Origin of the sequence: Streptomyces sp. NRRL S-1813 (assembly GCF_000719605.1) — a bacterium.
Lineage (GTDB): Bacteria > Actinomycetota > Actinomycetes > Streptomycetales > Streptomycetaceae > Streptomyces > Streptomyces decoyicus.
In genome coordinates this window covers 1-56,798 of the sequence record NZ_JOHB01000033.1, presented here as the reverse complement: position 1 = coordinate 56,798, position 56,798 = coordinate 1, and the positions used below count along the sequence as shown (strand labels likewise).

Sequence of the window (56,798 nt, the reverse complement as noted above, 5' to 3'; positions counted from 1 at the left end):
GCGGCGTGTGCGTCGCTCACCGCGTCGAGAACCAGACGGGTGAGGTCCACCGGCTCGGTCGCCGGCGGGGGCCCCGCGTCCAGCCGGGCGAGCAGCAGCAGATCGTCCACGAGCTCGCCCATGCGCACGGATTCGCAGCGGACCCGGCCGAGGGCGTGACGCACCTCGTCCGGCACCGGATCGCGGCTGCGCAGTGCCAGCTCCGCGTGCCCGCGGATCGAGGCCACCGGGGTCCGCAGCTCATGGCTGGCGTCGGCAGCGAACCGGCGCAGCCGCTGCTCGCTGGCGAGCCTGCGGGCGAGTGACTCCTCGACGTGCTGAAGCATCCGGTTGAACGCGCCGCCGAGCCGGCCCACCTCGGTTCGGGGGTCGGTGTCCGGGACGCGTGGAGGCATCGCCACCTCGCCTCCGGCCAGGGGTAGTTGGGCCACCCGCGAGGCGGTGGCCGCCACCCGTCGCAGCGGGCGCAGCGACAGCCGGACCCATACCGCGCCGGCGATCCCGGTGACCAGCAGCGCGGCACCGAACACCACCGCCTCCACCAGCTCCAGCCGGCTCACGGTGTCCTCGACGGGTTGCAGTGGCAGCCCGGTGATCAGCACATCACCGGCCGGGCCACGGACGCCCATCACCCGGTACTCGGCGAGCGTGGAGAGCCGGATGCTGCGGCCCCGGGCGTCGGCGGGCACCTGTGCCAGCACCCGGCGGTCGGCGTCGGTGAGCGGCACCGGGGTCTCGGTCCGCTCGCCGACCACGGCGGCCCGGGTCACCGATCCGCCCAGCACGCAGGCGCCGAAGGTGCCGGCGGCCTGTCCGCGGGTGTCGGGACCACCGTTGTTCCCGCCGGAGGACCCGGCCGGGTCCAGGCTCGCCGGGAAGTGGCCGCCGATGGCGGTCAGCTGCTGATCGAGCCGGCGTACCAGGAAGCCTTCGAGGGCGGCGGTGGTGGCCACGCCGACCGCGAGGCAGCTCAGCGCCAGCAGGGCCACCAGCCCGAGGGTGAGCCGTGCCCGGAGGCTGCGCAGGGCCGGGCGGGCGGGGAGTTTCATCGCGGGTCCGACTTGAGTACGTAGCCGACCCCGCGCACCGTGTGGATCAACGGGGAACGCCCGGCGTCGATCTTCTTGCGCAGATAACTGATGTAGAGCTCGACCACATGCGCCTGGCCGCCGAAGTCGTAGCTCCACACCCGGTCGAGGATCTGGGCCTTGCTGAGCACCCGCCGAGGGTTGCGCAGCAGAAACCGCAGCAGCTCGAACTCGGTCGGCGTCAGCTCCACCACCTGTCCGCCGCGAGACACCTCCCGGGCGTCCTCGTCCATCACGAGATCGCCGAAGGCCAGCAGTTTCGTGGTGTCCGTGGACCGGGTCATGCCGGCCCGGCGCAGCAGCCCGCGCAGCCGGGCCAGCACCTCTTCCAGGCTGAACGGCTTGGTGACGTAGTCGTCGCCGCCCGCGGTGATGCCGGCGATGCGGTCCTCCACGGCATCGCGGGCCGTCAGGAACAGCACGCACACTCCCGGCGCCTGGGCGCGCAGCCCCCGCAGGACCTGGAGCCCGTCGATGTCGGGGAGCATCACATCCAGCACTACCGCGTCGGGCCGGAAGTCACGGCCGGTGCTGAGCGCGTCCTCACCGGTGCCTGCGACGCGGACCTCCCAGCCCTCGGAGCGCAGTACGTCGGAGAGGATTCCGGCCAGGTCGGGTTCGTCGTCGACGACGAGCACCCGCACCGGCGTGCCATCGGGATGGCGCAGACCGGGCGGGGCGGCGGAGGGGGCATCGGGCGTGTCCATGGTCCTGGCAGTATCCCGCCCCAAGCTCTGCGTTTCCTCTGAGTCCGCTTCGCAGGGTCCGTAGCTCCCCTTTTCAGCGGAAATCCAGAAGTTGCGCTGCCACGGTGTGCCCACCGACGGGGCCGCCGCCTGACGCAGGACCCCGCCGGTGGCCTGATCCGTTCGCCGAGGGGAGTCCTCATGACCGCTGTCCCGCACACCCGCACCGGCAGGTACGTTCCGCGACACGCGCCACCGCCGGCCCGGCGCGTTCCCCCGGAAGGGGTTCTGGTGGTGGTCTACGGCGGTGCCGTCGCCGTGCTCGCCCTGTGGTGGCGCCACACACCGTCGGTCGTCGGCCTTGACGGCTGGCTGACCGGCGCGGGCCGGATCACCGGGCTGCTCGCGGGCTATGCCTGCGCGGTCCTGCTCGCCCTGATGGCGCGGGTGCCGGTGCTGGACCGGGTGGTGGGTACCGACCGGCTCGCCCGCTGGCATGCGACGGGCGGGCGGTACACCGTGTTCCTCGCCCTCGCCCACACCGCGCTGATCATCTGGGGCTCCTCGATCACCGCGCGAACGAACGTGTTCGACCAGACGACGACCCTGGTGTTCCAGTACCAGGACGTGCTGTGGGGCACGTTCGGCCTGCTGCTGCTCGTCGGTGTGGGGGTGGTGTCCGCCCGCGCCGCACGCCGCCGCATGAGTTATGAGACCTGGCACTATCTGCACTTCTGCACCTATCTCGCGGTGTTCCTGGCCTTCTTCCACCAACTGTCGAACGGCGAGGACTTCGTGGCCGACCGGCCGGCCCGACTCGCCTGGTACACGCTGTACCTCGGGGTGGCGGCGCTGCTGCTGTGGAACCGCTTTCTCACCCCCCTGCGGCGGGCGCTGCGGCACCGGCTGAAGGTCGCCGAAGTCCACCCGGAGGCGCCCGGGGTCGTCTCGGTCTACCTCACGGGAAAGCGGCTGGAAGAACTGGGGGCGCAGCCCGGCCAGTTCTTCCGCTGGCGCTTTCTCGCCCCCGGCCAGTGGTGGACCGCAAACCCGTTCTCGCTCTCCGCGCCGGCCGGCCCGAGCGAACTGCGGATCACCGTGAAGGAGGCCGGTGGCCACAGCCGGGCGGTGGCCCGGCTCCGGCCCGGCACGCGGGTATGGGCGGAAGGGCCCTACGGAGCCTTTACGGCCGCCCGCCGCAGCAGTTCGAAGGTGCTGCTGCTGGGCGGCGGTGTCGGCATCACCCCGCTGCGGCCGCTGTTCGAGACCCTGCCCGGCGAGGTGACCCTGGTGTACTTCGCCCGGCGTGCGGAGGACCTCGCGCTGCGCAGCGAGCTGGAGGACATAGCTGCCGCCCGTGGCGCGCAGGTGCACTATGCACTCGGCGAAGGGGCCGGGAACTCCCTGCCGCTGACGGCTGACGCATTGTGCGACCTGATCCCCGACCTGGCCTCCCATGACGTCTACCTGTGCGGGCCGCCGGGGATGGCCGAGGCCGCCAAAAGCGCCCTGCGAGGCGCCGGAGTACCGCGCCGCCGCATCCACCACGAGTCGTTCGCGTTCTGAGGAGACCGCACCATGAAGCGAGCCGTTGCCGCCACCACCGCCACCGTCGCAGGTCTCTTCCTGATGCTGGCCCTGAAGCCGCACCAGACTCCGGCGGCCGCAGCCGCCCCGCCGGCCGGGCCCGCCCCCAGCGCGTCACCGAGCGGCGCCCCGTCCACCCCGGAGCACGACCGGACATCGGGGACCTTCACCGGGGACACCGTCGACACCGCGCGCGGCCCGGTGCAGGTGCGGGTCACCCTGGTCAAGGGCAGGCTCACCACGATCGCCGTGCTCAAGGGTGAGCATGACGAGGGCGCCAGCGCCGATGCCGTACCCCGGCTCACGCAGGAGGCGCTGGCCGCGCAGCGCGCGAAGATCGACGCCGTCTCCGGTGCGACGTTCACCAGTCAGGGCTATATCTCCTCGCTGCAGAGCGCACTGGACCGTGCCCATGACTGAGCCCGGCGCGGTGCGCCATGCCGAGCACGCCATGGGCACCGTGTTCTCCTTCGACATCCGCGGCGCACCGACCCGCGCGGTCACCCGGGCACTGGCCGACGCCGTGGCCTGGCTGCACCGAGTGGACGAGGTCTTCTCGACCTACCGCGCCGGCAGCCAGATCAGCCGCCTGGGCCGCGGCGAGCTGACGGAGCAACAGTGCGACCCCGAGGTGGCAGAGGTCCTTGAGCTGAGCCGGGCCGCCGCGCGATCCAGCAACGGATGGTTCTCCGCCACCCCCCGTGGCCGCCTCGACCCGTCGGCCGTGGTCAAGGGCTGGGCGGTCGAGCGTGCCTCGCAGCTGCTGTACGACGCGGGCGCCCGTCATCACAGCATCAACGGCGGCGGTGACATCCAGACCCGGGGCGAGGCCGCGCCCGGCCGGCCCTGGCAGATAGGCGTCGCCCACCCGCTGTCTCCCGGTGACCTCACCACTGTGGTCACCGGCCGGGACCTGGCCGTCGCGACGTCCGGCACCGCCGAGCGCGGCCCGCACATCCTCGACCCGCACACCGGCCGGCCGGCGACGGATCTTGCGTCGATCACGCTGGTCGGCCGCCACCTCACCGAGGTGGACACGCTCGCCACGGCCGCCTTCGCCATGGGTGACGCCTCTCGTGAGTGGCTGCGGTCGCTGGACGGGATCGAGGCCTTCGCGGTCACCGCGGACGGACAGGCGTGGTGGACACCCGGCTTCGCCGCGTACGGGCGGTGTCCAGCAGGACGATGAACCCGCACACCCCGACCAGGCTGATCACCGCCTTGATCCAGTGGGCCATCCCGTGCCATCCGGCGATCCGCACGTGACGCACGTCTACCCGGCGTTCGTACAGGAAGCCGCCCTCTTCGGCGGTGGGCGCCAGTGGGACCGCGCAGCTCGTCCACGCGGGTGGCGATTGGGCAGGCCGGCTGGGACAAGCGGGCCGGCCTGGTGCCGCTCGTCGCAGGGCCCCGGCCATGGCGCCAAGTCCGGGGGCGCGTCTCAGCGGTGGTATACCTGTGCGGATTACCCACCCAGTGCCAGTTCACCGGGTTGTACTGCCTCTTCAGCGCGGTACGCCTAGTCCCGTAGCCCGCCACGGCGGCCTCCGCCGCGGCCGCCAGGCCGTCGAGTTCCTCCGGCACCGGCACGCGGAGCCGCAGGTGCTGCTTGCGGTGGGCGAGGAGAAGTTCGCCGCCGGGCGTGCAGTCCAGCAGGGCGAAGTGTGTGAGGGCCTTGAACGGCTTGTCCTCGGTGGACATGAGGGATCGCAGGCGGCCGTCGGCGTTCCACGCGTACAGGCCGTAGCGGTTGAGGTGGAAGGCTCGGGCGCGGTGTGGGTCGGCCACCACGGTGAAGCAGAAGCCGGTGACCGGGCTGTCCTTGTACGGGTCCAGCCCCTCCGGGCGGCCCCGCACGACTCCCTGGCCGTCGAGGAGCGCGAAGGTGACAGTGGCGGTGGGCGTTCCGTCGGGGGCGTGCCGGGTGACGATCCGGTAGCCGGAGTTCTGCTCAGCGGGGTCCGCGGCTGGTGTGCGCATGGGGAGAATCGGCGGGGGCAAGCGGCCGGTCGCCCAAAGGTAGCTCAGTGCACGGTGCCCGCGGCTGGGGAGCGGGCGATACACGAGCTGGACAGTCGAGAAGCCGGTGTCCCGCGCGCACGGTGCGCGGGACACCGGGTTCTCATGGCTCGGTGTTCTCTTGGCTCATTTCTTGCCGGTGACCGAGGTCTCGGTCACCGTGCGCTCCGGGCCGGCAGTTGGCCGCAGTCACCGCCGGCGCACTTGCTCAGCCAGTCGGTGAAGTCGGCGTCGTACCTGGTGCCGATGGTGTCGCGGAGCAGGCTGTGGGCGGCGTCGTACTCGCCTGCGCGGTAGTGGCCGAGCAGGGTGGCCACATCCTCGGGGTGTGACTGGAGCATGTACCGGACGCCCAGGTAGCCCCACTGGTAGATACGGGTGGTGTCGGCGTTGTCGTAGGTGGTCTCGAAGAGCTGGCTCAGCTGGTACGTGCCCTTGCCCGCCTCCTCGATCGCCCGGTCGTAGGTGATGCCGCGGTACGAGTAGGAGACGTACTCGGCGAAGCCCTCGACCCACATCACGGTCGGAGTGGTCTGCCCGGCTGCGAAGTCGCCGTGCATGTCGAAGCGACCGTCGAGGTAGTGGGTGTACTCGTGGTTGAGGTTCCAGATCTGGAAGGCGCCGTCCTGGGCCGGCTGCTCGTAGGCGATGAAGCGCGGCTGGTTGCCCTCAGCGGCCGGGTCGCCCTCCAGGTACATGCCGCCGTTGTTGGTGTCGATACCGAAGACGACGCCGGCGTAGGTCTTGTAGTCGGTGCTGGAGTTGAAGGCGACGATCTCGATGTTGGTGTTCTTGTCGTCCTTGACCGGGCCGTTGTCCTTGACGATGCCGTGGAAGACCGGGTCCTGCTTGAGGATGCTGTCGCACGTGGCCGAGAGTTCGGACGCGGTCAGCTCCTGCGCGAGGATCTTCGCGCTCGGACCGCATTCGTGCTTGATCGTCAGCACCGCGTCGCGCACGCGGTTCTTCAGGTCACAGGTGTCGTACTCGGCGCAGTTCGCCTTGTCGAACTCATCCGTCATCTCGGCCAGGCCGACCCAGAGCGGGGCGGTGCGCCCAGTGACCTCGCTGCGGCCGAGCAGCTCCTTGACCAACGGCTTGACGGTGTCCTTGAGTTCGGCGTGCTGTAGGAAGCGGCTGAGTTCACGTCCGGCGTTGCTGGCCAGGTAGGACTTGTCGGTGCCGAGCAGATCGTCGTGGGCGACGGCGAAGTCACGCAGTCCGGTGAGGACGCTCGGGTCGGCCTTCACGGCTTCCACGAATTCCGGCAGCTGGTGGCCGCGGAACAGCACGGTGTAGGTGTTGTTGACCGCCGCGAGCATCCCGTAGAACTGGTCGTACGACGAGTTGTAGTCCTTCTCGAGACGCTTGACCACGTTGAGGTACCGGGCGTTCTCTCCGGAGCTGTCGATCAGGGTGACCGTCTCGGCCAGGGCCTCTCCGTTGGCCTCGGTGACGTCGAAGGCGTGGGACGAGCCGAAGAAGCCGTCCAGGGCGCCCTGAATGGCGCTCTTCAGCGCCGGGCCGTATTCGCCGACGTTCTCCGGCTGGTTGTACTGGATGTAGTAGCCGGCGCGCAGGTACAGCACCACCTGGGCTGCGGAAGTGCTGTTGTCCCCAGGGTAGTTGGCCGCGACATCCTTGAACGCGTTCGCCACCGTGACCATCTGTTCCTCACGGAAGAGGGCCTTGGAGTCCTCACCGGACACGTTGAACAGCGTGTTGATGCAGGTGGTTTCCGACTGCTTGATCTGCTCGACCAGTTCGGTGCCGGTCTTCGACGTGAAGTCGCTGACGTTACAGTCCGCCACGGCCTTCGCCGCGGAGCGGGCTTTCTTGCGTTCTGCGGCGTTCTGGGCCGCGGGGAGCGGAGGGCGCAGCGCGGGGTTTGAGGGCTTCGTGGCCGATCGCGAGGGGGCGGCGGCGTGTCCGGGTGCGAGATCGGCGGCGAGCACGGTGGCGGAGGCGGGCTGTGGGGCGGGGGCCGACCTCGGTGCGGGCTTGGGTCCCCCGGCGCCGGCCGGTGCCGCCTCGCCGTTGGGGGCGAGCATGGTCAGCCCCAGGCCGGCGGCGGCCACGGCGGATATCAGCAGTTGGGCGAGTTTCTTCGCTGTGGGGGGTCTACGCATAGCGATGGCCTCCAGGCCGGTCGGCAGCCGCGCGAGGGGCACGGCAGTGTGGGGGTGCGGACCTTGCTGGCAACGGGAGTTGAACACTCTCGGAGCTGTCAGGCCCGCGAAAAGTGTGACCGTACAATGTCACAGTTCACGTGTTAGTGAGAAGAGGGTGGCAAGTAACAGAACCAGCCCCCTTTTCGTCCCTCCGGTGCGTCTCGCCGGGCTTCGGTGAGCGCCGCGGCGCTGGTTTCGATGGAGAGGCCGGCCCGTCAACGGCCTTGACATGGTGGCTCTTCGGGACTTGCCGTGAAGCCGGTGCTCTCCGGGGAGCCCCTCCGTAGCGGGGACCGCCGCCCGAGCGGCGCCGCCGTCCGCCGGCCCGGTAGGTCAGGGCGCGACCGTCACCGGTCGGGCCGCGTGCGGGTTCAGTTCCCGCCAGCGCGCGTACACCGCGCTGTCACTGCAGGTGGCCAGATAGCCGTCGGCGACTCGGCGCAGGATTTCGGTGCCGTACGGTGCGAGCGGGCCGTCGTGGTGCCAGGCCAGAATGTGCCGGTACCACAGGGGGTTTTCGGCCAGGGGGCGGACCGAGACGCCGGGTACCTCGATGAACGTGGCCTGGCAGAGGCTGACGGCCAGGCCCGCCCGCACGATCTCGATCAGCTGCCGCCCCTCCGCTTCATAGGGGGCGAAGGGAGCGCGGCCGGTCGAGGTGCAGACGGAAGCCCAGTACTCGGGAGTCCGGTCGCTGTCGGGACGGGGGACCGCCCAGTCCTCCTCCAGGAGTTCGGCCAACGGGACCTCGTCCCGCGTGGCGAGCGGGTGGGCCGCCGGCAGGAGGGCGAAGACCGGTTCGCTGACGACCGTGTGGAGTGCCACGCCCGCAAGCTGCGGCAGCTCCTGGTCGGGGTGGTCGCCGAGTACCGCCGCTTCCAGGCGGCGCGCGGCGAGGTCGTCGAGCAGAGCGACGGGGGAGTACTGGCAGCGGCAGGTCAGGTCGGCCTCGGGCAGCAGCGCTCGGACGGCCAGGAGGAGGTGCCCCAGAAGCGGGGCGCCGACCGAGCCGACGCGGATCCGGTCCGCGGCTGTCATACGGCGGGCGGCGCGGGCCGTGTCGACGAGCAGTCCGTCGATGCCCGGCAGTATGGCGCGGGCCCGTCCGATGACCAACTCGCCGAAGGGCGTGGGGACGGTGCCGGACTGTCGCCGGTCGAACAGGGGCCCGCCCAGTGCCGCCTCGATACGGCGCAGCTGGGCGCTGAGTCCTGGTTGCGTCATACGGAGCGAGGCGGCGGCGCGGGTGAGGCTCCCCGCCTCGGCGATCGCGCACACCACCCGCAGATGCCGTATCTCCAGGTCCATGGCGCGGATGTTATGGACTGACGACAGCTTTCGGACAGGGGCGTGCGTCCGCAGTCTTATGTGACATGACACACGCGATGGGCATTTATGGAGAGGTAGTGATGACGTGAGACGGCCACATCTCTTGCCGGGTACACGGTGGGTGCCAGGCACACGGTCGGCGTTTCTGTTGGTGTTGCTCGCCGCCCTGCTCCCGCTTTCGTTCCTCCTCAGCACCCCGGCTGCCCTCGGCACCCCGGCCGCCGACAGCGCGTCGGACTGTGCGCTGCGCGGCACCACCGGCTGGACGGACGAAGGGCACGACACGGACCTCTCCGTGTTCCAGCGCCCGGCGGGAACAATCAAGGCAGCCATGGTCTTTGTGGACTTCCCGGATGCCCCTGCCCCTGCCGCCGAGTCCCCGGCCGACGACGCCGCACAGGTCACGCCCGGTGCGGACTGGCTGTGGAACGCCTCGTACGGCAAGGCATGGCTGGACATCACTCAGCACCGGCGCTGGGCGAGGATGCCGCACAACTCCACCGATTACGGATACGAGCGTGGGATGACGCACGAGCAGCACGAGGCGTACATCAAGGACGCGGTCGCGGCGGCCGATCCGGACGTGGACTTCTCCCGGTACGACATGGTCTACGTCGTACCGACGAAGAACGCGTCGGCGGTCTCCTACACCCCCACCTATGTGTACGAGCCGGGAACGGCGGGCGTCGTCGCCGATGGCAGGCGGGTCAAGTGGGCGGTCACCTTCGGCCAGGACATGTGGCACTGGGGGAAGAAGCTGGTGGCCCACGAGACCGGTCATACCTTCGGGCTGCCCGATCTGTACGCCTTCGACAAGGGCGACGACGACCACCGCTTCGTGGGCGGATGGGACGTGATGGGTCTGATAGGCGGGGCCGGGCCGCAGTACTTCGCCTGGCACTCCTGGAAGCTGGGCTGGACCGATGACAGCCAGGTCGTGTGCCGGGCCTCGGCGGGCAGCGATACCGTGCACCTCACCGCCGTCGAGTACGGGTCCGGCACCAAGATGGCGGTGATACCCACCGGCCCCTCCACCGCGTACGTCGTCGAATCGCGGCGGGCCGTCCAGGCGGATACCGGCCTCTGTGCCACCGGTGCGCTGGTCTACAAGGTCGACTCCTCCGTGAAGTCCGGTGAAGGGCCGATCCGGGTCATGGACGCCAAGCCGAGTGCCACCCCGGCGTCGGGCTGTCGCCCCCTGGACGACGGCCCGTTCTGGGCCGGTGAGACGTTCACCGACTCCGCCGCGGGCGTCCGGATCGAGGTGCTGAGCGCCGACGGGAACGGCGAGACCGTGCAGATCACCAAGTCGTAGCGTGACGCGGATGGCCATGCCCCGGTTCCTGGGCGGGAGCCGGGGCATGGCCGTGCTCAGGCCGTTTCGGGGAAATGGCACGCCACCTGCCGTGCCGGGCCCGGTGCCGCCTTCCGCAGGGAGGGCGCCTCGGTGCGGCAGATCTCCTGGGCCTTGGGACAGCGAGGGTGGAAGGTGCAGCCGGGTGGGGGAGCGGCCGGGCTGGGCGGGTCCCCGAGCAGGGTGATCCGTTCCCGGACCCGTTCGGCGGCCGGGTCGGGCAGCGGGACGGCGGACAGCAGCGCGCGTGTGTAGGGGTGTGCCGGGACGGTGTAGACCTGTTCCTTCGCTCCGATCTCGACGATCCGGCCCAGGTACATCACGGCAACCCGGTCGCACACCCGCTTGACGACGGACAGGTCGTGGGCGATGAAGAGGTAGGCCAGGCCGAGTTCGCGCTGGAGCCGCTCCATCAGGTTGACGATCTGGGCCTGGACGGAGACGTCGAGCGCGGAGACCGGCTCGTCGGCTACGACGAGGCGGGGGCCGGTGGCCAGTGCGCGGGCGATACCGATGCGCTGGGCCTGGCCGCCGGAGAACTCGTGCGGATAGCGGTCGATGTGCTCGGGGATGAGCCCCACCAGCTCCATCAGCTCAGCGGCACGCTTGCGGGCGCCCGCTGCCGAACTGCCCTGGACGAGCAGCGGATCGGAGATGATCCGGGCCACCGTCTGGCGCGGATTGAGCGAGGAGTGCGGGTCCTGGAAGACCATTTGCAGGTCCTTGCGGAGCGGCTTGAGTACCCGCTGCGACAGATGGCTGATGTCACGTCCGTCGTACGTGACGGAGCCGGCGGTGGGTTCCAGGAGCCGGACGATCGAGCGTCCGGTGGTGGACTTGCCACAGCCGGACTCGCCGACAAGGCCCAGTGTCTCACCCTCCGCCACGTGGAAGGTGATGCCGTCGACGGCCCGGACCGGCGCGGACCGCTTCCTCCCGGGGAACCTCACCGTCAAGTTCTTTACGGACAACAAGGGTTCGGTGGTCGTGGTGGTCATGGAGCCATGCCTCCGTACGCGGGGAAGTGACAGGCGGCCGGATGCCCGGTCGGGCCGTCGAGGAGGGGGAGTTCGCTCTCGCATCGGGAGCGCTCCTCGGCGGGGGCGTCGGCCGGCCGGGGGCAGCGGGGCGCGAACGCGCAGCCGGGGGCCGGGGTGAGCAGGGACGGCGGGCTGCCGGGGATCACCCGCAGCGGTTCCTCGTCGCTGTCGTCGAGACGGGGGAGGGAGTCGAGGAGGGCGCGGGTGTAGGGGTGGGCCGGTTCCGCGAACAGGGTGTCCACAGGGGCCCGTTCGACGCTCCTTCCCCCGTACATCACCAGAACGTCGTGGGCGACCCGGGCGACCACTCCCAGATCGTGCGTGATCATGATGACGGCCAGTCCCCGCTCCTCCTGGAGCCGGGCGATGAGCTCCAGGATCTGCGCCTGGACGGTGACGTCCAGGGCGGTGGTCGGCTCGTCCGCGATGAGCAGCTCGGGTTCGCAGGCCAGGGCCATCGCGATCATCACACGCTGGCGCATTCCGCCGGAGAACTGATGCGGGTACTCCCGCGCCCGGCGCCGCGGTTCGGGGATACCGACCTCGCCCAGCGCTTCCACGGCCCGCTCGCGGGCGGCCCTTCTGCCGCTGCCGAAGTGCACGCGGTGGTGCTCGGCTATCTGTTCGCCCACGGTGTAGTACGGGTGGAGACTGGAGAGCGGGTCCTGGAAGATCATCGCCATCTTCCGGCCGCGCAGCCGGTTCAGGTCGCGTTCCGGCAGGCCCGTCAGCTCCCGGCCGCCCAGGGTGATGGAGCCGGTGACCGAAGCGCCGGTGTGCAGCCCCATCACCGCCAGGGAGGTGACGGACTTGCCGGAGCCGGACTCGCCGACGATGCCAAGGGTTCGTCCCCGGTGCACCTCGAAGCCGAGGCCGTCCACGGCCCGTACCGGACCGCGCGGGGTGGGGAAGGTGACCGTCAACTCCCTCACCGAGAGCACGGGTTCGCGAGCGCTCATCAATACCTCACTCGGGGATCGACGACGGCGTAGAGCAGGTCGACGGCCAGGTTGGCGACGACGATGAAGGTGGCGGCCAGCAGCGTCACTCCGAGGATCACCGGCTGGTCGCCGCTGGAGAGCGCTCCGTAGAAGAGCCGCCCGATGCCGGGGAGCCCGAAGATGGACTCGGTGATCACCGCGCCGGCCAGCAGTCCGCCCAGATCCATGCCGAAGATGGTCAGGACCGGGGTCATACCGGCCCTCAGCCCGTGTTTGACCACGACCGTCCGGCGCGGCAGGCCCTTGGCACGGGCGGTGCGGATGTACGGCTCCGCCATCGTCTCGATCATCGAACTGCGGCTCTGCCGTGCGTACATCGCCGCGTACAGGACGGCCAGCGCCAGCCAGGGCAGCAGCAGGTTCGACGCCCAGTCGAGCGGGTTGTCGCCGAACGGCACGTACTGCGGGTAGGGCAGCAGGCCCGCGGTCCGGATCACCCCGTAGATCAGCAGCATCGAGGTGAAGTAGACCGGCAGCGAAGCGGCGGCCACCGCGCCGACCATGAGGGCGCGGTCGGTGAGGGTGTCCTTGCGCAGGGCCGCGGCGACCCCCGCGGACAGCCCGAGGACCAGCCAGATCACCGCGGCGCCGAAGGCCAGCGAGGCGGAGACCGGAAGACGGTCCATCAGCAGGTCCCAGACCGCTTCGCTGTTCTCGTAGGAGTAGCCCAGGCACGGGAAGCGGCAGTGCAGCTCGTACTGGCCCGTGCCCATGGTGCGGCCGGTGAAGATGCCGGTGACGAAGTCGGCGAACTGCCGCCACAGGGGCTGGTCGAGGCCCATGTGCTCACGGATCGCCGTCAGCCGCTCGGTACTGCACGACTTGCCACAGGCCGCGGCCGCCGGGTCGGACGGCAGGACGTAGAAGATGGTGAAGGTGATGGCGGCGATGGCGATCAGGACGCCGATGACGCCGAGTATCCGGCGCCCGAGGTAGCGGGTCATGTGCGGCTTCCCCTCGGGTCCAGGACGTCCCGCAGCGCGTCGCCGAGCAGCGTGAACGCAAGCACGGTGAGGAAGAGGCAGGCGCTGGGGATGACGAAGTACATGGGGTCGGTGTCGTAGAAGGCGACGCTCTCGGCGATCATCTGGCCCCAGGAGGGGGTGGGCGGGCGAACGCCCACGCCCAGATAGCTCAGGGCCGCCTCGGTGGCGATCATCCCGGGGATGATCAGGGTGGTGTAGGCGATGACGGGCCCGGCGACGCCCGGGAGGATGTCGCGGGTGAGCACCCGCCAGGGGCCGGCCCCGCCGACACGGGCGGCGTCGACATACTCGCGATGCTTGAGCGAGAGCGTCTGGCCGCGTACCACGCGGGCGATGCCGGGCCAGCCGAAGAGCCCGATCACGGCGGTCATCAGCACGATCCGGTTGACGTCCCGGGCCACCGACATCATCGCGATCATGAAGATGAGGGACGGGAAGGACATGATGAGGTCCATCAGCCGGGAGAGCACCGCGTCGGTGCGACCGCCGAAGTAGCCGGCCGCGACCCCGGACGCCGTACCGGCGACGACGACGATCGCGGTGGCGGCGAAGGCGATGAACAGCGAGACCTGCGCGCCGTGCACGACCCGGGCGAACAGGTCTCGGCCGGTGACGGGTTCGACCCCGAGCCAGTGGTCGGCGGAAACCCCGCCGAGCGGGCCGATCGGCTGCCCGCCCAGGTAGGGGTCGACGGCGGTCTTGTCGAACTCCTCGGGTGACCAGCCGCCCAGTGTGCCAAGCAGCGGGGCGGCCGCCGCCGTGATCGCGAAGAGCACGATCACGACGAGGGAGATCTTCACGGCGGTGCGTCGGCGCAGGTGCTGGCGGGCGAGCTGCCAGGGGCCGCTGCTCGCCGGAGGGGTTTTGACGGCCGGTGTGGACATGGAGGTGGAGGCCATGGTGGGTACTCTCCTCAGCCCTCGCTCTTGGCGGGGTCCTTGAGGCCGACCGAGGCGTAGTCGAGCTGGCCGCCGAAGGAGGTCTGCCCGTACGCGCCCGCGATGTTGGTCCCCACCACCAGTGGCCAGCGGCGCACCAGGACCGGTACCGCCGGGGCCTTGGCGACGATCGTGCCGTCCAGTTCCCGCCAGGCCGCGTTCGCCTTCTTGACGTCGGTCATCGCGGCGATCTCGTCCATCCGGTTCATGGTCGGCTGGTCGCGGAAGAGGGAGTGGTTGCCCGTGTTGCCCTTCTCCTTGATGTAGCGGCCGTCGAAGAGGAAGGGAAGGAAGGTGGAGCCGGACGGGTAGTCCGGGCACCAGCCGGTGTACACCATGTCGGTGCGGTTGGCGGTGTCGCCGATGGTGGCGTAGAACGCGGACGGGTCGACCGTTTCGATGGTGACCTTGACACCGGCCTTGGCGAGCGACTGCTGGATCGCCTCGGCCCGCCCCTTGTCCCCGTTGGAGACCGTCATCTTGGTGGTGAAGCCGTTCGGCTTCCCGGCCTCCTTCAGCAACTGCTTGGCCCGGTCCGCATCGCCGGTGGCGGGGATCTTCAAGGTGTCCGGCTGCTTGCCGCCGAAAAGGGCTGCGGGCATGTAGGCGTGGGACACGTCATTGAAGGCGGGGCCGCCGGAGGAAGTGATCACGGCCTCTTTGTCGAGGGCGTACTGCACGGCCTGACGGACCTTCACCTTGTTGAAGGGGGCCCGCCCGGTGTGCATCTGCACCATGTCGGTGCAGTTGGTCGACTCGGCCAGCAGCCGCTCGCGCACGTCGGCCCTGGGCAGGACCTTGGCCGCGCTCTCCGGCCGCAGCGCGTACCACGGGACGGCGGAGGCGTCCGCGCCCTGGTCGGCGATCATCCGGTCGTCGATCTGGTTGGGCTTGAGCCCCATCACCATGACCAGCTTGTCCGGGTAAGCCTTGCGTATCTCGTCGGTCTTGGGGTCCCAGTGACGGTTGCGGACCAGGATCAGCTTCTTGTTGCGCTGATACGTCTCGATCCTGTACGGCCCCGAGGAAAATGGCCGGTTGTCGTAGCGGGGCCCGTTGTCCTTCGCCTTCGGCACCGGGGCGAAGGTGGGCATCACCGTCGCGTTGGGGAACTCGGCGAAGGGCCTGCGCAGTTCGAAGACGATCGTCGTGTCGTTCGGCGTCCTGACGGAATCCAGGTGCTCGCCCTTGGCCGGGCCGCGGTAGCCCTCGGCACCCTTGAGGTAGCGGGCCGCGTAGTCGGCGCCGCCGGGCAGGTCCGGGGAGAAGGACCGCTCCACGTTGTACTTGATGTCCTGGGCGGTGACCAGCGTCCCGTCCTCGTACTTGATCCCCGGTTTGAGGTGGAAGGTCCAGGTCTTGGCGCCGTTGGAGGGCGTGCCGAGGTCGGTGGCGAGGTCGGGGGCCAGCTCGCCGCCGGCGGCTCCGGGGGCCGCCTTGTACGACACCAGGGTGCGGTAGAGCAGCCGGGTCCCGAAGTCCATGTCGTTCATGACCCAGTTGCGGGCCGGGTCGAGGTGGGTGAAGTCCTGGTTGGACAGGACGGTGAGGGTGCCGCCCTTCTGGGGCGTCCCGCCGACCGCTCGGCCGCTGTTGGCCGTTGCCGGGTTCTTGCGGCCGCGGGCGCCGTCCGCCTTCTGCCCGCCGGAGCACCCGGCAGTGCCGAAGGTGAGGGCCGCCACCAGTGTGGCGGCCAGAGCTGAGCAGGTGCGCTTGTCCATGAGTGGTCACTCCGGAAGCAGTTGGACAGCCAGTGGCTGGAATGTGACCGGTAACATAGTAATGTGAAATTGCACTGACAAGGCCTCACCGACTTCGTTACCCACCCGTGCCCGAGGGGGCTGTCATGGGCGACCCCGCGGCCACCGCAATCCGTACCGCACGTCATGAACTGCCGGTCTCGGTGAAACTCGCCGCGTTCCTGAGTGGGGGCGGAACTCATCGGCAAGCAAGGGCAATCGATCCGACGCAATGGATCGCGGACCCTTGGCAGAGGCGGTGCAATGTGAAATATTACTGACGTGCTCACGAGGAACTCCGCAGACGTCATCGTTGTCGGGGCCGGCGTGATCGGTGCGGCCTGCGCCTACTACGCCGCGCGGTCCGGCCTCCGCGTCACCGTGCTCGACCGCGGCCCCGTGGCGGGCGGTACGACGGGGGCCGGTGAGGGCAACCTCCTGGTCTCCGACAAGGAGCCGGGACCCGAACTCGAACTGGCCCTGCTGTCCACCGGGTTGTGGCGGGAGCTGGCCGAAGAACTCCCGCCGGACATCGAGTACGAGGCCAAAGGCGGACTGGTCGTCGCCGCCGGCGAGAGCGCAATGGCCGCACTGCGGGACTTCGCGGCCGGGCAGCGCGCGGCGGGTGTCACGGCGGACGAGGTCCCGCCCGACCGCCTGCACGACCTGGAGCCCCATCTCGCCCCCGGCCTGGCGGGCGGTTTCCACTACCCCCAGGACGCGCAGGTCATGCCGGCGCTCGCCGCCGCACATCTGCTGCGCGCGGGCGGCGAACGGATCCGGCTGCGCCTCGGCGAGGAGGTCACCGGCCTGCTCACCGGGGGGAGCGGCGAGATCCGGGGAGTGCGGACGGCAGCCGGGGAGCTCCACGCCCCGCACGTGGTGAACGCCGCCGGGACCTGGAGCGGCGATCTCGCCCGCCTCGCGGGCGTGGCGCTTCCCGTACGGCCCCGCCGGGGCTTCGTCCTGGTCACCGAGCCGCTGCCCCGAGTGGTACGCCGCAAGGTGTACGCGGCCGACTATGTCGCCGATGTCGCCAGTGGCTCCGCGGCGCTACAGAGTTCGGCGGTCGTCGAGGGCACCCCGGCGGGGCCGGTCCTGATTGGCGCCAGCCGGGAACGGGTCGGCTACGATCGCACGCTGTCGGTCGAGGTGCTGCGACGCCTGGCGGCCCAGGCCACCGCACTCTTCCCGGTCCTTGCCGGGGTCCGGGCGATGCGTACATACCTCGGCTTCCGCCCGTATCTGCCGGACCACCTGCCCGCCATCGGCCCCGACCCGCGCGTCCCCGGCCTGCTGCACGCCTGCGGCCACGAAGGTGCGGGGGTCGGGCTCGCCCCCGCCACCGGACTGGCCGTCGCACGATCGCTGACCGGCGGCGAACCGCCGCTCGACATCACCCCGTTCCGGCCGGAACGCTTCCCTCCAGGAGCCTGAGAGTGCCTGCGACGGCCGCCATCACTGCCATGCCCGCCATGAGAGGAGCACCCGTGGCCCGTACCCCCGCCGAGCTGGTCGGCGCCCAGCCCGGTCCGCCGTTCCGGATCACGTTCGACGGGCGCGCGGTGACCGCTCTGCCCGGCCAGTCCGTCGCCGCTGCCCTGTGGGCAGCCGGAATCCTGGCCTGGCGCACCACACGCAACGGCGGGCGCCGGCGGGGCGCGTTCTGCGGCATCGGGCAGTGCTACGACTGCCTCGCGACCATCAACGGAGAGCCCAACCGCCGGGCCTGCCTGGTGCCGGCCCGGCCGGGGGACGCCATCACCACTCAGGAAGGACACGGCCGTGCCGCTCTCGGCGTCTGAACCGTACGACCTCGCGGTGATCGGGGCGGGCTCCGCCGGCCTCGCCGGCGCCGTCACGGCCGGTGAGCTCGGCCTGTCCGTCGCCTTGTTGGACACCTCCGCCCACACGGGCGGGCAGTTCTACCGCACGCCGGCACCCGCCCTGGGAGCCGTCCGGCCCGAAGCCCTGCACCATGACTGGTCCGCCTACGCCGATCTGCGCCGACGCCTTGCGCAGAGCGACGTCCGCCATCTTCCCGGGCACCACGTGTGGAGCGTGACCAAGGACGACGAGGCCGCCGATGTGTGGTCCGTGCACGCCGTCACCGGGGCCGACGGCGGCGGCGAGCGCCCCGTGCGCGTACGGTGCCGCGCGGTGCTCCTGGCGACCGGCGCGTACGAACGGCAGCTGCCCTTCCCCGGTTGGACGTTGCCCGGCGTGGTGGGTGCCGGGGGAGCGCAGGCCATGCTCAAGTCCGGCCTGGTGCTGCCCGGACGGCGGGTCGTTGTGGCGGGCAGCGGCCCCCTCCTGCTCGCGGTCGCCTCCTCGCTGGCAGCCGCCGGCGCACGGGTGCCGGCCGTCGTCGAGGCGTCCGGTTATCTGCGCTACGCCCGGCACCCCCGGGCGCTGGTCACCAATCCGCACAAGGCGGCCGAGGCGCTGGTCCACGGCGCGGCGCTGCTGTGGCACCGGGTGCGGGTGCGGCTGCGCAGCGCGGTCACCGAGGTGCACGGAACCGATCGGGTGGAGGCCGTCACCGTCATGCGTCTCGATCGCGACTGGCGCCCCGTACAGGGCACGGGACGGCGGATCGACTGCGACGCGCTGGCGGTCGGACACGGACTCGTCCCCCAGGTCGACCTGGCCACGGCGCTCGGCTGTGCCACCCGCCCGCTGCCCGACGGCACCAGGGCCCTGGCCCTGGACGGCGTCCAGGAGACCTCGGTGCGCTCTCTGTGGGCGGCGGGTGAGACCGGGGGAGTGGGTGGCGCCCAACTGGCCAGGATAGAAGGGGAGTTGGCGGCAGTTGCTGCCGCCGCCCGGCTCCTTGGGCGCCCCGCCCACGCCGGCCGGGTCCGGGAACTCCAGCGGCGCAGGGACCGGATGCGCGCCTTCGCCGAAGTGATGACCGCGGCCCATGCGCCAGGCCCGGGGTGGGCGCGCCGGCTCCCGGACGACACCGATGTGTGCCGCTGTGAGGAGGTCACCGCCGGGCGGATACGCGAGGCGGTCGAGGACCTCGGAGCGCGCGACGCACGTACCGTCAAGCTGCTGACCCGAGCCGGTATGGGCTGGTGCCAGGGCCGGATGTGCGGTCCGGCGGTGGCCTGCCTCATGGCCCGCGACCAAGCCGTCGAACCCCTGGCGGAGCGCCGACCGTTCGCCGCACCCGTCCCGCTCTCGGCGCTCGCCGCGCTCGACGACCCCGTCGTCAACGAGCCCGGGGGCGACGCCGACGCGCCCGGAGGTCCATCCGAGACCACATCCGAGCCCGACGCCGCCCCCGACGCCGACGGATGATCCGGCGGTGACGGCCGACCTCCGGCCGAGCCCCTCGGGGCACCGACGCTAGTAAAATGTCACATACCATAGAGAGGTTTACCGGCATGACCGCCACCACGTGGAACAACGCCCGCCCCTGGCGCGGCATCATGGTCGCCACCGCCCTGCCCCTGCGTGACGACCTGTCCGTCGACCACGACGCCTACGCCGATCACGTCCGCTGGCTCCTCGACAACGGCTGCGACGGCGTGGTGCCCAACGGCTCGCTCGGCGAATACCAGACCCTCACCGGCGAGGAGCGGGCCCGCGTGGTGCGGACCGCCGTCGAGGCTGCGGGCGACGGGGCACGCGTCATGCCCGGCGTCTCCGCCTACGGCAGCGGCGAAGCCCGGCGCTGGGCGGAACAGGCGGCCGACGAGGGCTGCGGCTCGGTGCTCCTGCTGCCTCCGAACGCCTACCGGGCCGGCGAGCAGGGCGTGCGCGCCCACTACGCCGAGGTGGCGCGGGCCGGGGTGCCGGTCGTCGCGTACAACAACCCCATCGACACCAAGGTCGACCTCACCCCCGCGATGCTGGCCCGGCTGCACCAGGACGGCAGCGTCGTCGCCGTCAAGGAGTTCACCGGTGACGTCCGCAGGGCGTACGAGATTGCCGAGCTTGCCCCGGAACTCGATCTGCTGATCGGCGCCGACGACGTGCTGCTCGAACTCGCCGTCGCCGGTGCCGTCGGCTGGATCGCCGGATACCCCAACGCCTTCCCCGCCGGCTGCGCCACGCTGTACCACGCCGCTGTCGCGGGCGATCTGGAGACGGCTCGCCCGCTCTACAAGTCCCTGCACTCCCTGCTGCGCTGGGACTCCAAGACGGAGTTCGTCCAGGCCATCAAGCTGTCCATGGACCTCGTCGGCCGACGCGGCGGGCCCACCCGCCCGCCGCGCTCCCCGCTCACCGCGGAGACCGAGTCGGCCGTGCGGGCCGCCACCGAGAAGGCCGTCGCCGACGGCCACCGCTGACCACACCCCCACGGAAAGGAAGCCCGTGCGTACCCGTCACGTCTTCCACGCCGTCGACTCACACACCGAGGGCATGCCCACCCGCGTCATCACCGGTGGCGTCGGCGTCATCCCCGGCGCCACCATGGCCGAGCGACGGACGTACTTCATCGAGCACATGGACCACCTCCGGACGCTCCTGATGTACGAGCCACGCGGCCATGCCGCCATGAGCGGCGCCATCCTCCAGCCGCCCACCCGCCCCGACGCCGACCACGGCGTCCTCTACATCGAGGTCTCCGGACTGCTCCCGATGTGCGGGCACGGCACGATCGGGGTCGCCACCGTCCTGGTCGAGACGGGCATGGTGCCGGTGACCGAACCGGTCACCACCGTCCGGCTCGACACTCCGGCGGGGCTGGTGACCGTCGATGTACGGGTCGCGGACGGCGCGGCCGAATCGGTGACGCTCACCAACGTGCCGGCGTTCTGCGCCGCGCTGGACAGCAAGGTGACCGTGCCCGGATACGGCACGGTCACCTACGACCTCGCGTTCGGCGGCAACTTCTACGCCATCGTCGAACTCGACGCGCTGGGGCTGCCGTTCGACCGTGCGCGCAAGGACGACCTGCTGGCCGCCGGGCTCGCCGTCATGGACGCGATCAACGCCTCGCCCCAGCGGCCCGTGCACCCCGAGCAGCCGGAGATCGCCGGAGTCAAACACGTCTACCTCGCCGCTCCCGGCTCCGGCGCCCGCCACTCGCGGCATGCGATGGCCATCCACCCCGGCTGGTTCGACCGCTCCCCGTGCGGCACGGGCACCTCGGCCCGGATGGCCCAGCTGTACGCACGCGGCCAACTGCCCCTCGGCCAGGACTTCCTCAACGAGTCCTTCATCGGCACCCGCTTCACCGGGCGCCTGATCGAGAAGACCACCGTCGGCTCGCTGCCCGCCGTCGTGCCGACCGTCACCGGACGCGCCTGGATCACCGGCACCGCCCAGTACTTCCTCGACCCGGCCGACCCCTTCCCCGGAGGCTTCCTCCTGTGACCGACACCCTCTCCCTGATCACCTCGCACAACCCGGCCGACCCGTCCGACGTACTGCTCCAGATCCCGGCGCCCGGCGCTTTCGCGTCGATCGAGGCCGTGGAGCGGGCCCGCGTCGCCCAGCCCGGATGGCTGCTCGGCGGGGCGGCCGCTCGCTCGACCGCCCTCGGTGCGGTTGCCGCCGCCATCGATACGGCAGGTGCCGAGCTGGCCGAGCTCGCCGTCCGTGAGGTGGGCAAACCCCTCACCGAAGCCCGTGCTGAGGTCGCACGCACCGCCGCAATCTGGCGCTACTACGCCCAGGCCCCGTACGAACCGGTCGGGGCCGTCCACGAGACCGCAGCGGGCCCCGGCCTGCTGCTCACCCGACGCCGCCCGCACGGCGTGGCCGGACTGATCACGCCCTGGAACTTCCCCTTCGCCATTCCGAGCTGGAAGGCCGCCCCGGCGCTCGCGGCCGGCAACGCGGTTGTCCTCAAGCCCGCACCCGAGGCCACCGCCTGTGCGCGGCGCCTGGCAGAGATCGCCCAACGGGTCCTGCCGGAAGGGGTGTTCACGGCGCTGCCCGGCGGAGCGCCGGAGGGCGGCGCCCTCGTCTCCGCCGCCGACGTCATCTCCTTCACCGGCTCGACCGCCGTCGGCCGGGCCGTGGTACGCGACGCCACGGCCCGGGGCATTCCGGTCCAGGCCGAGATGGGCGGCCTGAACGCGGCGATCGTCCTCCCGGACGCCGACATCGAGCAGGCCGCGGCCCACATCGCCGCCGCGATCGCCGGCTACGCGGGCCAGAAGTGCACCGCCACCAGCCGCGTCGTCGCGGTCGGGGCGGCCCTCGGCTCCCTGCGCGAAGCGCTCTGCGAAGCCCTGCGGGCGATCCCGGTCGGGGACCCGGCCGATGCGGCGACCGTGAGCGGGCCGCTCATCGACGAACGCGCCCGCGACCGGGCCAGTGACGCCTGGCACGGCCTGGATGTGCTGACCGGCGGCACCGTGCCCGACGGTCCCGGCTGGTACGCGGACCCGACGCTGGTCGAGAACGTCCCCGCGGGCCATGGCCTCCTGTACGAGGAGGTCTTCGGCCCGATCGCGGCCCTGCTGCCCGCCGACGACGTGGCACACGCCGTACGCCTCACCAATTCCGTGCCGTACGGCCTGGTCACCTCGGTCCACACCGCCGATCTGGACGCGGCGCTGTGCGGACTCGACGGGCTCGACACCGGAATGATCCGGATCAACGCACCGTCCACCGGCGTCGACTTCCACCTGCCGTTCGGCGGCGCCAAGGCATCCAGCCTCGGGCCGCGCGAACAGGGCAGGGCGGCGCTGGAGTTCTACACCGCCGGCCGGACCTACACTCTGTCGCCCACCAGGACAACGTGACATTGTACAGTGGTGGTCCATGCCGGACCGAAGGGATCACGACCCCATGGGGCACCTGAAGCACCGCGACCTCAACGTCGGCCGGGAGCGGCTGCGCGACCAGGTGAGCAATGCCCTGCGGGCCGCCCTGATCTCCGGCGAGCTGCGCCCGGGCGAGGTGTATTCGGCGCCCACACTCGCCGAGGACTTCGGCATCTCCGCCACCCCGGTACGCGAGGCGATGCTCGACCTGGTCCGCGAGGGCCTGGCCGAGCCCGTCCGCAACAAGGGCTTCAGGATCACCGGGGTCAGCGAGCGCGACCTCGACCAGTACACCGAGATCCGCGGGCTGATCGAGATCCCCATGGTCGGCCGGATCACCCGCAGCGCCACACGCGAGCAGTTGGAGGCGCTGCGCCCGGTCGCCGAGGAGATCGTGCGGGCGGCCCGCGCCCACGACCTCATCGGCTACCTGGAGGCCGACCGGCAGTTCCACCTCTCGCTCCTGGCGCTCTCCGGCAACGACCGCCTGGTCGAAACCGTCGGCGACCTGCGCAAGCGCTCCCGGCTCTACGGGCTCACCGCCCTGGACGAGCGCGGCGAACTGATCCCCTCGGCCGAGGAGCACCTGGAACTGCTCGACCTGATGCTCGCCGGCGACGCCAAGCGGGCGGAGAAGTGCATGGCCGAGCACCTGGGCCATGTCCGCTCCCTGTGGGCCGGCGGCGGCAGCAGCTCTTCCTCGGCCGATGACAAGGGACCGGCGCGGCGCACCGGGAAGCGGTCCGGCTGAGGTTCTGAGGCGTCGAGGCGGGGCGGGCTCCCATAACGCCGCGCTATGCCCAAGTAAGAGCTCCTCGGAAGCGGACGGCTGATGCACGCTGACGTATGCGCCCGTATGCAATGTCACACCTCATCTATGACTCCCGACCCGCAACCTCTCGCTCGCCGTGCCTCGCCGTGAAAGGGCCCCATGAACCCCGCGTACGCCACTACCGACCACGTCTTCACCGTCCCGCTGGACCACCATCGTCCCGACGGCCCGACCCTCCAGGTCTTCGCGCGCGAGGTCGTCGACCCGGCTCACGCCGATGGCCAACTTCCCTGGCTGCTCTACTTGCAGGGCGGCCCCGGCGGCAAGGCGCCCCGCCCTTCGGCAGGTTCGCCGGGATGGCTGCCCCACGCGCTGAAGACCCACCGGGTATTGCTCCTCGACCAGCGCGGTACCGGACGCTCCACCCCGCTCACCGCGCGCATGGCCTCCCGGTTCGCCTCCGCCTCCCAACTGGCCGCACATCTGGCCCACTTCCGCGCCGACGCGATCGTGGCCGACGCAGAACTGATACGCCGGCAACTGGGCAACGACGAACCCTGGGAGACACTCGGCCAGAGCTACGGCGGCTTCATCACCCTCACCTATCTCTCCCTGGCCCCCGACGGCCTGCGGGCCTGCTACGTCACCGGCGGCCTGCCCGGACTCACCGCGACCGCCGACGACGTGTACGCCCGTACCTACCCCCGTGTACGTGACCGGGTCCTCGACTTCTACGCCCGTTACCCCGACGACGCCCCTCGCCTCCGCAAGATCGCGGACCACCTCGCATCCGATGACATCCGCCTGCCCGGCGGCGACCGCCTCACCGCCCGCCGTCTGCGCACCCTCGGCCTCGCCCTCGGCATGGGCGACGGCTTCGAGCGCATCCACTGGCTGCTCGACGAATCCCTGGACAGTGACGGCGAGTTGACCGACACCTTCCGTCACCAGGTCGAGTCCCTGACCGGCTTCACCGACAACCCGCTGTTCGCCGTCATGCAGGAGACCCTGTACGGGCAGGGGGCCGGGCCGGCCGGCTGGGCGGCCGCTCGGGCCCTCACCGCCTTCCCCGAGTTCGCCGAGGAGGCAGACCCCCTCCTCTTCACCGGGGAAATGATCTACCCCTGGATGTTCCGGGAGATCGCGGGCCTGCGCCCCTTCGCGGACGCCGCGGACCTTCTGTCCCGGCGCACCGACTGGCCCCCGCTCTACGACCCCCAACGCCTCGCCGCCAACAAGGTGCCCGTCGCCGCGGCCGTCTACCACGACGACATGTACGTCGACGCAGAACTCTCCCTGCGCACCGCTCGCGAGGTCGGCGCCACCCGCGTCTGGGTCACCAACGAGTGGGAGCACGACGGCATCACCGCCTCGAACGGCCGCGTCCTCGCCCGTCTGATGGACCTGGCCGCAGGCCGCGCGTGAGCCGAACGCCCTCCGTCCCCGCCCCGAGCCGTCCCCTCCGATCCGACGGGAGTGACATGCCCGGCCTGTCCGTCTCACTGAGCCGTCTGCGCCGTTGCGTGGCGGCCCTCACCCTCGCCTCGTGCCTCGCCGCCCCCACGACGGTGAACGCGGCCTCCTCGCCTTCAGCCCACCGGCCTCCGTCTCCCGCCGCCGCTTGCGCGCTGCCCGGAAAGACGGGCTGGACCGACGAAGGCCACGACACCGGCCGCGTCCAGTTCCAGCCCGCCACCGGAACCCGGCGCGTCCTGACGCTGTTCGTGGACTTCTCCGATGCCGAGGCCACCGGCTCCACGGAGGAGTACGCGGCTCAACTCGCCCCCGTCGCCGACTGGATGCGCACGGCCGGCTACGGCCGCACCCGCCTCGCCCTCACCTCCCTGCACCGCTGGATCCGTATGCCGGCGGCCTCGGACTCGTACGGCTTCGAGCGCGGCCTCACTTTCGAGGCACACGAGAAGTACGTACGCGACGCAATCACCGCCGCCGACCCGTACGCGGACTTCTCCCGCTACGACATGGTCTACGTCGTCCCTCTCAGGACGGCGTCCGCCATCTCCTTCTCCCCGACCTACCTCTACGACCCCACCACGTCCGGGGTGACCGCCGACGGCACCCGCATCAAGTGGGCCGTCACCTTCGGCCAGGACCTGTGGCGCTGGGGCCCCAAGGTCGCCGCCCACGAGACCGGCCACACCTTCGGTCTGCCCGACCTGTACTCCTTCACCGGCCCCACCCACCAGTACGTCGGCGGCTGGGATGTCATGGGTAACATTGCCGGCCCCACGCCCCAGTACCTGGGCTGGCATTCCTGGAAACTCGGCTGGACCCGCGATGCCCAAGTCACCTGCCTGGCCGCCCCCGGTCGCCGCACCGCGCGCCTGACCCCGGTGGAACGGCGCCATGGGACCAAGATCGCCGTACTGCGCACCAGCGAGACAACGGCGTACGTCGCGGAGTCGCGCCGGGCCGAGGGCAACGACCGGGATGCGTGCTCGGTCGGCGTACTCATCTACAAGGTCAACTCCGCCACCCCGACCGGCGAGGGACCGGTCCAGGTCATGAACGGCAACCCCGCCGCGACGCCGCCCACCGGCTGCACCGGACTCGACCTGGCGGCGTACCGACCCGGCCAGACCTTCACGGACCCGGACAGCGGCGTCCGTATCGACGTTCTCGCGGGTGACGGAAGGGGGGATGTGGTGCGGCTCGGCATGTCGTAGGCCCTGTCCGGAGATGCCCCCGGCCACCGCACCTCGCCGCGTTGTCGGAGTCGCACGAAGATCGACAGGCGAGGTCGGAAGCTGCTTTCGGACCTCGGGCTGACGGTGTGTCCGGATCGCCGAACAACTCATACGAGGCTCACTCGCCGACGGATACAATGCGAACGTAAATCTTGAGCGCTGTCACACTGCTGGACCGCACCCGGCACGCGGGTGCCCGGTCCGTCCATGCGGCCGGGGCAGGGTCTCATCACCACTGTCCAGGCTGAAGGACCAGGTCCGGCAGATGCCTTCGCACAGGCGACGAATTGCCTCAGGGAACGGAATCGCCAGGCTTCGGTTGGCCGAGCGTGAGAGGGACGCAGACGGGGCATCAGCCCGGCCGAGCGTCAGCCGGCGCCCACAGGAGAACCCAACGATGCTTCTAGGCCGGCGTGCCGAGCGTAGGGCGATCGAACGGCTACTCGCAGATGTGCGTTCGAGGCGCAGCGGCGTGCTGGTGGTGCGCGGTGAGGCCGGTATCGGTAAGACCGCGTTACTGGAGTATGCCCATGGCGCCGCGTCGGGGTTCCGGGTGGAGCGTGCGGCTGGTGTGGAGTCCGAGATGGAGTTCGCGTTCGCGGGCTTGCACCAGTTATGTGCGCCGTTGTTGGACCGGATGGGTGCGCTGCCCGAGCCGCAGCAGGCCGCCCTGGGTGTGGCGTTCGGGCTGCGTGCCGGGGACCCGCCGGACCGGTTCTTGGTCGGGCTGGCCAGCTTGAGTCTGCTGGCCGAGGTCTCGGAGGAACGGCCGCTGCTGTGCTTGGTGGACGATGCGCAGTGGCTGGATGCGGCATCCGCACAGACCCTTGCGTTCGTAGCGCGGCGGGTGGACGCCGAGCGGGTGGCACTGGTGCTCGCGCTGCGCGACCGCAGCCCCGGCCCGAGCGACGCTCACCCCTTCGCCGGACTGCTGGAGCTGGGCTTGGACGGGCTCGGTGAAGCGGATGCGCAGGCGTTGCTCGCCACAGGGGTCAGGACACCGCTGGATGAGCGGATACGTGACCGGATCATCGCCGAAGCGCGGGGCAACCCGCTGGCGCTGCTGGAGCTGCCCCGAAGCGCAGAGCCGGCGAAGCTGGCGGGTGGATTTGGGCTGCCGGATGCACTGAGCGTGCCGCGCAGGATCGAGAAGAGCTTCCAGCGCCGGTCACGCAGCCTGCCGGCCGAGACGCAGCTGCTGTTGCTGGTCGCGGCGGCTGAGCCGCTCGGCGATACGGCGCTGCTGCGGGGTGCGGCCGGGTACCTGGGCATCGACGACGAGGCAGCTGCGCCGGCGAAGGCGGCGGAGTTGCTGGAGATCGGCGCCCGGGTGCGGTTCTTGCATCCGCTGGTGCGCTCGGCGGTCTACCGTGCCGCCGCACTGTCCGACCGGCGGCGCGTGCACCGCGCGCTGGCTGCGGCGACTGACCCGCAGGCCGACCCCGACCACCGCGCCTGGCACCGCGCGCAAGCCACGCTCGGGGTCGACGAGACGATCGCGGTGGAGCTGGAGCGCTTGGCCGGCCGGGCATGGACCCGCGGCGGGCCGGCCGCCGCGGCCGCGTTCTTGGAACAGGCGGTGGTCCTGACCCCTGAACCCGCCGACCGTGCACGCCGGGCGCTGGCCGCCGCACACGCCACGCACCAGGCCGGCGCGTCCGAAGCCGCCTTGGAGCTGCTGACGGTTGCGGCGGCCGTACCGCTGGATCCGCTGGGACGCGTCCGGGTGGAGCTGCTGCGCGCCCAGATCGCGTTCGATACCACCCGGGGCAGCGACGTGCCCGGGATGCTGCTGGACGCGGCCAAGGCGCTCGTCCCGCTGGATGTCGCGATGGCCCGCCAGACCTACCTGCAGGCACTCGAAGCGGCCGTCGTCGCTGGTTCCTTCGGCCGCGGTCGCAGGGTGCTGGAGGTGGCCGAAGCCGCCCAGGCCGCGCCCACACCGCCACACCCGCCAGGGGTGGTGGACCTACTGCTCGACGGGCTGGTGACCAGGGCCACGCAGGGATACGAGGCGAGCGTGCCCAGCCTGCGGCGGGCACTGGGGGCGCTCGGCAACCACGATCGCAATCCCCGCACCGCGGCAGCGGACGACAGCCGCCGCTGGCTGTGGCTGGCCAGCCGCGTCGCGGTGGCGCTGTTCGACGACGAGACGGTGCATGAGCTGGCCGGCCGCCGCGTCCGGCTCGCCCGCGAAGCGGGTGCACTGTCCGAGCTGCCCGCCGCGCTTGACTATTTCGCCGTTGTGCTCGTGCACACCGGCGAGCTCGCCCACGCCGCCGAGCTCGTCGCCGAGGCCACCGCGATCCAGCCGGCGGCCGTCACCATCACCGGGATCATGCTCGCCGCCTGGCGCGGCCGGCAGGCCGAAACCTCCGAGCTGTACGCGGCCATGGTTCAGGACGCGACCCGGCGGGGCGAGAGCGCGGTGGTCACCGTGGCCCAGTACACGCTGGCCGTGCTGCACAACGGCCTGGGCGACTACCGCGCCGCGTTCGACGCCGCAGCAGGCCCGAGCGACTCCGACGAGCTGGAGCACAGCAACCTGGCCCTGCCCGAGCTCATCGAGGCGGCCGTCCGCGCCGGTGAACCAGCCTCGGCGGCCGCCGCGCTGGAGCTGCTCAGCTCGCGAACTCGCGCCAGCGGCACCCAGTGGGCGCTCGGTCTTGAGGCGCGCTCGCGAGCGCTGACCAGCACCGGGCCGACCGCCGAGGCGCTGTATCGCGAGGCGATCGAGCGGTTTGGGTGCTGCCGGATGGTGACCCATCTCGCCCGCGCCCACCTGGTCTACGGCGAATGGCTGCGCCGCGAAGGCCGGCGTCAGGCCGCCCGCGAGCAACTCCGCACCGCCCACGAACTGCTGTCCGGCATGGGCGCAGAGGCATTCGCCGCCCGCGCGGCCCGTGAGCTGCGCGCCACCGGCGAGCGGCCACACAAACCAACTGCCCAGCCGACCGATGCGCTTACCGCCCAAGAGCTGCACATCGCGCGGCGGGTGGCTACCGGGGCCACCTCCAAGGAGGTCGGCGCGCAGCTGTTCTTGAGCCCGCGCACCATCGACGCGCACCTGCGCAACATCTTCCGCAAGCTGGGCATCACCTCCCGCCGCCGGCTCAGGGACATGCAGCTTCCCTGACCCCCGGGCCGCCGCGAGCCCGAGAGGTGTAGGCGATGTTCGCCTACGCCACCGGCCTCCCGCCCGAGAGGTGTAGGCGATGTTCGCCGATGCGACCGCAGGGCGGCAGCGCCGAGCATGGAAGGCGTCCGGGACAGCCGCCCCGGACAACGCTCGGACGGGACGTTCTGACAGAGAGGTGCTGTACCACGGTGCTGCGTCTCTACCGGCGAGACGGAAACTGACGCGCACCCACGAACGATGAGGGGAACGACGTTGCGGAAGCCGAACGCGTCGCGGGCGACAAGCTTGATCACCCGGTTGATGCCCTCGCTCTTGGCGTTGCTGTACCCGGGGTCGATGAATGCCTCGACCTCGGGCCACCAGCGGTCGACGGTGATGGCGAGCTGTCGGACTTCGGGTATGCCGGAGTCCGCGCACCAGGTGAGGAAAGCAGGGCAGGCATGCGGGCGCCGGGGAGAGGGGCCGGGAATCCGGCACCTGCGGCGGACAGCACAGCTACGCCATCCGACCGACTGCGCGCCCGGCCTGCTCACGAATTCCTGATGACCGCAAACTGCGGCACACAGATCGACGAGAGGAAGACGGAAAGACATGAAGAAAACTCTGGTGGCCGGTGTCATCGCGGCAGCGTGCGTGACAGTAACGACGGTTGGCCTAGGAGCTACGCCGGCCAGCGCCGATCCCAACGACTGCCCCAAAGGGTATGTATGCGTCTGGGACAACAGCAATTACGAAGGACGTTTCGTCTTCGTTCCCGGAACTGAACGTCCCAATGTCGGGGAATACATGAACGATCGGACGACCGCCCTCAGGAACCGCACCGGTTCCCAAGTCTGCTTCTACCAGAACTCGAACGGCAAGGGATCCCTCCTGGCGAGGGTGGGCCCAGGCGATTCGCGCCCCAACATCGGACCGACAGCCAACGACAGGATCTCCTCGTGGAAGGCCTGCTAGCCAGGGCTTTTCGCCGGAGCTTCACACCCCGCCGTTACCAGCGACACATGTCCGGATGGGCACAGGCCAACGAACGCTGACCCGGGGCTGCTCTGTCGCCGACGGGCTCCCGGCAGGACGGAAGCTCGACCAAGATCCGCCTGTCTGCGAGGGAGCCCCGTTGGGCACTCAGCCTGCCATCGCCGTCTACCGATCAGCCACGACAGCGGCCCACCCGGTGTCGGTTCGAAGCCCCAGAACGAGGCTGGAGCCACAGTTCGGCGACCTGGGTATGTCGGTGAGATTGGGGAAACCGGTGTCGCTCAGCGTCGAGGACGCCTCGGATTGAGGGGTGTGAGTGTCGGGGAACCCCGTCCCACCGATTCGTACCCTCGTGGTTACTCCATCGGGACACGAGAGCCGGGACATCGTCAGGCTCGAAGACCGAAAGGCTCCACCCGGCGGCAAGTGAAGGGACCCGTCAGTGAGCTGACGAGACCTCACGAAGAATAAATTCTCACGCTTCTTCTTCGGCCTCTTCCGCTTCGGTTGATTACGGATGACGTGGCCTCGGTCTCCTGGCGTCGTCCGGCGCGGGGTGCCAGCAGATACCTGGAGGATGGCGAGAATGTGCTCTTGGCGGCCCTTGGGGCACGGGCCGGGAGCCGGGCGGGTCCAGGTTCCCGGACCCGGTGACACAGTCCAGCTCCCGGACACGTGCGCGGATCTGGACGCGGATCGTCTCGGCTGCGGCTTCGTGGTCCCAGGCCGGCGACACCGGTTCGATAACTCCCTCGACGCTTTGGGCGTGGTCGTTGCGGATGTGTGGGATGGCGAATTTGAGGCCGCGTTCGGGGTTGACGCCGTGGTTGCCGTGGGCGGACTCGATACTCCTCGGACCGTCACTGTCTTTCGGCTGGTTGCGGGGGGAGAGGGGTGCTCACAGGCTATTCAACGCCACGGCAGGCCTGCGTGGGGACGACAAAGTCCCCGGCCAGTGGCTGGGGTGAGGGTTCGGCGCGTCAGAACACGCTGGACAGCATCCACATCGCCAGCACGTACACGCCGCCGGCGACGCTGAGGATGATGCCGAGCCACAGGAGCGCGCCGAGCGGCCACGGGCCGGGCACTTCCGGCTTGGGCGGCTTGACGGGGCAGCACTTCGAGCAGTGATCGTCGGGCATTGCAGCATCATCGCGGGGCGTAGGCTGGGGCGGGAGGGCGTGAACGGGGCGCACATGGCGAAGCCCGGCCGGTCCGGCCGGGGCTTCGAGCACCTGAGCGGTCCGCCCCTCGGCACGGAACTGCAAAAGCCCCGTCCGCGCGCCCACCGCCTTGCCCGTCGACTGATTCAGCTGGTGGCGAGGAGCTCGAGCGTATCGATCACGCGGTTCGAGAAGCCCCACTCGTTGTCGTACCAGGCGACCACCTTGACGTGGCGGCCGTCGACGCGGGTGAGTGCCGAGTCGAAGATCGACGAGGCCGGATTGCCCGTGATGTCGGACGACACGAGCGGGTCGTCCGAGTACTCGAGGATGCCGGCGAGCGGCCCCTCCGCCGCGGCGTGGTACGCCGCCAGCACGTCCTCGCGCGTCACGTCGCGGGCGACGGTCGTGTTGAGTTCGACGATCGAACCCACCGGAACCGGCACGCGGATCGAGTCGCCCGACAGCCTGCCGTCGAGGTCCGGCAGCACGAGGCCGATCGCCTTGGCGGCGCCCGTTGTGGTCGGCACGATGTTGACAGCGGCGGCGCGGGCGCGGCGGGCGTCGCGGTGCGGACCGTCCTGCAAGTTCTGCTCCTGTGTGTAGGCGTGCACCGTCGTCATGAAGCCGTGCTCGATGCCGGCAAGATCGTCGAGCACCGCGGCCAGCGGCGCAAGCGCGTTGGTCGTGCACGAGGCGTTCGAGACAACCGTGTGCACCGCCGGGTCGTACGCGTCGGTGTTGACGCCGAACGCGAGCGTGACATCGGCGCCGTCCGCCGGCGCGCTGATGAGTACCCTTGTCGCGCCCGCGTCGATGTGGGCGCGAGCGGCCGTGGCCGACGTGAAGCGGCCGGTCGCCTCAAGCACGATGTCGACGCCGAGCTCGGCCCATGGCAGCTGCGCCGGTTCACGCTCGGCGAGCACGGTGATGCGACGGCCGTCGACGACGAGGGCGTCCCCGTCGACATTCACCGGGCGACCGAGCCGGCCCGCCGTCGTGTCGTAGGCGAGCAGCCGCGCGAGGGTGGCGGGCTCCGTGAGGTCATTGACGGCGACGACCTCAAGGTCGCTGTCGCGTTCGACCAGCGCGCGCAGCACATTGCGTCCGATGCGGCCGAATCCGTTGATGGCGATGCGAGTCATGAGTGGTGTCCCTTCGGGTTCGCCATCAGGCTCGCGTGCAGCGTCCGCCGGTGACAGCGGCGTGATCGCCACGGTCCGAAAGGATCGCGCCACGTGGTGGTGGCGGGCTACTCGCCCTGGGCGAAGGTGCGCCGGTACTCGCTCGGCGTGGTGCCGAGGATGCGATGGAAGTGCAGCCGCAGATTCGTACTGGTGCCGAGACCGACGTCGGCGGCGATCTGCTCGACGCTCCGCTGCGAACGTTCGAGCATTTCGCGGGCCACGTCGATGCGGGCGCGCATGACCCACTGCATCGGCGTGTACCCCGTGTCCTCGACGAAGCGTCGCGAGAACGTGCGCGGCGACACCGCCGCATGCCGGGCGAGCGCTTCAAGGGTGAGGGCCTCGCCGAGCCGGTGCAGCGCCCACTCTCGGGTGGCGGCGAACCGATCGCCGAGCGGCTCGGGCACGCTGCGCGGCACGTACTGCGCTTGACCGCCGCTGCGGTAGGGGGCCGCTACCAGGCGCCTGGCCGCGTGGTTCGACGCGGCCACCCCGAGATCGCCGCGCAGAATGTGCAGGCACAGGTCGATGCCCGAGGCGGCACCGGCCGACGTCAGCACGCTGCCCTCGTCGACGAACAGAACGTTCTCGTCGACCTGAACGAGCGGATGCTTCGCTGCGAGTGCCCGCGTGTAATGCCAGTGCGTTGTGGCGCGCTTGCCGTCGAGCAGGCCCGTGGCAGCGAGCGCGAAGGCGCCCGTCGAAATGGCGGCGAGCCGCGCGCCCCGATCGTGGGCGCCGATCAGCGCATCAACGACGGCCTGCGGCGGGTCGTCGCGGTCTGGGAACCGGTAGCCGGGGACGAAGACGATGTCGGCCCACTCAAGTGCGTGGAGGCCGTGGGCGACGTAGTACGACAGGCCGTCGCCCCCGGTGACGAGACCGGATTCCGCGCCGCACACCCGCACCTCGTACGGCATGCTCGCACGGGTCGTGAACACCTGCGCGGGAATACCGACATCGAGAGGCTTCGCACCCTCGAGCACGAGGACGGCGACGTGATGCGGGGATGGGGCAAGCACGGGGAAGAGGGTACGCGGGGTGCGGGGGCGCATCGGCCTGGTTCCGAAAGCCGGGCAGGTCCGCCGGAGGTCTCGGCTCACCTGTGGGCCGGCTCAACCGCTCACGGGCCACCTCAAGAACTCGGTCACATCGAGAGGCCGCTTCGACAGCGCCACTGACCCACCCGCTTCTGAGTTGGCTCGAGAAATATGGGGTGCAGATCTCCCAGAGCGATCTCGACCATGCGTACGTGACCGCCCAGCACCGCGGGCCCGGACTTCTGCACCACGTCAATCCGCGGATCGGGCTACGCGAGGCCGACTTCCTTGCCCTTGCCGACTTCACCACATCCGTTGAGCCCCCACGTTTCACTGGCTGACGTCGGACGAGAAATCTCGGAAAAAGTTGACGGAACCGTCTCCGTCCCAGCGAACGTTGAACGTGCAGGTCAACGCGTCGAGGGGCTGCTTCGATAAAGTAGCCGCGGTTCAGCGCGTACCCCCGCGGGGGTACGCCACGACAACCTCGGCCGCTCCTGAATCCTTCATCAAGGGGTGACGCCCTGCTCGATGGAGTGGCCTGTGGCCGACGCGACCTCCCGTAGGAATAAGGACGACCACGTGAAAGATCACATAGCACTGCCCGCTCTGCGCCCGGTCCGGGGAGCAGCCCATTGCGCCATCGCCACGCTTGCCCTCGCCGGCGCAGCCTGGGCGGCCCGGGCCGGGTGGCAAATCCAGCTCGCCGCGGCTGGACAGCCGCCGTCCGGACCGCCGGACCAGGGCGGCGGCCGACACCGCCCACTGACCGCGCTGGAGAACGCGTACCACCTCGTCAGTGCCCTGGGAGACGTGGCCGCGTTGCTGTGCGCGTTCGCCTTCCTGGCCTGGCTGTGGCGCGTCCGGGACAACGCGCGCGCCCTATCGGGACAGCGCCCCCGCTACGCCGGGCCATGGGTCTACGCCGGCTGGATCGTCCCCATCGCCAATCTGTGGATCCCCCGGGGGATCGTCGCGGACATCCACGGCGCCAGCGCCCCTGGCGAGCGATTGCCGCACGCCGTGAACTGGTGGTGGGGCCTGTGGCTGGTCGGGTCCCTGGGCGGGGCGGGCCTGTACGCGGGCACTACGGACGCGGTCATCGCCCGCGCCTACACGAACGCACCCCCGTTGCTGGTAGTCGATGCGGCCGTCGTCGCCGCGGCCGTGGCCGGCGTGTTCGTCGTTCGCGCCCTCACCTCGGTTCAGCAAAAACACCTGCGCTAACCCCAGCGGCGCAGCGCCGGCCCGGTATCGCTGGTGGAGCGGGCACGTGCACGGCGGTCATCTTCAGTAGCAAACGGTCAAGGTGCACTGACACAGGACAGTTGCCCTGCGCACGTTGCGTTTGTGTTGTCCCGTCTCAGTCGAACTGGCCCCTGTCTCAAGCGAATGGGCCCGGCTCGCTTGTCGGCTCGGGTGGAGTGGTCCGCGGACGTGTTCTTCGAAGGCGGGATGCCGCATGCCCCTCAACCAAGATCGATAACACGTTCAAAGAAGCGTGCGTCAAACGCCCGCCAGAACACGATCAAGTGCCGTCCGGCCTGCGGGTCCCCAGTGCGGCTTGCCGCCGGGAAGACCCCGGTCTCCGTTCTGCCCCATGAGCATCAGGAAGAGGCTCTTCATAGCGGCCAGCCCGCGGGCGCGCCGGATCGCCGCCTCGTCTGCATGCGCGTACATGTCGAAGAACCGTGAGGCCGTGCCCGCGGGCAGCAGCACCCATGCGGCGGCGAGGTCCCACGCCGGATCGCCGGCGAACATGTCACCGAAGTCGACGATGCCCGAGAGCGTTCCGTCCGAGACGACGACGTTCGCGGGATGGAGGTCGCCGTGTACCCACACCGGCGGGCCCTCCCATGCGTGGGCTGCAACGGCGTCGTCCCAGACGGCCCGGACATCGGCAGCGATATCGTCGGGGGCAACGGCCTGGAAGAAGTTCTCGAAGCCGTCCGTGCAGTTCTTGGGATGGGCACCGCGGTCCGTAGCGATCGGCGCCTCGGCGGGCGCCTCCACGTGGAGCGCCCGGAGGAAGCCCGCCAGCGTGTCGGCCGCGTGGTCGCCGCGGCTGATCGAGCCGTGGTCCAGCGGCTCGCCGGGAACCCACGTCATCACGGTCCAGTGCTTGGGGAAGCGCTCGGACGGTTCGCCGAACCGCACAGGGTTCGGCACCGGGAGCGGCAGGCGCGGGGCCAGCACGGGGAGCCACCGCCGCTCCTTGAGCTGGAGTTCTGGGGTGGGGTCCATGCGCTGCATGCGCACGGCCAACTCGTCCCCGAGACGCCACATTTGGTTGCCCCAGCCGCCCGCCACCTCGCGGATGGCCAGCCCTGCAAGGTCTGGATGTTGCTCCTCCAGCAGGTCGCGGACCAGGTCTGCGGTGATCTCGATCTCGGTGTCGGTCATGCGAAGCCACAGTACTAAAGGCGGCAGACGGAGCGGGCTCTCGCTCTCCAGAACATCTCGCTGCGATCCCTCTGGCATCACCAATTCGGTTTCAGAGAGCTACGGATCAGAGGCTTGGGACAGACCGGCCCCAAGTTCAGAGAAACCACCATGCCGAAGGTGACGGCGCCTCGCCAGACGGTCCGCATCGGCGGTGTGGCTTAAGCCTCCGGTGGCGGGCCGCACTGTGGACTACTCCACGAAGCCGCAGGCGGGCCTCCGCGGGGCAAGTGCCCGTGGTCAGCTGTGGCTGGTGCCGTCGGCGACGCGTGCCAGGTCCCGGGCGTCGCAGCAGCAGGACTCGCTGTGCCGCCCCTGCCACCGAACGTGCCGACTGCCAGGGCGGCGCCCGGCGGCGCCTCTGGCGGTATGAGGGATGCCCGGGACAGGAAATCCCGGGCACCGGCGCGATTGGACGGACAGGAGGCGACGGTCGTCAGTAGCCGCCAAGGCCAATGATGACCACGTAACCACCAAGGCCGTAACCGTAGTCGTCACCGTAGTCGTAGTAGTCGCCGTAACCACGGCCATGGTCGTGGTCATAGCCCCAGTCATGCCCGCCGTTGTGGCTGGAATAGCTGACCGGTGCGTGTGTCGGGGTGGCGGACGCCGTCCCGGCGGTGGCAACCGCGGCGCCACCTGCCAGCAGGAGGCCTCCTGCGGTCAGAGCGATGGCTCGTGTCAAACGATTGGTGGACATAGGTCCACACCTTCTTCAGGCTAGGGATCTTGCGGCCCGCCACCCGCCGACGAGTCCCGCAGGGGGCGGGAAGTTCGGGAGCTGCCCCTGGGTGAACCGACTCCTGGCGGTCACGCCATGGACGGGGTTGCATATGCCGCATATATACCTCTTACGTAGACTTTACACCCGCACCGGAACGGCCCCAAAGACGCGGTGCGGAAAAATGGGTGCAATATGCAAGGAAGTGTACGAAGGGCCGCGTCGAGCTGCCTCCAGCCGCTGCTCGCCCCGGCAGCGATGTGCAGGGGAGGCTGATCCGCAGCCGCGCGAGGTCGCGCACGGCCCGGTTATCCGCCGGCGCGGCCTATTCCCGCCTCCTCGTACCACGTCGTCGCCTCTGGCGGAATGTGCACGGACGCCCCTGAGCTTGTTCTCTATCTCTGGTCGTTGCGTAGATCGATGAGGGGGAGCTGCTCGTGCGGAACGTTGAGCCCTGGCATGAATCGACCGGCAAGTGATGGACGAAGCTGCCCGGGAAGATCGAGGGCCGGCCAGGGCTGTGGCGCCCGGTGGCCAGGAGAGCCGTGTGAGATGAAGGCGCCGTCCCTGCCCGGCAGGGCGTGACCGCGTGACGGCAGGCACTTCCTGTTCAACGCACCAGCAGCGAAGCCCGGGATATGAACGCCTCGATGGCAAGCCTCGCTTGGGTGTCCCTCGTGTCCCGCTCCACTCGGTCCTGCGCGTTCGACAGATCCCAGGTGCACTGGTAGGCCCGTTCGGCCGCGAGGGTCACTTCCCCGTCCTCAGTGAGCAGTTTGACTCGATAGAGCGCTTGCCGTGCCACTGTCCGGAGCCGGTGTGCCTCGTCCCGCGCCGTGAGGAATGCCTCTCCATCCTGATCATCCAGCTTGCGGTACCAGCGGGCCGCCTGACCGTGACGGTAGTCCTCCACTGCTGCGGCGAACGCACCGTACGTGGCTGTGCGCTCCTGCCGGAGCGCCTCGGACCGTGCGAACAGCTCACTGCGCTTGGACGCGAGGCGCTGGAAGGCATGCGTGATCACGGAACCCAGCAGCGTGCCCGCAACCGCTACGACACTTGTCCAAAGCGCTTCCACAGCACCAGCCGACCACACGAATGCCGCGACTCAGCCAGTTTTTACTGCTGACCTTGAACGGTGTCTCGAAACCAGATCGCCCACCTGGGCATTCCGGACATGGGGGCTGCCCCTGTCTGAGCAAGGCGTACACCTGACCAACACGAAGGCCGTGGAGATGAGCCTGCGGCCTGACGATGTCAGGAGGGAGACATTCACGGAACCTCGCGCTTCCGCGAAGCGAGAGCATGCGGGACCTCGCCCGCCACGCGTGCGAGACGGGAGTCGAGCGGAACTGCGGCGGCGCACGGGTTCCGAGGATGTCGTCACCCGGACCAGAGTCCAGGACGACGAGTGCAACAGCATCGACAAGTACACCCTTGACGGTATTACCGTGCGGGGCGGGCATGGGGCGATCCTCACGCACCTGGAGGAGCTGCTCGGCGTCCGCACCTCGTTCGAGGAGCTCATGGACCGGGCGTTGGCCCACGCCGACCAGAACCACACGGCATGGGCAAGTGCCACCATGCTGCTGGCTCACCGGCGCGACCAGGCGACCTGGACGGCAGCTGCGGAACTGGGCACGCACACAGATCCGGTTCACCGGTTGTTCGGTGCCGAGGTACTGCGGCTGACCCATCTCTTCGACGACAGTGACGAGGTCGCGTTCGCCGGCCCGCCCTGGACACGTTCACCGACTGGTCGGCCAAGGAGACGGCCCCCGCCGTCCTCGCCGAGGTGCTGGTCCTTGGCGACGTAGGCCAGGCGGGTCACATCACGGGCCAGCAGCTCCTGGCCGATCGGGCGGTTCAGAACCTCGATGATCTCGTTCGGCTGTGGTTCGGTTCCTCCTTCTCAGCGCAGTTGCTCGGCCAGTCCGACGATGATGCCCTCCGGGCCGCGGACGTAGCAGAGCAGATAGCTGTCCTCGAACCGGGCGATCTCGCCGACGAGTTCGGCGCCGTGAGGGCGCAGTCGGGCAACGGTGTCCTCGATGTCGTCGACGGCGAACATGACGCGGTGCGTGCCCGCAATGTTGTGCGGCCGGTTGCGCGGCCCGGCGCTGATCACCGCGGGGCTGCGGTACTTCGCCAGCTCGAGCCGGCTGTGACCGTCCGGGGTCCGGACCATCGCGATGTCACAGCGGACGCCGTCAAGTCCGGTGCACTGGTCGGCGACGAGGCCCTCGACCTCCGCCCTGCCCTCCAGCTCCATACCGAGTTCCACGAAGAACCCGATGGCGGCATCCATGTCCTCGACGACGATGCCGACGTTGTCCATCCGCTGAATCGCCATGCTGGTTTCTCCTTCTGCCTCGTGCGGCCGGTGGTGGCCGCTGATGTCCCTGGGACGGAGCCGGTGGCACGTTCTCGACATCCTCGGACCGCCGAACTCCGAAAAATCCCGGTCGCGCCTCAGCACCCCTACAGCAGACCCGCGAGCCAGGCGCCACCACCGAGGGTGAGTGCGGCGCAGGTGGCCGCTCCCATGAAGACGATCAGCCGCAGCGTGCCCCCACTTTTCCATGCTTCCTCGGCGATTCGCAGCGTGCGCGCTTGAGCCTTGCGCCTCCCCAATTAATTCACGGTGCCGGGTCACCCTTGGCGGGGGGAGTTCCCCGTGCCGCTCGCCCTCGCCGCACGCGTCCGTGCCCCGCCGCGCGGCGCCGGCGCGAGCTGGGGGCCGCGCTGACCCCCGGCGGGCCCGAGCATCCGTGGACGGGAATGCAGATCAGCGAGGGAGGGGCTCTGGGAACAAGCTCCGGTACGTCACCGTCCAGCCGAACCTCGTCGCCGAGGTACGCGCTTGGAGGGTGTTCACTCGGAGGCCCCGGGTAGGGGCGCAGAGGCGGAGACGCAACAACCGGGAGGGAGCAGGCACATGAGCCTCAGCACCATGACGGTAGGAGCGACGCAAGAGACGCTTGACGGTGATGTCCCGGTCGGTCAGGACACCCTTGAGCCTGGCGTGGGTGCCGCAGATCGGCAGGGAACCCGCTCCCATGTCCGTGAGCTTGCGGGCGGCGTCCAGGGCTGGTCATCCCACCACTCGGCATCGGCATCGGCGTTGCTGACCGATATCAACGCCCGCCTCGACGCAGCGACCAAGACATCGTTTCTTATAGCGGTCGTCGCACGACAGCTGGCCAGGGCCTGCGGCGATCCCGGACCGGCAATAGCGGCTTCCCACACCTCCAGGCTCCTGAAGGGCTACTCTCTGGCCGGGGCGGCGCCCGGCCGCTTGACGATCCGATCGTCGACCTCGATCGACTTCCAGAGCCGGCGGCTGATCCGGACCTTCACGGATTCGCCATCGGCAAGGCGGACTTCGACGAAGTGGTACATGTTCGAGCCGTCGAGCATTCCCCGGGACTTATTGGTGACGATGCCTTCCCAGGAGTCGTCTCGTCCGATTTTGCGAGATTTGAACATGCTGTGGAGCTTACGAGGACCGGCAGCCGACTCTGTAGGTCCTTGAGTCCTGTCCTGGGGATGACATATGTCCTGCCGGGCCACCGTGGCCGTTCACTGCCGGGAGCGACGTGCGGCCTGGCGCTCTCTTCAGTGCGGCGAGAAGGTCCACTGGCGGCCACGACGAAGTCGCCGTCCAGGATGCGCATGACGGGCGTCAGCTCCAGGGGATCCGGGTCAACCCGCCCCCTGGTCCTGGGGCTGGTGTGGCTGCTGATCGTGCAGAACGTGGGCGGACAGCTGAAACCCAGTCCATGCTGGAGACTCACTGCGGCATCGGCCACGTCGCGCATGTCACAGTTCGACGTGATGGAGCGACCTCGGAGGGCAGTTGCCTCATCTGACCAGGAGACACCGAAGCAGGAGACCGAAGGGGACCTGATGAGCGACATGACCGATGAGGAGATCGTCCGCGCCGTACGCGGGATGGCGGCGATGCAAGCCGAGCGAGAGAAGCTGGCCGAGCAGGTCTCGGCGCTTCGTACCGCGGTGTCCGCAGAGGACTTGGCCGAGCGCAATCGTTTCGGCGAAGCCATGGCGAAGATGGACACGAAGATCCTTCTGGAGTCCATTGAGGTGCTGGGCCGCATGGGTATGACACTCGCCTCACAGGCTTGCTACGCCGTCGCTAGGGAAGACCGCGCCGCCCGTCCACTGAGACAGTGAACGGGTGCTGGGTCCCGCTACGGCGCCGCCCAAGAAGGCGGTGGGTGCTCACTTGAGGCCGGCCGTCGCACGCTGTGGACCTTTGTACCAGCGGAAGGTTCGCCATCGACGCCGCGATCCCGGGACGTCCTGGCCCGCTGACCACGCACCAGGCGGTCAGTGGCCGGCGGCTGGACGAGATCGCCGGGATCAGGCCGGCGACTGACGGAGCGCGGTCGCCGGAGCCCCGGGCGGCGGCCACCCCCTCCCGCTGCTGTAGTCGGTCCGCTGCCCCCGGACGGATACTGAAGTGGTCTGGGAACGATGGGGTCAGAGATCTTTCCCACTGGTGTTCGGACTGGCCATCGGGTTGCGTACGCAGTTGGAGTGCCGGGGCATGCGGGGCCCGCGGGCGGCGCGCGTGTGTGAGAGAGCCGCTGCGGTGCAGGCGAAGCCGGCCAGTGCGCCGAGGGTGTTGCCGATGAGGTCGTTGATGTCGGTGCTGCGTCCGGAGTGGGTCAGGTATTGGGTGGCTTCGATGGCGAGGGAACCGAGGAATCCAGACAGAGCTGCCTGGTGCCAGCGCATCGGGAGGAGCGCGAGGAGGATGCCGCCCGGGGCGAACATGAGCACATTGAGAACGGCGTCGACGATGTCGGCCTTGTTGGTGACGTCCAGGGGCTTGAGGTTAACGGTCTGGCCGCCGCCGGAGGGCGTGCCGAACGTGAAGTAGATGACGCCGGCCGCCCAGAACCACAGCAGAGCGAGGGCCATACGCCGTGACATCTGCTGGGGGCGCTTGCGTATGGAGGTGGCGCTGTAGATCAGCACTCCGCCCAACACACCGGTGAGGAGGGCAATCAGGAAGAACATGGCCGGACGGTAGCAGTCGGATATATGAGGCCCTTAACGGGTGAGATGGTCGGCCGGGGGCCTCGCCCTTCTGGACGGGGATGACGGACGATTCCAAGACCCGCACCGGCTACCTGCCCCGCACCATGGCCTCCCTGCGCAACCACCTCGCATCGGCGTCCTCCGCCAGAACCGCCAGACCAACCGTGACTACCGCGGTGCCCTGACCGCCCTCGGCCTCACGTGATCTCCCCGGGGAGATCCTCATCACCGAATGGCCCTGGCTCCTCGCGGTTCCCCTCGGCCGGTGGCAGGACGACCGGACCGGCCCCCTCATGTCAGTAGCTCCGCTTAATCGCCACCTCAGAAATCGTCGCTTGCCCTGCCGGGAATCACGCCTGGTCCTGTTGGAAATCGACTCGGCAGCTGGGGAGATGTGCGATGAAGACGAAATGGTGGAGATCTCTTGGCTGGCAGATGGTCATCGCCGCCGCATTCGGAATTTTCGCGGGTCTGGCCATTCCCGGCGTGGCCATCCCACTGCCTGCACGCTGCGCCGAAGTGAGCCAACAGGGCCATGCGCGCGCCCGGTTGTGGCGAAGTGCTGCCGTGCTGGTTGCTGAACGGGCCGCAAGCAACCGGCCATCGGCGCGAGCTGCCCTCCCCGTGCATCCGGCTGCGTCCATAGGGGACCGCCCTGGGACGCGGTGAAGAGGGCGTTATATGCCACATCATCGAGTCCACGCCTGCCGACAGGGACTGACATCAGACCGTCCGGGATCACAGCCGCCTGCCTGATGCGGTGGCCGATCCGGTCGAGCCGCTGATGAACGGGCCTGATGCCCGTGCTCAGGCGGTGACGACGGCCGCTGGCTGCCTCGGGGCCAGGTGTCCGCTCCGGGCCAGTGCCGCGACGGAAGCGGCGCAGGTGAGTCCAGTGGCGCTGAGGGCGGACCAGGTCAGCCAGGCGATGTGGTGATGCTGAGTGAAGCCCCACAGTGCTCCGGTGGCGAGGTTGCCCAAGGTGATGCCGAGCCCGGAGACGGTGTTGTACAGCCCATAGTGGGTGGCGATCAGGCGGCCGCCGGAGAGGGCGACGACCGTGTCCATCTCGAATGGGTAGACCACCGCGCTGCCCACGGCGAGGAGCACGACTGCTGTCACCAAGGAGACGAGGGTCATCGCTCTCGCTCCGGGCTGGGCGAGTGCGAGGGGCACGAAGGCCAGCCCCATGGCCGCCAGCCCACGGAACAGAGCTTCGTGCGGACTCCAGCGGCGCTTCGCCCAGCCGGTCAGGCGTAGTTGCCCGGCGACGGCGACAACTGCGGAGACGACGAACAGCCCACTGGTGACCTTGGTCCCGTTGGCTCCCAGGGCCTCGTCGGCGGCGAGGGGGAGGGCCAGATAGACCTGGAAGGCCAGTACGTAGGACCCGATCATCGCGATCGAGAAGAGGAGAAAGGGGCGGTTGGACATGACGGTGCGCCATTGGGCCAGCACTCCGGCCGGCGCGTCACCCTTGTTCGCGGAGTCGCCGCGCCGGGCCGGCAGAGTGCGCCACTGCAACAGGGTGAGTACGGCGAAGAGAGCAGCGGCTGCCGCGCACACCGCGCGGAAGTCGGTGGCCAGGAGGGCGAGGCCGACGAGCGGGCCGAGGAGCATGCCTCCCTGGTAGTAGACGTTGAAGGTCGCGAAGGCATCCACCCGCCGGTCGCCCGCTTCGGCTGCGAGGTAGGCCCTTACGGCCGGATTGAACAAGGCTCCGGCGAACCCGGTGGCCGCCGACGCGGCAACGAGGGCGGGGAGGTTGTCGACCCAGCCGAGGACTCCGAAGCCGACCGTGCGCAGCAGACAGCCGGCCATGATCGGGGCCTTGTAGCCGTACCGGTCGGCGATGGTGCCGCCGATGAGGAACATGCCCTGCTGGGAGAAGTTCCGGACGCCCAGGACGAGCCCGACGGCCCATGCAGCCAGGCCGAGGTCTCCGGACAGATGAGCGGCGAGGTAGGGCATGAGCATGTAGAACGCGAGGTTGATGGCGAACTGGTTGGCCATCAACAGCCGCGCAGCGACCGGGAACGAACAGGTCTGCCGCCAAAGAGACTTCATCGGGACATCTCCGCCAGCTGCTGCTGCCCGCGCCTCGCGCCGAGCGGATCGACGACAGTGGTGCACCGCGTCCAGCAGGTGACAGTCATCTCGCCGGGGTGGGCAATTTCTCGCGGTTCGGATGGGGGCGTGTGGCCGAGGAGCCCGTGCCGGCGACAGTAAGTGTCGTCGAAAACAGTGCCGACGTAACGCTGCAGTCCATCGGGAAAGACGGCGACGATGCGCGACTCGGCCGGCATCCGGCCGGCCAGCCACCGGGCGACCAGCGCGACCGCGCCGACGCTCCACCCGCCGGTGGCGTACCGGCACCGCGCGAGCGCACGGGCCGCCCACACCGACTCGGGGGCGGCAACCCAGTGCACCTCGTCGAAGAGGTCGTACGCGACATTGCCCGGGTAGATGCTGCTGCCGAGGCCGCGCATCAGTCGTGTCCCGGCGGGCTGTCCGAAGATGGTGGATCCGGTGGTATCGACTCCTACGATGTGGAGGCTGGGGAAGTAGCCGCGAAGCACTGCACCGATGCCGGCGGAGTGGCCCCCGGTACCGACGCTCACGACCAGGGCGTCGATGCGGCCGAGTTGCGCCACGAGTTCATGGGCGAGCGGCCGGTACGCCGCCACGTTGTCCGGGTTGTGGTACTGGTCCGGGCACCAGGCACCCGGATGCACGGCTAGCAGCTCCTCGACCCGCTGACGGCGGGCTTGCTGCCAGCCGCCGACGGGGTGCGGGGTGTCGACCATCTGGACGTCGGCTCCGTACGCGGTGAGCAGCCCTGACATCAGCGGTTCCATCCCGGGGTCTGTGATGACGGTGACCGGGTGGCCGTAGGTGACCCCGGCGAGGGCGAGCCCGAGGCCGAGGGTGCCGGAGGTGGACTCGATGATCGGGGCGCCGGGGAGCAAATCGCCCCTCTGGCGGGCGGATTGGACCATGTACAGCGCGGTCCGGTCCTTGATCCCACCAGGGTTGTGGCCCTCCAGCTTGGCCCAGAAGCCGCTCCCGCCTGCGGTGAACGGCTCTCCGACCCACAGCACGGGTGTGTCGCCGACGAGGCCGGCAGGCGTATGCATGGGGCGTTTGGCGTCCGCGAGTAGCTGGGCGGGTGCGGCAGGGGCGCTGGGTGCTGCGAAGTGGTTCATGGCGTGCTTCTCCCTAGGCCGGTGCGGTCGTGCGGCGCCGGCCGGTCATGTGCGGGTGGAAGGAGGCAGAACTGACCGTGAGCCGGGAGGCGGCGGAGCTCCAGAAGGTGGCTCGCTCGCGCGGCTCAGGAGTCGATCAGTTCTGCCACACGCCAAGCAGGGCTCGTTTGTGGCCATGTGCTGCGCCGACGGAGTCGTTGCCGGCAGGCGGCCCCACCACGGCCAAGTCGCCGGCGAACATGGTGGCGTCGAAGGGTTGAGGGGTTACGGCCGGCTGCTCGGGAGCCCCGATGCTCCGTGGGGCTTGGACGGAGGGCTCGTCAGCTCCGGAGCACTCGGCGGATCCGTGCCCACCGTGACGTGGCGATTCACCGGCAGGGCCATCAGTGTTCTCCGTCTCCTGCGAGCAGGTGGAGGAAGCTGTCAGGAAGGCGTCGATACGGCCCGTTCCCGCTGGGGCCGGTCCGTGTGCGCAACCGAGCACATGGATCAGGGTTGCCAGAACAACGCAAAGAGCCGCCCTGCTCCACATCGCTGGGCGGTCGCTGCGGCACACTGCCAGAACCCTCACAAACACGAATCGTAATCAAGCGAACACATAAAGTGCTTGTGAGGAACGTGTGCTCCGTGCCCCGTCACGTGGCTCCCACGTGGGGAATCCGCAGGAATTTCAAGGGCGGTATGGGGTTGGCGGCAGAGGGCAGTGTGTACAACTCCGCGCGCGTCGATCGCCACATCGGGTGAATGGAGGGCATGGGCGGCTTCCTCACCGTGAACGTCCGGGTCCTCCTGGACGGTGAGGAGAGCCCGGACGGACACCGTGACGCTGGTTCAGTCAGCGTGACAGGGGTCAGGCCCAGTGCAGTCGGCTTCGCAGCCGTCGCCTTCGGTGTGGCCATCGTGATCGGTGTGGTCGTGGCCTTCGGCTCCACTACAGACCGTGGACGCCTTCGCGGAGTGCTGCCCCTTATGGCATTGGGGTGCGTTCCCCGTGTGGGGCTGACCGGGGTGCGCTTCCTCGCAGTCCTGGTGCGTCGTCATCGTGCTGCTCCTTCGTCATCCGGCGGATGGGTCGGTAGGCAGGATGTGGTTGACCGGGACATCCGGTGGTGACCGTTCGCGGGGCATGGGCGGTCAGCCTGCCCTCGGGTCGTCCCCGAAGGACTTGACCGGCTCGTCCGCGAAGGTACTGACGCCCTGCCGGGGGACGGTAGGGCTGGACGCCGCCCAGGTGGGGCGTCCTTGCGGCGGCACCGCTTCGAGGACTTCGGCAGCGGTGCGTTCGATGGCTTCGAAATGGCCGTCCAGGTTCGTCAGCAGACGTTCCCGCTGTTCGGTGGCGAGGGTGCGCAAGGCTGCCACCTTGCGTTCCAGGTCGCGGCGGATGTCGTGCAGCGTCAGCAGTTCGTTCTGCTTGGAGTGGAGGCGCTGGTCCACAGCGGCAGCACGGTTACGGGCCTCTTGCTCGATCTGGGTGGCGCGTTCCTGCCCCTCGCGCTCGGTCTCTTCGGCGCGGGACTGCGCTTCCATGACGATGCGCGTGGCGTCGGCACTTGCTTGAGCCATGACCTCGCCGGCGGTGCGGTCGGCGAGCGCAAGGACGCGCTGGGCCTGGTCGCTGCCCGATAGCTGTGCGGCCGGCTCGCCGGACTCGGCGGCTTGTTGCCGCAGGGCGCCGACCTCCCTGAACAGCCGGGCCAGAGTGGCCTCCACCTCGTGCAGGAAGGTGTCCACCTCGGCCAGGTCGTAACCTTCACGCAGCCGTACGGTGGCGAACCGCTTGTGATGCACGTCGTGTGGGGTCAGCAGAGTCCGGTCGACAGTCGGCAAGGCCGGACGCAAGACGGAGTCCGCGGACTCTGTTGGGTCGGACAGATCTTTGTCGCAGCATTCCTCGCTCATGGGGCGTCTCTTTCACACAGGGAATTCCTGTTTCAGGGGATTGATTCGGATCTAGTGGGCGATCATGAACGCGGCGGTCAGGGCGATTGCGGTGGCAGCTGTGACGATCTGCCAGCGCGGCAATTGGCCCTTGGCCCGTTTCTTCGCGGCGAGCCGCAGGCCCACCCAGGCGATGCGCAGGATCACCCCGGCCACGAGGGACAGGGCAAGGGGGAGGGCGGGCGCGGGGAGCGGACTGAGCGAGGTGATGAGGACTCCGAGTGCAGGGCTTGCGCAGGCCATGACGGCCCAGGGAGCCAGGCGTTGGTGTGATTCCTGCAGAAGGGTGGCCAGTGCGAGTCCGTCGCTCACGGAGCCGATGACCAAGGCCAGGATGACGGGTACGGAGAAGTCCAGGACTACGGCGGAACCCTCCACCACGCGGTGCACGGTCAGAGCGGTGGCCGCACCCATCCCGACGGAGATGGCGCCGGCCGCTTCCTTCATCTTTCGGTGACGGCCAGGGGCGTGTGCCCCCACCACCTGAGGCGCGAGGTCCGCGTCGCAGCCGCAGCCGTTCCTTGTGAAGACGGTCATCACGCCGTAGCCCAGGGCCGATACGCCGATCACGACCCAGCCGGAAAGGCCCACTGCGGAGGCGTCGTGCCATGCGTCGGGAAGGATGTCGACGGCAGCGGTGGTCAACAGCAGTCCGGAGGCGATCACCAGCAGCATCCCCGCTTTGCCCGCGGACCGCCGGGCGACCCACATTCCCGACAAGGTCGCCGCGACGATGAGAGACAAGCCGATCCACGCGGACCCGCCCGGCACGTCTGAGGGGTCCCAGAAATGCATGCGCCCTACCTCCGGTGAGCCGGGCCGTGCGGCTCACCGCAGTGAGCCAGAGAGCCTGTCGCCACACCGGCGGGGGCGTGGTCGACCTGGAGAGTGCTGTGGAGGATGCCGAATTCGGCACGGACCAGTTCCTCGGCCGCTTCGCGCACCGCATGGCAGTCGGCGTCGGGAGCCACCAAAATGTGGGCGGACAATGCCGGCCGGCCCGACGACACCTCCCACAGGTGCAGATCGTGCACCTCGACCACCTCGTCGAGCGCCGCCGCCTGGGCTCCGATCTCGTCCGGCCGCATCCCGCGCGGGGCGGCCTCCATGAAGATCCGCCCGGCTTCGCGCACGAGGCCCCAGCCGGCCCTGGCCATGAGCGCCGCCACGACCAGCGTGGCAACCGCGTCCGCGCGGTTCCATCCGGTCAGCCAGACGACGACACCGGAGAGCGCGGTACCGATGAAGGCATACAGATCGTTGAGCAGGTGCTGGAAGGCGCCCTCTACATTCAGGCTCCTACGGTCGGCCTTGGCGAGCAGCCATGTGGCTGCCACGTTCACAGCGATGCCGGCCAGCGCGGTGACGATCACCCAACCGCCTTCGACCGCCACTGGGTTGACGAGACGGTGGACGCCCTCATAGGTGAAGTACGCGGCGAGCAGGAGCAGAGTGAATCCGTTGACCTGGGCCGAGACGACCTCGGCGCGCTGGAGACCGTAGGTGAACGCGCCACGCGCCTCGCGGGCGGCCAGCCGCATCGCGACAAGCGCCAGCAGGATCGCACCGGCATCCGTCAGCATGTGCCCCGCGTCGGAGATCAGGGCCAGTGACCCCGCGATGATCCCGATCACCACTTCGATGACCAGGAAGCCCACGATGAGCACCAGCGCCGCCGTCAGGTACCGACGGTCGGTGTCGGCGCTCACGCCGTGTTGGTGGCTGTGCCCGGAAGCATGCCCGTGCCTGTGCCTGTGCCCGGGCTCTGGGTCGTGGTCGCCCATGTCCGTCGGTCCTTCCTTCAGTGACCGCATCCAACGCGATGCGTGTTCGGTTCCGTACGTAGCGTGTCCAATAATTCGCCCATGGGTACCTATCCCAGCGCATCTGGGATGAACTGGGATGGCCCGGCCGCCACGGCAGCGCCGTTCCAGATGCCGCCCGCGAAATCAGGGACAGGGAGGGAACCGGGATGACCCGTTGGCGGCCGCTGCCCGCACCACTCAACGACGACACGCGGCGCCTCGTGGAACGGCTGCGCACGCTCAAAGAGCAGACCGGCCTCACCTTGGTCGAGCTGGCCGCGCGCACCGACTACAGCAAATCCACCTGGCACCGCTACCTCAACGGCGACAAGTTCCCGCCGCGGCAGGCGGTCGAGGCGCTGGGGCGGCTCGCGAAAGCGGACGCATCGCGTCTGCTCACCCTGTGGGGCGCTGCGCACCACGCCCGCAGCCGGCCCGAGAGCCTGGTCGCCCCATCCGCACAGCTGGCGACACCGAGTCGGCCCGAAAGCCTGGCCGCCTCATCTGTCCAGTCCTTCGCCGACGGTGCCTCCGCTGCCTGGGACAGACCAGGCTGCCGCAGTGCGGCCGACTGCTGCAACGATGTTGTGTCATGCGGTGGTACGCCGGGGCCCTCCGGCCGGGCGGGCAGGAGAAGTTCCCCTGAGCCTGGTGGGCTCTGCGCCTTCTGGGTGAGGCCCGCCCGTACCGAAAGAGTCCTTCCCTCGTGAACACATCACACACCGCTCTTCACCTCCGCCGGCTGGGGCTCGCGGCCGCCGCAGCAGTTGCTGTCCTGGTTGCGGCAGCAGGACCTGCGGCAGCGCACGCCGAGGTGACCGCCTCCGATGCGCGAGCCCTGGCCGAGAACGTCACGCTGTCCTTCACCTCCGAGGCGGAGTCGGACGGCGCGGGCATCAAGGAACTCCGGATCGTCCTGCCGAAAGGCATCGCCCCGAATGCGGTGGCGCTGAAGGACGCCCCGAAGGGCTGGAAACTGACGGCCACCGCCGACGGCTACACCGTGCGCGGAAAGGCCCTGACAGTCGGTACCGATGCCGAGCACAGCATCACCGTGCGGCAACTGCCTGATGCAAAGTCGCTGGCGTTCAAAACCCTTGAGACGTACAGCGACGGCAAGATGTCGCGCTGGATCGAGGTGCCCGGAAATGGTGAGAAGGCCGAGAACCCTGCTCCGGTACTGGAGTTGAAGGCCGCAGCTCCCGGGGCCGAGCCGATCGCCCCGAACCCTTCCCCGAAGCCGCGCACCAGCACCCCCTCCAAGGGAGCCTCGTCCCCGGCGGCAAGTACGTCCGGCAAGCAGACAAAGGCTGAAGCTGAAGAGGACTCGGGCAGCAGTACTGGTGCCCTCGTCATCGTGATCGCGGTGGTCGTCCTCCTGGGTGGTGCCGGCGTTTTCTGGTGGCTTCGCCGAAGCCGTACCCAGGCATAGACAGCGGGGCAGGAGCGGGTGCGTGACCCCATGTCGCGTACCCACACCTGTTGCCTCACGCACCATCTGGTCCTTGGCAGTGAAGCCCGGGGCGAGCTACTTCGCTCCCTGCCCCGTAGGGCTGGCCATCGGTTGTCGATCGAGGTCAAGACGACCGCGAGAGCACACTGGTCTTCGGGGCGACGCGACATCGCGATGCGAGGGGGCCCGCCGCCGTGACGTCGGCGGCGGGCCCCCTCTCTGCCCGGCGTGGACTCAGGTGCCGGAAGCGACCCGGACGGGCTCGATGCCCTCGGCGCTGTGGCGGGCGGCCCAGTTCTCCAGGGCCATCCGGCATGCGTGGTTGAGGTGACGGAGACCGGCCATGCAGTTCGACGGGCCGGTTCTGCGGCAGAGCCTCCACAGTGTCGAGGAGCTTCGGCAGCCGAAGGAACGTGGCGTTGCCGCTCAGGTGTGCCTGGATCGGGCCGGCGCCCACCATCGACGCAATGGACGCCAGCGCGACGGCGGCGAGCGGCGCGGGAACGACCTGCGCGGCCGAAGGCGGTCAGCGCGGTGCCGGAACCATGGTGGCGATGAGCATTCCGGGCAGCCCGGCGATCTTGTCCAGACCGCTGGACGGGGCTTTGGTGTCGGTCATGGAGTACAGCTGGCCGGCGATCAGCACCAGCCCGATGCCGGCGAGCAACTTCGATCCCCGCTGCTCGCGTCCTGCGACTGCCTCGCCGAGCACTGGTCACTCTGATCGTGTCGCTGCTCGTCCCCGTCACGCCGGGCCGTGACCACAGTCGGTCACGGCCCGGAGCGGTCTGGACCTTCGCCGGCTGTGTCGCCTCCCAGATGATGGCTCCGTGTGTTCGCCCGTCGACGCTGCGTAGGTCCCATATCCGGCTGTGACGGAGGAAACAGCGCAATAGCCGTGACTGTGAGCATGCTTCCCCGGGGGCAGCGAGAGAGCGAGAACGGCGATGTCCATTCCCTGCCAGTCCAAATCCTTGACGGCCGGTGTGTTGGCCGTCACCACCTTTGTGGTGACGGTGTGCGGTGTCGGAGGCGCCGCAGCGTCCCGGCCCGACGACGCCAAGGGCAGGAACACTTCCGTCCCGGCGTTGCCCGCGCACTTCGCGCAGCAGAAGGTCCGGTGGACGTCCTGTGGCGTGGATGTCACCCCGAAGGCCGTGCCCGGTGCGGAGTGTGGCTGGGTGAAGGTGCCGGTCGACTACGCAGACCCGGATGGGAAGACCGTCAAGCTGCGGGTGTCGCGGGTGCGGGCCAAAGACCCCAGCCGTCGGCTGGGGTCGCTGATCTTCAACCCCGGCGGGCCCGGCGAGGGCGGTGCGGGCTTCGTGGCCGATGGAAACTGGCATGCCGGTGAAAAGGCTCGGGCCCGCTACGATCTGGTCGGCTTCGATCCGCGAGGCATAGCCGGTTCCGGGCAGATCAGGTGCCCCGACGGTGCGCCGGAGGAGCCCGAGAATCCGCCGCGTACCGAGGCGGAGGCCGAGAAGGCGTTCGCCGACGCGACCCAGCGGGCCCGGGCTTGCCAACGGGCGAGCGGCGCCGTTTTCGCGCATATGGACAGCGTGAGCGTTGCGCGCGACCTGGACGTGCTGCGTGCGGTCCTCGGCGACGCCAAGTTGAACTACACCGGCGTTTCCTACGGCACCTTCCTCGGCCAGGAGTACATGAAGCTGTTTCCCGGGAAGGTGGGCCGGATGGTGCTGGACGGTGTGGTCAATCCCGCCGCCGATATGCAGCAGGTCGCCCTACTCGACGTCAAGGTCTCCGAAAACGCGTTGCGTCGATACGCCCGAAGCCTTGTCGCGCGCGGCGATGACCGGCTGGGGGACACGGCTGGGGAGGTCGTGCGGAGGCTCGCCCAGTTCGCCAAGGAGCTGGAGCGGAAGCCGTTGCAAGCGGTCGACGGTGAGGAATTCACCGATGCCGCCTTGTCCGGGTATCTGAGAACGGCCCTGAATGACGAAGAGAGCTGGAAGCAACTGACCAACGCGCTGGTGGCCGCCCTGGACGGGGACGTGAGCGCCTTCGAGCATCTTGAATCCGGTGCTGGCGGCGAGAGGCCGACACCGCAGGAGGAGCAGGCCGAGGAGAACATGTCCTTGAGCATGCCGGCGGTGCTGTGCCTGGACTCCCCGGCAGCGCCGAAGTCCCCGAAGGAGATGCTGCACACCGCGGACGCGTTCGCCGAACGATCACCGCTCTTCGGTCGCTCCTTGGCCTGGCAGATGATCGACTGCGCGACGTGGCCGCTCGCCCCCACCGGTGTGGTCGAGCCGATCAAGGGATCCGGGACCGCACCGGTGCTGCTGGTCTCGTACACCGACGATCCGCGAACTCCGCTCACGAACGCGCAGGCGGTGCACCGGCAGTTGGACAACAGCTCGCTGCTCGTACGCAAGGGCCAGGGACACGGGGCGTACGCCTCGGAGAATCCGTCCACGTGCACCGACCGTGCCGTCGACACGTATCTGGTCGGGGGAAAGCTACCCGATAAGGTCGCCAACTGCTTGAGCTGACCCGTGGAGGCCGGCGAGTGTTTCGGGGCCCGGCGTGCGGTATCACGCCGGGCCTCCGACGCCTTCACAGCTCAGCGCAGCCGATCACCGCGGCATCGCTTGGCATTGACGGATAGGGCTGGAACAGCCGAGCCGTAGATCTCAATGCTCCCCAGCTAGGCAGTTTCGTTTGGAGCGGGACGTTGGTCCCGGTGTGTCGTTGACTGACGTGCAGTGGGCGCGGATCGAGCCGCTACTTCCGGGCCGGACGCCGAAGCGGGGTGGCCGCTGGCGGGATCACCATGAGGTGATCGACGCGATCGCCTTCAAGTTCCGGACGGGAATGCAGTGCGCCGTGCGGCCGATGAGCTTTTCCGGGCCTCGGTGGGACGGGCGGATCAGCGCAGTCCGGCGAAGAGATCGTTCTCGGGTACGGCCGCGCCGGTGGCGTCCTTGACACGTACGAAGGTCTCCATGCCCATCAACTCGCCGAACCGCTCCTTGCCCATCTTGAGGAAGAAGATGTTCTCGCCCTGACTGGCGTGCGCGGCCAGCGCATCGAATTTCTGACCGCTGAATGCGGTGGTGTCCACCCACGTGGTGATCTCATCGTCGGGGAGGCCGATTTCGGCTATCGCGGCGGCCTCGGCAGGATCCGGCTCGGGCATGTCCTCATGAAACTCGCGCATGGTCTCTCCGAACCGCTGCATCATCGAGCGGGGCATCGTCGTCCAGTACACCTTCGGTGTCAGTGCGGTCATCTCCAGTGCCGCCATCGTGATGCGGTGGGCCTGGATGTGGTCGGGGTGGCCGTAGAAGCCGTTCTCGTCGTAGGTGACGACCACATCGGGTCGGTAGTGCCGCATGAGTTCCGCAAGTCGGGCGGCGCCTTCCTCCACGGGGGTCTGCCAGAAGGATCCGGGGGCGTCGTTGCTCGGCCAGCCCATCATCCCGGAGTCGGCATAGTCCAGCATCTCCAGATCGCTGACCTTCAGGACGTCACAGCTCGCCTCGAGTTCTTGACGGCGCATCAAGGCGACGGCCGCCGGATCGTGCCCGGAATCGCTCGGCTTGACACCCCCCGGTCCGTCACCGCAACCGCCGTCGGTACACGTCACGAGAACCGTGCGGATGCCCTCCGCCGCGTACCGCGCGAGGACCCCTCCGGTTCCGGTGGCCTCGTCGTCGGGGTGGGCGTGTACTGCCATGAGGGTCAAGGGCCGGTCAGTCATGAAACATTCCTCCTACAGAAATACGTCTTGTTGCGAGGGCGCGGCGGGTGTACCGCGATCCTGGGGCCCGGATCCTGGTGGGGCGGACGACCTTGTGGTCTCCGTGTTCCCCGCCCCTGCGGCGCCGGTCCCTCGGTCGATGCAACTGTGCCGACCGGCCCGGCTGTTCCCGGCGCAGCCGTGGCCTTCCAGACTTCGGGGCTCAACGCGAACGAGGTACAGGCGCGACCTGCCGTCCTGTCGCACTGCGTCTGGCGTGTGGTGGGTTGCTGACCAGCGCGGTTGCCAGGTCGTTTGAGACCGACTGTGGCCGAGGTTCTCAAACGACCTGGCTTTCGCGGAAGTCTCGTTCGCGATGGCTGATTGGAGCGCCGCCGAAATCGCCAACAGTATCCGCCGGACATCGCCCTTCTCCATGATGCTGCGATGTGAAAAGCCCCGAACCCGCCCTTGCCGCCTCGGATCTGCACGTGGTGATGTGCTGTGCAATGTGCACCTTTACCTGTACGCGGTGCTGAGCTGCACTGTTGATCGGGAGTCGAACCCTCGCGTTGCTCATCACGCGCCAGGAGTGGGCTGGAAAACCGCCAGCCCTCGGTGTGTGCACGCCTCCGAAGCTGTTACCTGCTCCACATCGTCCCAGCCGGCTGGACTGCTCAGTCCAGCAGTTCGACCTCCCAGTTCTACGCTGGATACGCACATCGACCTCGCGGATCTCCCGGGCGAGTGCATCCGCCTGACCGCGCAGTTCGGCAACCGGAAGCGCGGAAAGCATCATCAACTCGGACCGAAGCTGCCGGCCGTATCCCCGCTCGCCCTTACCCGCCGCCGCGTCCGCCGCTGCGGTGACCACGGAGTGACGCAACCGCAGTACGTCCCGGCGTGCGAAGGAAGGTGACAAGCCAGGACTCGCCCCAGGGCTGATCGCCGATCTCTCAGTATGCGACCCGGGAGCGGACTGACCGAGTGGCACATCCGCCACGACCGCGTCTCCGCAGCGGCCGCGCAAACGGAGCTGCTGCTGAAACAGAAGGTGGCGGCCCAGACTCAGGTCACTCAGGGCTGTCCCGTAAATGATCTACGGCGTGCTGGTTGACCAGTCCGTTTCTTCGTTACCCGGCCAGGGTGAGGTTGCGCAGGCGGGCGATGCCGAGCATGGCGTGGTGAACACCGTCACCTTTCAGGCGGCAGTCGCGCAGGATCTTCCAGCCCTTCATCCGGGCGAAGACGTGCTCGACGCGGGCGCGGACCTTGCGGTGAGAGGCGTTGTGTTCCTCTTTCCAGGCCGGGAGTTCGGACTGGCCGCGCTCGCGGCGGTGCGGGATGACCAGGCCGGTGCCCCGGTAGCCGCCGTCGGCGATGACCGTGGTCCTGCCGACAGCGTCCTTCGCGCCGGACAGTTCCCACGCTTTGCAGTCGTTCCGGTTGCCGGGCATCGGCTGGCCGACGACGACCACGAGCCGGGTGTCGGCATCGATGACGACCTGGTGGTTGGTCGAGTACCGGTAATTCTTCGACTGCTCGGCGACGGTGTGGTCACGGGTGGGCACCAGGGTTCCGTCCACGATCAGCACGGTGTCCTTACGGAACCGCCTGCGCGGCTGGAGCGCGAGCGTGGGCCCAAGATGGTCGATGATGCGGTCGGCTGCCGACCTGGACACCCCGAACAGCGGCGCAAGCTGCCGCAGGGTCAGGTTCGTCCGCCAGTAGGCGGCGACCAGCAAAACCCGGTCCTCCAGTGGCAGGCTCCACGGCCGTCCTTTGCGGACCACATCCGCGCCTTCGCGGCGCAGCGCGGCGATCAGCTTGCCGAACTGACGCGGGCTCAGCCCGGTGAACGGGGCTATCCAGGAAGGCTCCGACGCCGTGATCACACCAGCCACCCCAAAATCATCCCCTGTGCAGAGCGACTCTGCGTGATGTCCCGCGGAATCCGATGGCGCGACGCAGCTCCGGCGTCAAGAATCGCCGGATGCATGAAGTGAAGCTGTCCGACGGGATCATCGCTCTGTCCCCGCTGCGCCTGGACGATGCGGAGGCGCACCTCGCAGGGGAGGATGAGCAGCTGGTGCGCTGGCTCAGCGGCGGTCCCGGCACACGCGAGGGCGTCGAAGACTACATGCGGCACTGCCGGGAACAGTGGGACACGGCCGGCCCACTCCGCGCTTTCGGCATCCGGGTAGGCATCGACGAGGCGCTCGCAGGGACGATCGACCTGCGGTTCACAGCAGAGGGCTTGTCTCCCGGACAGGTGAATGTCGCCTACGGCCTCTACCCGTCCTGGAGGGGGCGCGGGCTGGCCACCCGCGCGGTCCTCCTGGTCTCCCGATACGCGGCAAGTGAGGGAGCGAAGGAGGCCGTGATCAGGGTAGAGCCGGAGAATGCCGCGTCTTCCGCAGTCGCCCGCCGGGCGGGGTTCACCCCCGGCAAACACACACACGGCGAGGACAGGACACGGCTCGACTGGTACATCCGGGACCTGCGCATCGATACCCAATGACGACCCTCGTGCTCCCAAAGCAGCACGAGGGCGCTTGGCGAGGCATGACCAGCGATAACGGGACAACCCTTAGGCACTGTTTCTCGGATCATGTTCGGAGCCAGATCATGAGGGTCGCGACCGTGACGGTTCCGAGGTAGACGCAGGCGCGTTTCTCGTAGCGGGTGGCGACGGCCCGGAAGCCGTCGGGTAGCCGGGTCACGTCGCCGTGACCCGGCCCCCTCAGAACCGGACGTGCCTGTTTCCAAGCATCACGGCTCAAGCAAGCCCGAAGGCTTCACAG

General features: G+C 69.3%; 50 protein-coding genes and 4 pseudogenes (1 of these 54 running past the window's edge). 24 read left to right on the top strand and 30 right to left on the bottom strand.

The annotated features are described in order from the left end of the window. Together IF67_RS0132040 and IF67_RS0132035 are read right to left on the bottom strand one after the other, a co-directional pair. Positions 1–1,049 carry the 5' portion of a sensor histidine kinase gene (locus IF67_RS0132040; protein ID WP_030991646.1) on the bottom strand. 400 nt of this gene lie to the left of the window's left edge, so only the first 1,049 of its 1,449 coding nucleotides appear in the window; its start codon is at positions 1,047–1,049; its stop codon lies beyond the left edge, outside the window. Next, positions 1,046–1,795, bottom strand: a complete 750-nt coding sequence (locus IF67_RS0132035; RefSeq protein ID WP_030991645.1) for a response regulator transcription factor — start codon at positions 1,793–1,795, stop codon at positions 1,046–1,048. The genes IF67_RS0132040 and IF67_RS0132035 overlap by 4 nt, the downstream gene beginning before the upstream one ends. Before the next feature lie 180 nt (positions 1,796–1,975). Between IF67_RS0132035 and IF67_RS0132030 the strand changes: the two genes are divergently transcribed. From IF67_RS0132030 to IF67_RS0132020, 3 genes are read left to right on the top strand one after another with little or no spacing between them, the layout of a single operon-like run. Next, positions 1,976–3,340 (top strand): ferric reductase-like transmembrane domain-containing protein, encoded by a 1,365-nt coding sequence (locus tag IF67_RS0132030; RefSeq protein ID WP_030991643.1) that lies wholly within the window; start codon positions 1,976–1,978, stop codon positions 3,338–3,340. 12 nt (positions 3,341–3,352) lie between these two features. Next, positions 3,353–3,781: an FMN-binding protein gene (locus IF67_RS0132025; protein ID WP_030991640.1), complete on the top strand. Its 429-nt coding sequence runs from the start codon at positions 3,353–3,355 to the stop codon at positions 3,779–3,781. Further along, on the top strand, positions 3,774–4,550 hold the full coding sequence (locus IF67_RS0132020) for an FAD:protein FMN transferase (protein ID WP_030991639.1): 777 nt from the start codon (positions 3,774–3,776) through the stop codon (positions 4,548–4,550). Before IF67_RS0132025 ends, IF67_RS0132020 begins: the two co-directional genes overlap by 8 nt. 985 nt (positions 4,551–5,535) lie before the next feature. Here the strand turns inward: IF67_RS0132020 and IF67_RS0132010 are convergent. Then, positions 5,536–7,509: a collagenase gene (locus IF67_RS0132010; protein ID WP_030991637.1), complete on the bottom strand. Its 1,974-nt coding sequence runs from the start codon at positions 7,507–7,509 to the stop codon at positions 5,536–5,538. Positions 7,510–7,884: 375 nt separating this feature from the next. Then, positions 7,885–8,859, bottom strand: a complete 975-nt coding sequence (locus IF67_RS0132005) for a LysR family transcriptional regulator (protein WP_030991635.1) — start codon at positions 8,857–8,859, stop codon at positions 7,885–7,887. A gap of 142 nt (positions 8,860–9,001) precedes the next feature. Between IF67_RS0132005 and IF67_RS0132000 the strand changes: the two genes are divergently transcribed. After that, a complete protein-coding gene (locus tag IF67_RS0132000; protein ID WP_030991633.1) occupies positions 9,002–10,195 on the top strand; it encodes a M6 family metalloprotease domain-containing protein in 1,194 nt (397 codons plus the stop codon). 56 nt (positions 10,196–10,251) lie between these two features. Here the strand turns inward: IF67_RS0132000 and IF67_RS0131995 are convergent, their stop codons facing one another. Genes IF67_RS0131995 through IF67_RS0131975 form a run of 5 tightly spaced genes read right to left on the bottom strand, consistent with a single transcriptional unit; the run spans position 10,252 to position 15,920 of the window. Beyond that, positions 10,252–11,232, bottom strand: coding sequence for an ABC transporter ATP-binding protein (locus tag IF67_RS0131995; RefSeq protein WP_030991632.1), 981 nt, complete (start codon positions 11,230–11,232; stop codon positions 10,252–10,254). Continuing rightward, complete coding sequence (locus IF67_RS0131990) at positions 11,229–12,233, bottom strand: ABC transporter ATP-binding protein (protein ID WP_030991630.1); 1,005 nt, start codon at positions 12,231–12,233, stop codon at positions 11,229–11,231. Before IF67_RS0131990 ends, IF67_RS0131995 begins: the two co-directional genes overlap by 4 nt. Then, positions 12,233–13,219 carry an ABC transporter permease gene (locus tag IF67_RS0131985; RefSeq protein WP_030991628.1) on the bottom strand — a complete coding sequence of 329 codons (987 nt, stop codon included), beginning with the start codon at positions 13,217–13,219 and terminating at the stop codon, positions 12,233–12,235. Before IF67_RS0131985 ends, IF67_RS0131990 begins: the two co-directional genes overlap by 1 nt. Next, positions 13,216–14,160, bottom strand: coding sequence for an ABC transporter permease (locus IF67_RS0131980; RefSeq protein ID WP_030991625.1), 945 nt, complete (start codon positions 14,158–14,160; stop codon positions 13,216–13,218). The genes IF67_RS0131985 and IF67_RS0131980 overlap by 4 nt, the downstream gene beginning before the upstream one ends. Positions 14,161–14,174: 14 nt before the next feature. Beyond that, positions 14,175–15,920: an ABC transporter substrate-binding protein gene (locus IF67_RS0131975; RefSeq protein ID WP_030991623.1), complete on the bottom strand. Its 1,746-nt coding sequence runs from the start codon at positions 15,918–15,920 to the stop codon at positions 14,175–14,177. Between the two features lie 300 nt (positions 15,921–16,220). On the opposite strand from IF67_RS0131975, the gene IF67_RS0131970 reads away from it, so the two are divergent. From IF67_RS0131970 to IF67_RS0131925, 10 genes are all read left to right on the top strand, one after another. Then, positions 16,221–17,375, top strand: a complete 1,155-nt coding sequence (locus IF67_RS0131970; RefSeq protein WP_030991622.1) for an NAD(P)/FAD-dependent oxidoreductase — start codon at positions 16,221–16,223, stop codon at positions 17,373–17,375. Between the two features lie 53 nt (positions 17,376–17,428). Further along, positions 17,429–17,743 (top strand): (2Fe-2S)-binding protein, encoded by a 315-nt coding sequence (locus IF67_RS0131965; protein ID WP_030991621.1) that lies wholly within the window; start codon positions 17,429–17,431, stop codon positions 17,741–17,743. Then, the gene (locus IF67_RS0131960; protein WP_030991619.1) at positions 17,724–19,244 is read left to right on the top strand and encodes an NAD(P)/FAD-dependent oxidoreductase; all 1,521 of its coding nucleotides are present in this window, start codon (positions 17,724–17,726) and stop codon (positions 19,242–19,244) included. Before IF67_RS0131965 ends, IF67_RS0131960 begins: the two co-directional genes overlap by 20 nt. Before the next feature lie 86 nt (positions 19,245–19,330). Next, the gene (locus IF67_RS0131955; protein WP_030991617.1) at positions 19,331–20,239 is read left to right on the top strand and encodes a dihydrodipicolinate synthase family protein; all 909 of its coding nucleotides are present in this window, start codon (positions 19,331–19,333) and stop codon (positions 20,237–20,239) included. Between the two features lie 25 nt (positions 20,240–20,264). Continuing rightward, positions 20,265–21,269, top strand: coding sequence for a proline racemase family protein (locus IF67_RS0131950; RefSeq protein WP_030991616.1), 1,005 nt, complete (start codon positions 20,265–20,267; stop codon positions 21,267–21,269). Beyond that, positions 21,266–22,648, top strand: coding sequence for an aldehyde dehydrogenase family protein (locus IF67_RS0131945; protein ID WP_030991614.1), 1,383 nt, complete (start codon positions 21,266–21,268; stop codon positions 22,646–22,648). The genes IF67_RS0131950 and IF67_RS0131945 overlap by 4 nt, the downstream gene beginning before the upstream one ends. 46 nt (positions 22,649–22,694) lie before the next feature. Next, positions 22,695–23,420 carry a GntR family transcriptional regulator gene (locus IF67_RS0131940; protein WP_030991613.1) on the top strand — a complete coding sequence of 242 codons (726 nt, stop codon included), beginning with the start codon at positions 22,695–22,697 and terminating at the stop codon, positions 23,418–23,420. A 180-nt stretch (positions 23,421–23,600) separates the two neighbouring features. Beyond that, complete coding sequence (locus tag IF67_RS0131935; protein ID WP_030991611.1) at positions 23,601–24,866, top strand: alpha/beta fold hydrolase; 1,266 nt, start codon at positions 23,601–23,603, stop codon at positions 24,864–24,866. A 56-nt stretch (positions 24,867–24,922) separates the two neighbouring features. Beyond that, positions 24,923–26,128 (top strand): M6 family metalloprotease domain-containing protein, encoded by a 1,206-nt coding sequence (locus tag IF67_RS0131930; protein ID WP_030991609.1) that lies wholly within the window; start codon positions 24,923–24,925, stop codon positions 26,126–26,128. Between the two features lie 418 nt (positions 26,129–26,546). Further along, a complete protein-coding gene (locus tag IF67_RS0131925) occupies positions 26,547–29,285 on the top strand; it encodes an AAA family ATPase (protein WP_030991607.1) in 2,739 nt (912 codons plus the stop codon). Between the two features lie 251 nt (positions 29,286–29,536). Here the strand turns inward: IF67_RS0131925 and IF67_RS46400 are convergent. Continuing rightward, positions 29,537–29,881 (bottom strand): annotated as a pseudogene (locus tag IF67_RS46400) (transposase); the annotation flags it as partial. Here IF67_RS46400 and IF67_RS42240 point away from each other — a divergent pair. Continuing rightward, positions 29,880–30,242: a peptidase inhibitor family I36 protein gene (locus IF67_RS42240; RefSeq protein WP_078889752.1), complete on the top strand. Its 363-nt coding sequence runs from the start codon at positions 29,880–29,882 to the stop codon at positions 30,240–30,242. The pseudogene IF67_RS46400 and the gene IF67_RS42240 overlap by 2 nt on opposite strands. Positions 30,243–31,243: 1,001 nt before the next feature. On the opposite strand, the gene IF67_RS43985 is transcribed toward IF67_RS42240, so the two are convergent. The 3 genes from IF67_RS43985 to IF67_RS0131910 form a co-directional block, all read right to left on the bottom strand. Next, positions 31,244–31,405 (bottom strand): hypothetical protein, encoded by a 162-nt coding sequence (locus IF67_RS43985; RefSeq protein WP_158713196.1) that lies wholly within the window; start codon positions 31,403–31,405, stop codon positions 31,244–31,246. Positions 31,406–31,572: 167 nt separating this feature from the next. Beyond that, a complete protein-coding gene (gene gap / locus IF67_RS0131915) occupies positions 31,573–32,571 on the bottom strand; it encodes a type I glyceraldehyde-3-phosphate dehydrogenase (protein ID WP_030991605.1) in 999 nt (332 codons plus the stop codon). 107 nt (positions 32,572–32,678) lie between these two features. Further along, positions 32,679–33,668, bottom strand: a complete 990-nt coding sequence (locus tag IF67_RS0131910; RefSeq protein ID WP_420708732.1) for a GlxA family transcriptional regulator — start codon at positions 33,666–33,668, stop codon at positions 32,679–32,681. 161 nt (positions 33,669–33,829) lie between these two features. On the opposite strand from IF67_RS0131910, the pseudogene IF67_RS43980 reads away from it, so the two are divergent. Together IF67_RS43980 and IF67_RS0131905 are read left to right on the top strand one after the other, a co-directional pair. Then, positions 33,830–33,994 (top strand): annotated as a pseudogene (locus tag IF67_RS43980) (hypothetical protein); the annotation flags it as partial. A gap of 241 nt (positions 33,995–34,235) precedes the next feature. Further along, positions 34,236–34,880, top strand: coding sequence for a DUF4328 domain-containing protein (locus IF67_RS0131905; RefSeq protein ID WP_030991601.1), 645 nt, complete (start codon positions 34,236–34,238; stop codon positions 34,878–34,880). Positions 34,881–35,159: 279 nt separating this feature from the next. Here the strand turns inward: IF67_RS0131905 and IF67_RS0131900 are convergent, their stop codons facing one another. The 3 genes from IF67_RS0131900 to IF67_RS0131890 form a co-directional block, all read right to left on the bottom strand. Continuing rightward, positions 35,160–36,056 (bottom strand): aminoglycoside phosphotransferase family protein, encoded by an 897-nt coding sequence (locus IF67_RS0131900; protein ID WP_030991599.1) that lies wholly within the window; start codon positions 36,054–36,056, stop codon positions 35,160–35,162. Between the two features lie 475 nt (positions 36,057–36,531). Further along, positions 36,532–36,795, bottom strand: a complete 264-nt coding sequence (locus IF67_RS0131895) for a hypothetical protein (RefSeq protein WP_030991597.1) — start codon at positions 36,793–36,795, stop codon at positions 36,532–36,534. 631 nt (positions 36,796–37,426) lie between these two features. Next, positions 37,427–37,894, bottom strand: a complete 468-nt coding sequence (locus tag IF67_RS0131890) for a hypothetical protein (RefSeq protein WP_030991595.1) — start codon at positions 37,892–37,894, stop codon at positions 37,427–37,429. A 373-nt stretch (positions 37,895–38,267) separates the two neighbouring features. Between IF67_RS0131890 and IF67_RS43975 the strand changes: the two genes are divergently transcribed. Further along, positions 38,268–38,633: a hypothetical protein gene (locus IF67_RS43975; protein WP_158713194.1), complete on the top strand. Its 366-nt coding sequence runs from the start codon at positions 38,268–38,270 to the stop codon at positions 38,631–38,633. Between the two features lie 95 nt (positions 38,634–38,728). On the opposite strand, the gene IF67_RS0131880 is transcribed toward IF67_RS43975, so the two are convergent. From IF67_RS0131880 to IF67_RS43965, 3 genes are all read right to left on the bottom strand, one after another. Continuing rightward, entirely contained in the window at positions 38,729–39,169 is a 441-nt protein-coding gene (locus IF67_RS0131880; RefSeq protein WP_030991591.1) for a VOC family protein, read from the bottom strand. Between the two features lie 128 nt (positions 39,170–39,297). Next, positions 39,298–39,450, bottom strand: a complete 153-nt coding sequence (locus tag IF67_RS43970; protein WP_158713193.1) for a hypothetical protein — start codon at positions 39,448–39,450, stop codon at positions 39,298–39,300. A gap of 633 nt (positions 39,451–40,083) precedes the next feature. After that, the gene (locus IF67_RS43965; RefSeq protein WP_030991589.1) at positions 40,084–40,305 is read right to left on the bottom strand and encodes a DUF7489 domain-containing protein; all 222 of its coding nucleotides are present in this window, start codon (positions 40,303–40,305) and stop codon (positions 40,084–40,086) included. A 420-nt stretch (positions 40,306–40,725) separates the two neighbouring features. Here IF67_RS43965 and IF67_RS43960 point away from each other — a divergent pair, with 420 nt between their 5' ends. After that, the gene (locus IF67_RS43960; RefSeq protein WP_158713192.1) at positions 40,726–41,010 is read left to right on the top strand and encodes a hypothetical protein; all 285 of its coding nucleotides are present in this window, start codon (positions 40,726–40,728) and stop codon (positions 41,008–41,010) included. Positions 41,011–41,319: 309 nt separating this feature from the next. On the opposite strand, the gene IF67_RS0131865 is transcribed toward IF67_RS43960, so the two are convergent. The 6 genes from IF67_RS0131865 to IF67_RS0131835 all read right to left on the bottom strand — a co-directional run bounded on the left by IF67_RS0131865 (position 41,320) and on the right by IF67_RS0131835 (position 48,739). Beyond that, a complete protein-coding gene (locus IF67_RS0131865; protein ID WP_063754410.1) occupies positions 41,320–41,862 on the bottom strand; it encodes a VanZ family protein in 543 nt (180 codons plus the stop codon). Between the two features lie 828 nt (positions 41,863–42,690). Beyond that, positions 42,691–43,950 carry an MFS transporter gene (locus tag IF67_RS0131855; protein WP_030991582.1) on the bottom strand — a complete coding sequence of 420 codons (1,260 nt, stop codon included), beginning with the start codon at positions 43,948–43,950 and terminating at the stop codon, positions 42,691–42,693. Beyond that, the gene (locus IF67_RS0131850; protein ID WP_030991580.1) at positions 43,947–45,089 is read right to left on the bottom strand and encodes a PLP-dependent cysteine synthase family protein; all 1,143 of its coding nucleotides are present in this window, start codon (positions 45,087–45,089) and stop codon (positions 43,947–43,949) included. Before IF67_RS0131850 ends, IF67_RS0131855 begins: the two co-directional genes overlap by 4 nt. A 1,134-nt stretch (positions 45,090–46,223) precedes the next feature. Beyond that, entirely contained in the window at positions 46,224–46,919 is a 696-nt protein-coding gene (locus tag IF67_RS0131845; protein ID WP_158713191.1) for a DivIVA domain-containing protein, read from the bottom strand. Positions 46,920–47,042: 123 nt separating this feature from the next. Then, on the bottom strand, positions 47,043–47,774 hold the full coding sequence (locus IF67_RS0131840; RefSeq protein WP_158713190.1) for a hypothetical protein: 732 nt from the start codon (positions 47,772–47,774) through the stop codon (positions 47,043–47,045). A 56-nt stretch (positions 47,775–47,830) separates the two neighbouring features. Then, entirely contained in the window at positions 47,831–48,739 is a 909-nt protein-coding gene (locus IF67_RS0131835; RefSeq protein WP_420708731.1) for a cation diffusion facilitator family transporter, read from the bottom strand. A gap of 263 nt (positions 48,740–49,002) precedes the next feature. Between IF67_RS0131835 and IF67_RS42230 the strand changes: the two genes are divergently transcribed. Beyond that, positions 49,003–49,545 carry a helix-turn-helix domain-containing protein gene (locus tag IF67_RS42230; protein ID WP_078889750.1) on the top strand — a complete coding sequence of 181 codons (543 nt, stop codon included), beginning with the start codon at positions 49,003–49,005 and terminating at the stop codon, positions 49,543–49,545. Further along, positions 49,542–50,267 (top strand): DUF1775 domain-containing protein, encoded by a 726-nt coding sequence (locus IF67_RS0131830; protein ID WP_030991574.1) that lies wholly within the window; start codon positions 49,542–49,544, stop codon positions 50,265–50,267. The genes IF67_RS42230 and IF67_RS0131830 overlap by 4 nt, the downstream gene beginning before the upstream one ends. A 255-nt stretch (positions 50,268–50,522) precedes the next feature. Here IF67_RS0131830 and IF67_RS46395 read toward each other — a convergent pair. After that, positions 50,523–50,742, bottom strand: a pseudogene (locus tag IF67_RS46395) (SulP family inorganic anion transporter); the annotation flags it as partial. 72 nt (positions 50,743–50,814) lie between these two features. Continuing rightward, positions 50,815–51,000 (bottom strand): hypothetical protein, encoded by a 186-nt coding sequence (locus tag IF67_RS0131820; protein WP_030991572.1) that lies wholly within the window; start codon positions 50,998–51,000, stop codon positions 50,815–50,817. A gap of 235 nt (positions 51,001–51,235) precedes the next feature. Between IF67_RS0131820 and IF67_RS0131815 the strand changes: the two genes are divergently transcribed. Both IF67_RS0131815 and IF67_RS46390 read left to right on the top strand, forming a co-directional pair. Further along, on the top strand, positions 51,236–52,804 hold the full coding sequence (locus IF67_RS0131815; RefSeq protein WP_030991570.1) for an alpha/beta hydrolase: 1,569 nt from the start codon (positions 51,236–51,238) through the stop codon (positions 52,802–52,804). 193 nt (positions 52,805–52,997) lie between these two features. Beyond that, positions 52,998–53,240: a transposase gene (locus IF67_RS46390; RefSeq protein ID WP_420708733.1), complete on the top strand. Its 243-nt coding sequence runs from the start codon at positions 52,998–53,000 to the stop codon at positions 53,238–53,240. Here IF67_RS46390 and IF67_RS0131810 read toward each other — a convergent pair. From IF67_RS0131810 to IF67_RS0131805, 3 genes and pseudogenes are all read right to left on the bottom strand, one after another. Next, positions 53,182–54,015 (bottom strand): PIG-L family deacetylase, encoded by an 834-nt coding sequence (locus tag IF67_RS0131810; protein ID WP_030991569.1) that lies wholly within the window; start codon positions 54,013–54,015, stop codon positions 53,182–53,184. The two genes, IF67_RS46390 and IF67_RS0131810, sit on opposite strands and share 59 nt — an antisense overlap. A gap of 656 nt (positions 54,016–54,671) precedes the next feature. Then, positions 54,672–54,907 (bottom strand): annotated as a pseudogene (locus IF67_RS46055) (hypothetical protein); the annotation flags it as partial. A gap of 220 nt (positions 54,908–55,127) precedes the next feature. Beyond that, the gene (locus IF67_RS0131805; RefSeq protein ID WP_030991567.1) at positions 55,128–55,898 is read right to left on the bottom strand and encodes an IS5/IS1182 family transposase; all 771 of its coding nucleotides are present in this window, start codon (positions 55,896–55,898) and stop codon (positions 55,128–55,130) included. Between the two features lie 53 nt (positions 55,899–55,951). Between IF67_RS0131805 and IF67_RS0131800 the strand changes: the two genes are divergently transcribed. Continuing rightward, the gene (locus IF67_RS0131800; RefSeq protein WP_051818813.1) at positions 55,952–56,515 is read left to right on the top strand and encodes a GNAT family N-acetyltransferase; all 564 of its coding nucleotides are present in this window, start codon (positions 55,952–55,954) and stop codon (positions 56,513–56,515) included. Positions 56,516–56,798: the final 283 nt, after the last annotated feature.

What these genes read in the sequence shown, in the direction of transcription:
- IF67_RS0132035 (WP_030991645.1), bottom strand. Translation starts at nt 1,795, where the DNA reads ATGGACACGCCCGATGCCCCCTCCGCCGCCCCGCCCGGTCTGCGCCAT.
- IF67_RS0132030 (WP_030991643.1), top strand. Translation starts at nt 1,976, where the DNA reads ATGACCGCTGTCCCGCACACCCGCACCGGCAGGTACGTTCCGCGACAC.
- IF67_RS0132025 (WP_030991640.1), top strand. Translation starts at nt 3,353, where the DNA reads ATGAAGCGAGCCGTTGCCGCCACCACCGCCACCGTCGCAGGTCTCTTC.
- IF67_RS0132020 (WP_030991639.1), top strand. Translation starts at nt 3,774, where the DNA reads ATGACTGAGCCCGGCGCGGTGCGCCATGCCGAGCACGCCATGGGCACC.
- IF67_RS0132010 (WP_030991637.1), bottom strand. Translation starts at nt 7,509, where the DNA reads ATGCGTAGACCCCCCACAGCGAAGAAACTCGCCCAACTGCTGATATCC.
- IF67_RS0132005 (WP_030991635.1), bottom strand. Translation starts at nt 8,859, where the DNA reads ATGGACCTGGAGATACGGCATCTGCGGGTGGTGTGCGCGATCGCCGAG.
- IF67_RS0131995 (WP_030991632.1), bottom strand. Translation starts at nt 11,232, where the DNA reads ATGACCACCACGACCACCGAACCCTTGTTGTCCGTAAAGAACTTGACG.
- IF67_RS0131990 (WP_030991630.1), bottom strand. Translation starts at nt 12,233, where the DNA reads ATGAGCGCTCGCGAACCCGTGCTCTCGGTGAGGGAGTTGACGGTCACC.
- IF67_RS0131985 (WP_030991628.1), bottom strand. Translation starts at nt 13,219, where the DNA reads ATGACCCGCTACCTCGGGCGCCGGATACTCGGCGTCATCGGCGTCCTG.
- IF67_RS0131980 (WP_030991625.1), bottom strand. Translation starts at nt 14,160, where the DNA reads ATGGCCTCCACCTCCATGTCCACACCGGCCGTCAAAACCCCTCCGGCG.
- IF67_RS0131975 (WP_030991623.1), bottom strand. Translation starts at nt 15,920, where the DNA reads ATGGACAAGCGCACCTGCTCAGCTCTGGCCGCCACACTGGTGGCGGCC.
- IF67_RS0131955 (WP_030991617.1), top strand. Translation starts at nt 19,331, where the DNA reads ATGACCGCCACCACGTGGAACAACGCCCGCCCCTGGCGCGGCATCATG.
- IF67_RS0131940 (WP_030991613.1), top strand. Translation starts at nt 22,695, where the DNA reads ATGGGGCACCTGAAGCACCGCGACCTCAACGTCGGCCGGGAGCGGCTG.
- IF67_RS0131935 (WP_030991611.1), top strand. Translation starts at nt 23,601, where the DNA reads ATGAACCCCGCGTACGCCACTACCGACCACGTCTTCACCGTCCCGCTG.
- IF67_RS0131930 (WP_030991609.1), top strand. Translation starts at nt 24,923, where the DNA reads ATGCCCGGCCTGTCCGTCTCACTGAGCCGTCTGCGCCGTTGCGTGGCG.
- IF67_RS0131925 (WP_030991607.1), top strand. Translation starts at nt 26,547, where the DNA reads ATGCTTCTAGGCCGGCGTGCCGAGCGTAGGGCGATCGAACGGCTACTC.
- IF67_RS42240 (WP_078889752.1), top strand. Translation starts at nt 29,880, where the DNA reads ATGAAGAAAACTCTGGTGGCCGGTGTCATCGCGGCAGCGTGCGTGACA.
- IF67_RS43985 (WP_158713196.1), bottom strand. Translation starts at nt 31,405, where the DNA reads ATGCCCGACGATCACTGCTCGAAGTGCTGCCCCGTCAAGCCGCCCAAG.
- gap (WP_030991605.1), bottom strand. Translation starts at nt 32,571, where the DNA reads ATGACTCGCATCGCCATCAACGGATTCGGCCGCATCGGACGCAATGTG.
- IF67_RS0131910 (WP_420708732.1), bottom strand. Translation starts at nt 33,668, where the DNA reads ATGCGCCCCCGCACCCCGCGTACCCTCTTCCCCGTGCTTGCCCCATCC.
- IF67_RS0131900 (WP_030991599.1), bottom strand. Translation starts at nt 36,056, where the DNA reads ATGACCGACACCGAGATCGAGATCACCGCAGACCTGGTCCGCGACCTG.
- IF67_RS0131895 (WP_030991597.1), bottom strand. Translation starts at nt 36,795, where the DNA reads ATGTCCACCAATCGTTTGACACGAGCCATCGCTCTGACCGCAGGAGGC.
- IF67_RS0131880 (WP_030991591.1), bottom strand. Translation starts at nt 39,169, where the DNA reads ATGGCGATTCAGCGGATGGACAACGTCGGCATCGTCGTCGAGGACATG.
- IF67_RS43965 (WP_030991589.1), bottom strand. Translation starts at nt 40,305, where the DNA reads ATGTTCAAATCTCGCAAAATCGGACGAGACGACTCCTGGGAAGGCATC.
- IF67_RS43960 (WP_158713192.1), top strand. Translation starts at nt 40,726, where the DNA reads ATGAGCGACATGACCGATGAGGAGATCGTCCGCGCCGTACGCGGGATG.
- IF67_RS0131865 (WP_063754410.1), bottom strand. Translation starts at nt 41,862, where the DNA reads ATGTTCTTCCTGATTGCCCTCCTCACCGGTGTGTTGGGCGGAGTGCTG.
- IF67_RS0131855 (WP_030991582.1), bottom strand. Translation starts at nt 43,950, where the DNA reads ATGAAGTCTCTTTGGCGGCAGACCTGTTCGTTCCCGGTCGCTGCGCGG.
- IF67_RS0131850 (WP_030991580.1), bottom strand. Translation starts at nt 45,089, where the DNA reads ATGAACCACTTCGCAGCACCCAGCGCCCCTGCCGCACCCGCCCAGCTA.
- IF67_RS42230 (WP_078889750.1), top strand. Translation starts at nt 49,003, where the DNA reads ATGACCCGTTGGCGGCCGCTGCCCGCACCACTCAACGACGACACGCGG.
- IF67_RS0131815 (WP_030991570.1), top strand. Translation starts at nt 51,236, where the DNA reads ATGTCCATTCCCTGCCAGTCCAAATCCTTGACGGCCGGTGTGTTGGCC.
- IF67_RS0131810 (WP_030991569.1), bottom strand. Translation starts at nt 54,015, where the DNA reads ATGACTGACCGGCCCTTGACCCTCATGGCAGTACACGCCCACCCCGAC.
- IF67_RS0131800 (WP_051818813.1), top strand. Translation starts at nt 55,952, where the DNA reads ATGGCGCGACGCAGCTCCGGCGTCAAGAATCGCCGGATGCATGAAGTG.